Here is a 56,081-nt window from a genome sequence, read left to right on the forward strand (position 1 = left end):
ACGTACGCACAGCCACAGCCACAGCCACAGCCACAGCCACAGCCACAGCCACAGCCACAGCCACAGCCACAGCCACAGCCACAGCCACAGCCACAGCCACAGCCACAGCCACGGGGCGAGCCGCATCCGTCGCCCGAGCGTCAGGGCGAGCCGTGCTCGTCACTGACGCCCGAGCCCGTGCGGCACCCGCCACCCAAGCCCAAGCCCAAGGACGGGAAACACCCGTTCCTCGCGCGTCAAGAAAGGTCATCGTCGTCATGAGGATCACGGCCCCGGGGGCCTCAGAAGTCCCAGCCGTCGTCGTCCGGCGTCTGGGCGGGCGTCGGCTTTGTGGCGGCGAAGGCGTCGCCGGCCATGCCTGCCGCGAGGGTCGTGCCGTCGGCGGGGTCGATGAGGAGGAAGGAGCCGGTGCGGCGGGAGTCGGCGTACGCGTCGAGGGCGAGCGGCTCGGCGGTGCGGACGCGGACGCGGCCGATGTCGTTCGCGACGAGCTCGCCGGGCGACGGGTGCTGGGAGAGGTCGTCCAGGGTGAGCCGCGAGGGGATCTCCTTGACGATGGCCTTGACCGTGCGGGTGGTGTGCTTGAGCAGCACCCGGTGACCCACCTGGAGCGGGGTGTCGGCCACGTGGCAGACCGTCGCCTCGATGTCCTGCCCGGTCGTGGGTGCGTCGCCGGACGGCACCAGGAGGTCGCCGCGGGAGATGTCGATGTCGTCCTCGAGGAGGAGCGTCACGGACTGCGGCGTCCAGGCCACGTCAACCGGCTTGCCGAGCAGGTCGATGCCGGTGATCTTCGAGGTGCGGCCGGAGGGCAGCACGGTGACGGACTCGCCGACGCGGAACGTGCCCGCGGCGATCTGGCCCGCATAGCCCCGGTAGTCGGGGTGTTCGGCGGTCTGCGGCCGGATCACGTACTGCACCGGGAAGCGGGCGTGGCAGTCGGCCAGGTCGTGGCTGACCGGCACCGTCTCCAGGTGTTCGAGGACCGTCGGGCCCGGGTACCAGTCCATGACCGCGGACGGCTCGACCACGTTGTCCCCGGCGAGGGCCGAGATCGGGATGGCGGTGACCTCGGGGACGCCCAACTCGGTGGCGTACGTGGTGAATTCCTCGGCGATCGCCGCGAACACGGACTCCTCGTAGCCGACCAGGTCCATCTTGTTCACGGCGAGGACCACGTGCGGCACGCGCAGCAGCGCCGCGAGGGCGGCGTGGCGGCGGGTCTGCTCGACGACGCCGTTGCGGGCGTCGACCAGGATCACGGTCAGCTCGGCGGTGGAGGCGCCGGTGACCATGTTCCGGGTGTACTGCACGTGGCCCGGGGTGTCGGCCAGGATGAAGCGGCGCCGGGCGGTGGCGAAATACCGGTAGGCGACGTCGATGGTGATGCCCTGCTCGCGCTCGGCGCGAAGGCCGTCGGTGAGCAGCGCCAGGTCGGGGCCTTCGGCGCCGCGGCTGCGCGAGGCGCGCTCGACGGCCTCCAGCTGGTCGGTGAGGACCGACTTGGAGTCGTGAAGCAGGCGGCCCACCAGGGTGGACTTGCCGTCGTCGACGGACCCGGCGGTCGCGAAGCGCAGCAGGGTGGTGGCCGAAAGGTCGCCCAGGTCGGCCAGTTGCGGCGGGTTTCCGGCCGGGCTGCCGGCGGCGTTCGTGCTCATGTCTAGAAGTACCCTTCGCGCTTGCGGTCTTCCATGGCGGCCTCGGAGAGCTTGTCGTCGGCACGGGTCGCGCCGCGCTCGGTGAGCCGCGATGCGGCGATCTCGGCGATCACCTGTTCCAGGCGGACGGCGTCGGAGTCGACGGCGCCGGTGCAGGACATGTCGCCGACGGTCCGGTAGCGCACCATGCGCTTCTCGACCGGCTCGTCGTCGCGCGGGCCGCCCCACTCGCCGGCGGTCAGCCACATGCCGCTGCGCTGGAACACCTCGCGCTCGTGGGCGAAGTAGATCTGGGGCAGCTCGATGTCCTCGCGGGCGATGTACTGCCAGACGTCCAGCTCGGTCCAGTTGGAGAGCGGGAAGACGCGGACGTGCTCGCCGGGGGCGTGCCGCCCGTTGTAGAGGTTCCACAGCTCGGGGCGCTGGCGGCGCGGGTCCCACTGCGAGAACTCGTCCCGGAGCGAGAACACCCGCTCCTTCGCCCGGGCCTTCTCCTCGTCGCGGCGTCCGCCGCCGAAGACGGCGTCGAACTTCTCCGACTGGATCTTCTCGGTCAGCGGCACGGTCTGCAGCGGGTTGCGGGTCCCGTCGGGGCGCTCGCGCAGCTTGCCCGCGTCGATGTACTCCTGCACGGAGGCGACGTGGAGTCGCAGGCCGTGCTGGGCTACCACGCGGTCGCGGTAGTCGATGACCTCGGGGAAGTTGTGCCCGGTGTCGACGTGCAGGAGCGAGAAGGGGATCGCCGCGGGGGCGAAGGCCTTGAGCGCCAGGTGCAGCATGACGATCGAGTCCTTGCCCCCGGAGAACAGGATCACCGGGTTCTCGAACTCGCCCGCCACCTCGCGGAAGATGTGCACCGCCTCGGACTCCAGGGCGTCCAAGTGGCTCAGCGCGTACGGGCTGTCGGTCTCCTCCACGGAGGAGGGTGCGGTGGTCGTCATGCCAGACCCCTTTCCTGAAGCAGCGCGTGCAGCGTCGCCGCTGACTCCTGCACGGTCTGCTCGTGCGACTCGATCCGCAGATCGGGCGATTCCGGTTCCTCGTACGGGTCGTCGACCCCGGTCAGGCCGGAGATCTCGCCCGCGGCCTGCTTGGCGTACAGGCCCTTCACATCGCGTACGGAGCACACCTCGACCGGAGTGGCCACGTGCACCTCGACATAGGCCGTGCCCTCGCGCTGGTGGCGCTTGCGGACCGCCTCGCGGCTGTCCGCGTACGGCGCGATGACCGGTACGAGGACGGTCACGCCGTTGGAGGCGAGGAGTTCGGCGACGAAGCCGATCCGCTGCACATTGGTGTGCCGGTCCTCGCGGCTGAAGCCGAGGCCCGCCGAGAGGAACTCGCGGATCTCGTCGCCGTCGAGCACCTCGACCCGGCGGCCCTGCTCGCGCAGCCGGTCCGCCAACTCGTAAGCGATGGTGGTCTTTCCGGCGCTCGGCAGTCCGGTCAGCCAGACCGTGGCTCCAGTCACCTGTGTCTCCTGGGGTCTGTGCTGAGCGGGAAGGCGCTCAGCACTCGTCGGGGTAGCCGTACTCGTCATCCGTGCAGCCCGCATTCCGTCTTGTTCCGCCCCGCCCAGCGCCCGGCGCGCACGTCCTCGCCCGGGGCGACCCGGCGGGTGCAGGGCGCGCAGCCGATCGACGGATAGCCGTCCTGGAGCAGCGGGTTGGTGAGGACGCCGTGCTCGGCGACGTACGCGTCCACGTCGTCCTGGGTCCAGCGGGCGATCGGGGAGATCTTGACCTTCTGGCGCTTCTCGTCCCAGCCGACGACCGGGGTGTTCGCGCGGGTCGGGGACTCGTCCCGGCGCAGCCCGGTGGCCCAGGCCTGGTACGAGGCGAGGCCCTCCTCGAGGGGCTTGACCTTGCGCAGCGCGCAGCACAGGTCGGGGTCGCGGTCGTGCAGCTTCGGCCCGTACTCGGCGTCCTGCTCGGCCACGCTCTGCTTCGGGGTGAGCGTGATGAGGTTGACGTCCATCACGGCGGAGACGGCGTCGGCGGTGCCGATGGTCTCCGGGAAGTGGTAGCCGGTGTCGAGGAAGATCACGTCAACAGGGGTGTCGCCGGAGAATGCACGCGAGGCGAGGTGGGCGACCACCGCGTCCTCCATCGACGAGGTGACACAGAAGCGCGCGCCGAACGTGTAAGCCGCCCACTTGAGGATCTCCAGGGGCGTCGCGTCCTCCAGCTCGCGCCCCGCGCGCTCGGCGAGCTCCTTGAGCTCCTCGACCGTGCGCTCTGGCTGAGTCACCGTCATATCTCGTCCCCTCCACCGTCGTTGCCCTGAGGGGCAGCATGGGCGTGCTGTGGGTCGGTCTGTGCCGGGCCGTTCTGCTCCAGGCCGCGGGCGAGCAGGCCGAGGAACTTCAGCGAGAAGGCCCGGTTGCACGCGGCGCACTCCCAGGCGCCGTGGCCCGTCTCGTTCGGCCGCAGGTCCTCGTCGCCGCAGTACGGGCAGTAGAACGGCGCCGCGCGCCCGCTCACGACAGCGCCTCCTCGGAGGCCCTGGCCGCCCAGGTGGCGAACCGCTCGCCGTCCTCGCGCTCCTCCTGGAACCGCTTGAGCACCCGCTCCACGTAGTCGGGCAGCTCTTCGGAGGTGACCTTCAGGCCGCGGACCTTGCGGCCGAATCCGGCCTCCAGGCCGAGCGCGCCGCCCAGGTGCACCTGGTAGCCCTCGACCTGCTCGCCCTGGTCGTTGAGGACGAGCTGGCCCTTGAGGCCGATGTCGGCGACCTGGATACGGGCGCAGGCGTTGGGGCAGCCGTTGATGTTGATGGTGATCGGCTCGTCGAACTCGGGGATGCGGCGCTCGAGTTCGTCGATGAGGGAGGCTCCGCGGGCCTTGGTCTCGACGATCGCCAGCTTGCAGAACTCGATGCCGGTGCAGGCCATGGTGCCGCGCCGGAACGGCGACGGGTTGACCGTCAGATCGAGCGCCTCCAGGGCGGCGGTCAGCGACTCGACCTGCGCCTCGTCCACGTCGAGTACGAGCATCTTCTGCTCGGCGGTGGTACGCAGGCGGCCCGAGCCGTGCGCCTCGGCCGCCTCGGCGATCTTGGTGAGCGTGGCGCCGTCGACCCGGCCGACGCGCGGCGCGAAGCCGACGTAGAACTTGCCGTCCTTCTGCCGGTGTACGCCGACGTGGTCGCGCCAGCGCTCCACGGGCTGTGCGGGCGCCGGTCCGTCGACGAGCTGCCGCTTGAGGTACTCGTCCTCGAGGACCTGCCGGAACTTCTCCGTGCCCCAGTCGGCGAGCAGGAACTTCAGCCGGGCGCGGGTGCGCAGACGGCGGTAGCCGTAGTCGCGGAAGACCGAGATGACGCCCTCGTAGACGTCCGGGACCTCGTCGAGCGGGACCCAGGCGCCCAGGCGCTGGCCGATCTTGGGGTTGGTGGAGAGGCCGCCGCCGACCCACAGGTCGAAGCCGGGCCCGTGCTCGGGGTGCTCGACGCCGACGAAGGCGACGTCGTTGATCTCGTGCGCCACGTCGAGCAGCGGCGAGCCGGAGATCGCGGACTTGAACTTGCGCGGCAGGTTGGAGAAGGCGGGGTTGCCGATGACCCGGCGCTGGATCTCGTCGATGGCCGGGGTGCCGTCGATGATCTCGTCCTCGGCGATCCCGGCGACCGGGGAGCCCAGGATGACGCGCGGGGTGTCGCCGCAGGCCTCGGTGGTGGAGAGCTCGACCTCTTCGAGGCGGCGCCAGATCTCCGGCATGTCCTCGATCCGGATCCAGTGGTACTGGATGTTCTGCCGGTCGGTGATGTCGGCGGTCCCGCGGGCGAACTCCTGGGAGATCTCGCCGATGACGCGGAGCTGCTGGGTGGTGAGGCGGCCGCCGTCGATCCGGACCCGGAGCATGAAGTACTTGTCGTCCAGCTCCTCCGGCTCGAGGATGGCGGTCTTGCCGCCGTCGATGCCGGGCTTGCGCTGGGTGTACAGGCCCCACCAGCGCATCCGGCCGCGCAGATCGTTGGGGTCGATCGAGTCGAAGCCGGTCTTCGAGTAGATCGTCTCAATGCGTGTCCGCACATTGAGACCGTCGTCGTCCTTCTTGAACTGCTCGTTGCCGTTCAGCGGGGTGTGGTGGCCAACGGCCCACTGGCCCTCACCGCGGTGCCGGCCCGCCTTGCGGCGCGGCTTGGCAGGGGTGGGGTTGTCAGGCGATGCGGCCATGGCAATACGTCCTTCTGCACAGCGGAATGCGTCATTGACCAGCACACACGTCGACGTACGCGGGGTCCGGTACATGCGCGACGGTGCGCGGTCGATCAGGGGAAGAGGGGGTGCGCGGCGTTGTTGCTGAGACTGTCAGCCCGCCGGACAGATGGCGCTGGACATACGGCCGAGGTCGACGTGGCGTCGACTCACCAAGGCAATTCCAGCTCGAGACATGACGGAAGCGTGGCACGGGACTTTAGACCCAGTCCACTGTTGTCCGCGATTCGGACAGCATCGTCTTGCTGGGCGAGACGGTGTTGCGTGGGTCACGTGGGGGGGGCGTGGGGGCGGGGCGGGGGCGCTCCCCCGGCCCCCTTTTGTCCTCAAGCTTGTCCTCAGATTTGCCCTCAAGTTTGTCCTCAAGCGCCGGACGGGCCGACATCCGCCCCCGGCCACGGGCCCGGCGCCACCACGTCCGGCTCGTCCTCCGTCTTCGTCTCGAAGACCTTGAAGCCACGGCGCAGGTAGTTGTCGAGGGCGTGCTCGCCGTCCTTACTACAGGTGTGCAGCCACACGCGCTTCGTCGGCGCGAGGCCGGGCCAGCGCTCCGCGAGGTCCCAGGCGCGCGCGACACCGTAAGAGAGGAGGTGCCCGCCGATGTGCCGGCCGCGGAAGGCGGGGATCAGGCCGAAGTAGACGATCTCCACGACGCCCTCGTCCTGGGCGGCCAGCTGTACATATCCGGCGGGGGTGCCGTGCTCGTACGCCACCCAGGTCTCGCTCCCCGGAAGCTCCAGCTCCGCCCGCCACTGCGCGTACGTCCACGTCAGCCGGTCGGTCCAGCGGATGTCGCCGCCGACCGCCGTGTACAGGAACCGGCTGAACTCCGGCGACGGCACCTCGGACCGCACGATGCGTACGGCGTCACCGGCCGGGGCGGCCGCCGGGACCAGGTCGGCGGGCGAGGTCTGTTCCAAGGACCAGGTGGTCACAGCGATGCTCATGCGGCTCAGGGAACCACGGGGCACGAACGGCCTCCAAGGCGAGCTCGCACCGCGGAATGGGACGCCGTCTCATACCGCGAGACGCGGCCTCACCATCCGTAGCGTGGCGACGCCTCAATGCGGTTGCACCCGCCCGGCCCGCTCGCTGTACTCACCCCGGCAGCTGACCCCGCTGGTCCTGACGGCCGCATTGGAGGAGGCGGGCACCCGCGTGGAGCAGCCGCTGCACCGCTTCCGTATCGAGGCACCCGCGGACACCCTCGGGGCGGTGATGTCCTCCCTGGCCCCGCTCGACCCGGTCCCGGACGCCCAGAACCTCGGCGGCGGCGCCCCCGCGTGGCCCGGCGGACGTGAGCCGGGCCCGGTGGCCGCGGTCCGCGTCCCGGAGCCCGTCGCCCCCGCCCCGCTCACACGCCGGACGGCTCCGAGGCACGCAGCCGTCGCACCGGAGGAGCCGTCGAGTGCGGCAGCAGGTCCGCCCGGTGCTCGGGGAGCAGCACGTCCACGTCGACGTCGTCGCGGAAGCGGTACGGCCGATGCTCCAAGAGCCCCGCCAGATAGCGGCGTACGCGGGAGAGTTCGGCGCGGACCGTGACCGTGCGGGCCGGGTCGCCGAACATGTCCGCGGCCAGCTCCGCGGCGCTGCGCCCGGCCGGGTGCGCCGCCAGGAGGTAGAGCAACTCGGCGTGCCGGGGCGTCAGGTCGTGGGTCCAGGTGCCGGTCCGGGCGGAGCCCGAAACGGTGACCGTCGCGCGCCCCGGGTGCGTCAGGTCCAGGGTGAGCCGGGTCCCGGGGGCGGGCGTGCCCGGCGGCGGTGTGCCGGTGTCGAGGCGGAACAGCCAGCCGCCGCCCGGGAGTTGCTCCGCGGTGCACGCGCCGAGCGAGGCCAGCCAGGTGGGGCCCGGCGTGAGGCCCTTGGGCAGCGGGATCCGGTCGGCCGGGGCCATGCCGGTGACCGCAGCCGTCCAGCCGCGTTCGTCCACGGCGACCGCCCGGCCGTCGATCCGGGAGAGCAGCGGCAGGGCCAGCGCGCGCAGGCGGTCGAGCCGGGCGAGGTGGCGGTTGCGCAGCTCCGCCTCGGCGAGCCGGGTCACGGAGCGCACCAGGGCGAGCGTCGCCGGGTGCATCGAGTCGATCGGGCCGCTGATGTCGACGACGCCGAGGAGCTTGCCGTCCCTCGGGTCGATCACGGGCGCGCCCGCGCAGGTCCACGAGTGGTGGGTACGGACGAAATGCTCGGCCGAGAAGACCTGCACCGGGGCGCGGGTGACGAGCGGCGTCCCGATCCCGTTGGTGCCGACCGTCGACTCCCGCCAGTCCGCGCCCAGTTCAAAGCCATGGCCGTCGGCCTTGCGCAGCACCGAGGAGTGGCCCTCACGCCACAGGACGCGGCCGTCGGCGTCGGCGACGACCATGATGTGCTGGGCGGCGTCCGCGATCGACACCAGGCCCTCGCGCAGCACCGGCATCACCTCCGCGAGCGGCGAGGCCCGGCGCCGCTCCTCGACCTCCTCGCGGGAGAGCGGGTGCGCCCGCACGTCGCGGTCGGGGTCGACGCCGCTGCGCAGCATGCGCGTCCAGGACTGCTCGATCACCCTGCGCGGTTCGACCGGCGGCGCCTGCCCCGACAGGGCCGCCTCGCGGACGCCCTGAAGGAGCCGGGCGGCCCGGAACGAGTCCGTGGCCGCGAGTCTGGCCAGATCGATGGTGCTCGAGTTCGTCACCGGAGCCTCCCCGTAACGCTCGTGTCCGTACGCCGTTGTCTGCCGCTGTTCTTCCATCGTTGCCCCAACTCCCCTGGAAGGGGCCATGTTTGGAAGGAAGCGTTGCAACGGTCTGCAACCCTCGCGAACATCCGAGCGGTTGGTTGAAACTGGTCCTAACGCCGTTTCTGCGGCGTTCATGTTCCTCGAAACGGGGTCATGAAGGCGGGGGTGGTGCCGTGTCGGCGCAGCACCACCCCCGTTGCCGTTTCCGGATTCAGCCGCTGACCGGCCGCGCCCGCTCCACCACCGACGCCAGGTCAAGGCTGTGCGGCAGGGTGCCGAACGCCGTCCCCCAGTCTCCGCCGAGCCGCGAGGCGCAGAACGCGTCGGCGACCTCCGGCGGCGCGAACCGTACGAGCAACGAACCCTGAAGCACCAGCGCGAGCCGCTCCACCAGGCGCCGCGCCCGCGCCTCCACGCCCTCCAGGTCGGCGAGTTCGGTGAGCAGGTCCTTGATCGCCCCGTCCAGGCGGTGGTCCGCGCCGCGCGCCTGGCCGACCTCCCGCAGAAACGCGTCGAGCGCGGCCGGTTCGCGGGTCAGGGCGCGCAGCACATCGAGGGCCTGTACGTTGCCCGCGCCCTCCCAGATCGAATTGAGCGGCGACTCGCGGAGCAGCCGCGGCATGCCGGACTCCTCGACATAGCCGTTGCCGCCCAGGCACTCCAGGGCCTCCACCGCGACCGCGGGGCACCGCTTCGTCACCCAGTACTTCGCGGCCGGCACGGCGAGCCGCAGAAACGCCCGCTCCTGCTCGCCGCCGTCGTCGTACGCGGCGGCAAGGCGCAGCGCGAGCGTCGTGGCGGCCTCGGACTCCAGGTGCAGATCGGCCAGGACGTTGCGCATCAGCGGCTTGTCGACGAGCAGGCCGCCGAAGGCCGAGCGGTACGAGGCGTGGTGCACGGCCTGCACCACCGCCTGCCGCATCAGCGCCGCCGAGCCGAGCACGCAGTCGAGCCGGGTCGCCGCGACCATCTCGATGATGGTGCGCACCCCGCGCCCCTCCTCACCGACCCGGCGCGCCCACGTCCCGTCGAACTCGACCTCGCTCGACGCGTTCGACCGGTTGCCCAGCTTGTCCTTGAGCCGCTGGATCGCGAATACGTTCCGCGTACCGTCCTCGAGCACGCGGGGCACCAGGAAGCAGGTCAGGCTGTCTTTTCCATAAGGGGGCGCCTGGGCCAGGACGAGGAAACCGTCCGACATGGGCGCGGAGCAGAACCACTTGTGCCCCGTCAGCTCGTACTCGCCCTCGACGGCGAGCGGCTTCGCCGCCGTCGTATTGGCGCGTACGTCGCTGCCGCCCTGCTTCTCCGTCATGCCCATCCCGAACAGGGCGCCGCCCTTCTCGGCGGCCGGCCTGAGCCCCGGCTCGTACACCCGGGAGGTGAGCCGCGGCTCCCACTCGGCGGCGAGCGTGGGTTCGGTGCGCAGCGCGGGCACCGCGGCGTGCGTCATCGACACCGGGCAGCCGTGCCCGGCCTCGGCCTGCGTCCACACCAGGAACCCGGCGGCCCGCCGCACGTGCCCGCCCTCCTGGGACCAGGCGGCGGTCAGGCCCGCCGACACGGCCCGGTCGAGCAGCTGGTGCCAGGCCGGATGGAAGTCGACCTCGTCGATGCGGTGGCCGTAGCGGTCGTGGGTGCGCAGCTTCGGCGGGTTCTCGTTGGCCAGGGCACCCCACTCCTGCACCTCGGCCGAACCGGCGGCCGTGCCGAGCGCCGTCAGCTCCGTACCGGCGGTGGTGTGGAGGTCCGGGGCGAGGTGCCGTTCGACGGCCTCGCGCAGGGCGCGATCGGACGTATAGACGTCGTATCCCACCAGGGGAGGGGCCTGGTTGGTCACTGTGTGGGTGGTGGCTGCCATGCCGTTACGGTAAGGAGGTGCACCAGGCAAATGAAACACCCGAGCAGGGTCCGCGACCGGAACCGGCCTCGGGACGACTCCATCGGGCCCGGGCCATCTACCGCAATGTCTCGAAGCGCAAGACCGCCTGGCTGCTCCTGAAGGACACCGTCGGCTCCTGTGTCGAGTACCGCATTCTCGGCCTCGCCGCCGAAGCGGCCTTCTTCACGCTGCTCTCGGTGCCGCCGCTGCTGCTCAGCCTGGTCGGGCTCCTCGGGTACGTCGACGCCTGGACCGGTGCGGACACGATCGAGTCGGTACGGGACAACATTCTGGAGGCGGCCAGCACCGTCCTCTCCGACAAGGGCGTCACCGAGATCGCGCAGCCGATCCTCGACGACGTGATGCAGGGCGGCCGACCCGACGTCATCTCGATCGGCTTCGTGATCGCGCTCTGGTCGGGCTCGCGCGCGGTGACCGTCTTCATCGACACGATCACCGTGATGTACGGCCTCGACGGCGTGCGCGGCATCGTCAAGACCCGGATAGTCGCCTTCTTCCTGTTCATCGCGGCGCTGTTGATCGGCTCGGTGGCGCTGCCGCTGATGATCGCGGGCCCGGACGCGGTGGTGGGGCTCGTGCCCTGGTCGGCGGTGTTGGTGCAGTGGTTGTACTGGCCGGTGGTGGTGGTGCTCGGCATCGTCTTCCTGACGACCCTCTACCACGTGTCCGTGCCGGTGCGTTCGCCCTGGATCGAGGACGTTCCGGGCGCGCTCGTGGCCCTCGGGATGTGGGTACTCGGCAGCCTGCTCCTCCGCGTCTATCTGACGAACACCATCGAGGGCCCGAGCGGACGCCCCACCATCTACGGCTCGCTGGCCGCCCCGGTCGCGGTACTGCTGTGGATCGGGGTCGCGGCCTTCGCGGTCCTGGTGGGCGCCGCCGTGAACGCGGCCGTCGACCGGGTCTGGCCGTCCGTCACGACCGCCGCGGCGCGCGCCGCCAACGAGCGGGCCCGGGAGGCCCGGTTCGCCGAACTCGTCGAGAAGGCCAAGGCGGCCCGAGAGGCCCTGGACGACCCGGAAAACCCGGACATGCCCTCCGAATTCCCGGAGCGCTGGGCCCAGTTCCTGCCCCCGGACGACGTGACGGGCCGCCTGCGCACGCATCCGCGACGGAACGGGGAGGCGCCGCGGCCGCCGGAGGACGAGTGAGCGGTGGCCGTGACGTGGCCGTGAGGGTTGAGCGGGTGGCCGTGACGGTCCGGGAGCGTCGGCCGCTTCGGTGGCTGCGCGGGCCTCGCGGGGTGGCGCGGGCGGCGTAGCCTCGCCGGTATGTACGCCGAGAGGGCTTCCCGGTACGAGGGTGCCGTGGTGTGGACGGCGCGCGGCGAGGCCGGGCACGCCCCCTACCCCGTGCTGCCCGACGGCTGCATGGACCTGCTCTGGAGCGAGGGCCGACTCCTTGTCGCCGGGCCGGACACCCGGGCGTACCGCCCGCACGGCACGGCCGGACACCGGATCGCCGGGATCCGCTTCGCCCCCGGCACGGCGCCCGCGCTCCTCGGCGTACCGGCGCACGAACTACGCGACCGGCGCGTGCCCTTGGCCGAGTTGTGGCCCGCCGCTCGGGTGCGCAGGCTCACCGCGCGGGTGGCCGCCGTGCCCGGACCTGCGACCGGCCTTGAGGCCGTGGCCCTGGAGTGCGCCGCGGACGTCGCGGGGCCACCCGACCCGGTGCTCCGCGCGGCCGCGGCCGCGCTGCGGCGGGGGCGCGGGGTGGGCGAGACCGCCGACGCCCTTGGTGTGACGGCCCGTTGGCTGCACCGGCACTCCCTGGCCGCGTTCGGCTACGGGCCGAAGACCCTGGCCAGGGTGCTCCGGCTGCAGCGCGCGTTGGCCCTGGCCCGGGCGGGGGTGCCGTTCGCCGGGACGGCGGCCCGCGCGGGTTTTGCGGATCAGGCCCATCTGGCGCGGGATGTGCGGGAGTTGACGGGGTTGCGGCTGACGGAGCTGGTCAGTCTGCGGCCATAGGGCTTGCCGTATCGCCGGGCAGCGGGGCGAACAGGTCGACGTGCTGGCCGTCGGGGTCCTTGACGGTGGCGTACCGCTGGCCCCAGAAGGCGTCGAACGGCTTCAGCTCGCTCGCGTACCCGGCGGTCGCCAGCTCCTCGTACGTCCGGTCCACCGCGGCCGGGTCGGCGCACTTGAAGGCGAGCCCGGCCCGGCCGCCGCCGGTCGGAGGCTGCCAGTCGGGGTGGAAGGACCGGACGGTGTCCTCGGTGTCGAGGACGAAGAGCAGTCCGCCGGGCAACTCGGCCTCGACGTGCGGCTCATGCTCGGCGCCCTCGGGGAACTCCAGGCCGAGTCGCCGGTAGAACGCGAGGGATGCGGCCATGTCGGAGACGACGAGGCCGATGAACTGGAAGTGGGGTGCTGGTGCCTGTGCGGTCATACGGGGACCGTAGGGCGGGTTTCCGACAGCCGTCTTGAAGAAATCGGACGGCCAGGCCCCACTTGCTGATCGAACTTAGGTTAACCTAACCTAATTCTCGCCAGAGGCTTCTGGCGGGTCGATGCCCCCGCATGCCCGCACGACGGTGCCCCTCGGGCGTACCGCCCGTTGACACACGTACAAGTGAAGTGCCGCACCCGGCACGGGACTCAGAACCTTCGGAGACACACGCCATGGCTGCCCCAGCTCCCGCGACGGACGGACCCGCGACGGACGGACCAGCGACGGACGGTGAACTCGCCGGGCGCACCGCCCTGGTGACCGGCGCCGGGCAGGGCATCGGCGCGGCCGTGACCCGGACGCTCGTCGAGCGCGGCGCGCGGGTCGTGGCCGTCGACCGCGCCGCCGACGGCATCAAGAACCTCGAAGCGGCGTACGGCCAGGGGCGGGTCGTCGCGCGCCCGCTCGACGTCACTGACGGGCATGCGGTGGAAAGCCTGGTCGACGAGGCCGAACGGTCCGTCGGGCCGCTGGGCATCCTCGTCAACGTCGCCGGGGTGCTGCGCCCCGCGCCGGTCGTCGAACTCACCGACACCGACTGGGCCGAGACCTTCGCCGTCAACACCACCGGCGTCTTCCACACCTCGCGCGCCGTCGCCCGCCGGATGAGTGAGCGCCGCGCGGGCAGCATCGTGACCGTCGGGTCCAACGCCGCGGGGGTGCCGCGCACGTCGATGGCCGCGTACGCCGCGTCCAAGGCCGCCGCCACCATGTTCACCAAGTGCCTCGGCCTTGAGCTGGCTCGCAACCAGGTGCGCTGCAACGTCGTGTCGCCCGGCTCGACCGACACGGCGATGCAGCGGCAGTTGTGGAGCGACCCTGACGGAGACGGCGCGAAGGCGTCCGCGCAGCGGGTCGTCGACGGCGACCCGGAGACGTATCGCGTAGGCATCCCCCTGGGCCGGATCGCCGACCCCTCCGACATCGCCGAGGCCGTCGCCTTCCTCGTCTCCGACCGGGCCCGGCACATCACGATGCATGACCTCTACGTCGACGGCGGCGCGACGCTGCGCGCCTGATCCGGCGTCCCCTGCGTCGGCGCCGTGCCGTTCGGGACTGGCAGCATCGGACGACCACCGCCATCGCCCGCACATGAAAGGTCTCGAAGACCATGGCGCTGCCCGCGATCGACCCCTATCCCATGCCCACCGCGGCCGAGCTGCCCGCGAACCGTGTCGACTGGACCGTTGACCCGTCCCGCGCCGTGCTGCTCGTGCATGATCTGCAGCACTACTTCCTGCGGGCGTTCGTGCGGGATGCTTCCCCCGTCACCGAACTCCTCGCACATGTGGGGAAGTTGGCCGACGCGGCTCGCGGCCTCGGCGTTCCCGTCGTCTACTCCGCGCAGCCCGGCGGGCAGTCCCCGGCCGAGCGCGGCCTTCAGCAGGACTTCTGGGGGCCCGGTCTGCCGGACGACGAGGTCGCGAAGGCGATCGCCGCGCCGGTCGCGCCCCGGGACGGCGACACCGTCCTCACCAAGTGGAAGTACAGCGCGTTCGCACGCACCGACCTGGCCGAGCGGATGGCGGCGCAGCGCCGTGACCAGCTCGTCGTCGTTGGCGTGTACGCCCATATCGGCGTCCTGATGACCGCCTGCGACGCGTGGATGCGGGACATCCAGGCGTTCCTCGTCGCCGACGCGGTCGCCGACTTCTCCCGCGCCGACCACGAGATGGCGCTGCGCTGGGCGGCCGGCCAATGCGCCGTCGTCACGACCACCGACACGACCTTCCTGCCCTACGCCACCACCCGGACCACCCGGACCACCCCGACCACCTCGGCCACCTCGGCCACCCAGGGGGCCTGAACGCTGGGCGCCCGCACGTCCATGGCACCCTGTTGAACCACGACAAGGCGCCTCAAGGAGATCGACGGATGACCGTCCCGTTTGTTTCAGCCCGTCCGGCGTGGGGCGTGGGTCAGCAAGATTCCGTGATCCGTAGGGAACCGCGCGCGTGACGCCGCTCGACGGGGCGGCCGGGTGGCCGCAGTGGCGTCTGGTGCGGGGCGAGCCGTCGGCGGAGCACGACCTCGACCTGCTCGGCCCGGCGGAACGGCGCCGCGCCATGGCCCTGCGCCGCCCCGCCGAACGCCACACCTACGTCGCCGCGCACGCGGCCCTGCGCCGCCTCCTCGGGGCCCAACTGGACCGTGACCCGGCGGAGTTGACCTTCGTACGGGAACCCTGCCCGCACTGCGGCGCACCCAACGGCCGCCCCGCGCGCCGCTGCATTTCTCGCTCTCCCGCGCCGACGGCCTCGCGGTGCTCGCGTTCGCCGACCGGCCGGTGGGCGTGGACGTCGAACCGCCCCCGGCCCAGGAGGTCGTCGCGGACGTGACCGAGACCCTGCACCCGGCGGAACGCGCGGAACTCTCCGCCCTGCCCGCGGCGGAACGCCCGGCGGCCTTCGCCCGCTGCTGGACCCGGAAGGAGGCCCTGCTCAAGGCCACCGGGTCGGGCCTGGGCCACGGCACCCTGCCCACCGTCCTGGTCGGCACCTCCGCCACGCCACACCCGGTCCCCGGCTGGACCCTCACCGACCTCGCCCTGTCCGGGGGGTACGCGGCGGCGTGCGCGGTACGGGCATACATCGAGGACGCCGAGGACGCCGAGGGCTCCGAGGACTCGGCGGACTCCGCCGACTGAGCCGCCTAGGGCCTGTCGTTTGGATCAGGCCGGATCCGGTCAGCGGCCAGCCCCGCGCCCCCGGCATGATCCAAACGACAGGCTAGGGAGCCCACTTGTACTTGCCACCGCCGACCCATCTCACGACCTTCGGGTCGTCGAGATCCACATGCTTCAATCCCGCATGGTGCGCCAGCCGGATAACGTCGAGCAGGTCGTGTGCGAGACCTGCAATCGCGCCGCGGATCTGGACGACGCGGTACGGCGGATCGCCGGGGGTGACGGGTGAGACCACGACGGGCGGACCTGCATACTCGCTCATGTCTCCAGCCTGCGGCACCGGCTTTACGGGCGCATGCCTGCGCGGTCACTTCACGAGCCTGATCCAAACGACAGGCCCTAGCCGTAAGGGCAGCCCTACTTGCCCGTGCGCGGCGGCCATCCACCCGTACAGCCGCATGGTCGCGCCACCGCGCCACCGCGCCACCGCGCCACTGCGCCATCCCACCGCTCACACAGCCGAAGCCATCCTCCGTACCGCCTCCTCGATCACCCCCGGAGACGTCCCCAGGTTCATCCGCACGTGCCCGCGGCCGCCCGTCCCGAAGGGGAGGCCGCTGTTCAGCGCGACCCGGCCGCGCTCCAGGAAGGCCGCCGCCGGATCGTCGCCGAGGCCGAGGTCGCGGCAGTCCAGCCATGCCAAGTACGTGCCCTGCGCCGGGCGGTGACGGACCTGGGGCAGCTCGCGCGCGAGGAGCTCGGCGAGCAGCCGGTGGTTCGCGGCGATCCCGGTGAGCAGCGCGTCCAGCCAGGCGCCGCCCTCGCGCAGGGCCGCGCAGTGCGCGATCACGCCGAGGTGGCGAGGCCCTGTCGTCGAACTACCGTCTGCCGGGCGACGCCATGCACGCACTCTCGCCGCACCGGGCACAAGCCCACGTACGTCCAGTACGAGGACGTGCACCCGGCACGCCGAGAGCACGCACCTGACGCCGCCCGGCCGCCCTCCGGGCGACGACGGGAGTCCGACGACAGGACCTCGGGCCGTGGCTGACCTCCTCCGGCATCCGCGCCAGGTCCTCGACCGCCCCGGGCCCGGCGACCGCGAGGGCCGCCTTGAGCCCGGCGAGGTTCCACGCCTTGGACGCGGAGTGCAGCGCCAGGCCGCGCTCCGCGCCCGGCACCGACAGATACGGCACGAACTCGGCGCCGGGCAGTACAAGGGGACCGTGGATCTCGTCGGAGACGACCCGCACCCCGTGCGCCTCGGCCAGGCGTGCCACCTCGGCGAGCTCGGCCCGGGTGTGCACCGTGCCGGTCGGGTTGTGCGGGTTGCACAGCAGATACGCGGCGCGCCGCCCGCCCGCCACGGCCTGCCGGAACGCCGTGTCGAGCGCGTCCGGATCGAGCCGCCCGCGCGCGTCAAGGGGGGCCTCGGCCACGTGCCGGTCCATGTGCCCCACGAAGGCGTAGAACGGCGGGTACACCGGCGGGTTGACCACCACCGTGTCGCCGGGCCCGGTGACCAGCCTGAGCACCTCGACGATGCCGAGCATCACGTCCGGCACGATCGCGGTACGCCCGGGCTCGGTGCCGTCCCCGACGTCGGCCAAGGCCCACCGCTCGCGCGCGAACGCGTCCAGGGCCCGCGCGTAGCCCGGCCCGGCCGGATACCCGGTGTCGCCGAGCGCCACGGCGTCGGTGAGCGCCCGCGCCACCGGCCCGGCCAGCGGCACGTCCATCTCGGCCACCCACAGCGGCAGGACGTCCTCGGGGTAGGTGCGCCATTTCATGCTCGTACGGCTGCGCAGCTGGTCGAGGGTGAGCAGGGTGAGGGGGTTGGGTTCGGGTTCGGGGTCGCTGAGCTCCGGGGTGCTTGCGGCGGGAAGCGTCATGGGGGCGAGTATTCCCGGGGTGTGTGCCGTGCGCTTGTACGTTTTTGCGCACCGGGCCGCGGTCCTCCCTAGGGCGGGCGAGGGCTGCCCGGTCTGCCCTGTTCGTGTGTTCGTTGTAGGCTTCACCGGCAGGTATGCAGCGAGAGTCGGCCCTCGCGGGCGGACACAGGTGGGAACGGAGGTGGTGCCGTGATGCGCGGCGAACCTCCCAGTCGAACACCGTGCGGCAGCGCACCTTTGCCGGACCGGCCCCGGGCGGCCTGACCCCCGGTCGACCGGCGACGCGTGGTGTGCGAGGCCGCACGGGTGCGCCCCGACCGACCCCGGCCCCGACCCTGAACTCCCGTAGTTCTCCCAGGACTTGTCATGCCGCAGAGCTCGCACCACCCCCTGACCGACGTGACCGAAGAGCCGCGCCCCGACCCCGAGGGCACCCGCCCGCTGCGGGACCTCGTCGCGGGGCAGGAGCTGCACGCCGCCCTGGAGTGGCTGGAGACCCACCCGCCGCACGTCATCGCCGACGAGCTGGCGCGGATGGACGCGGTGGACGCGGGCGTGGCGTTCCGGCTGCTCGACAAGGACCGGGCGCTGACCGTCTTCGAGGAGCTCGAGCCGGTCGACCAGCAGCAGATCCTCCAGGGCCTGCGCGATCACTCCTTCCTGGAGCTGGTCGAGGCCATGGACCCGGACGACCGGGCCCGGATGCTGCGCGAGGCCCCCGCCAAGGTCGCCAAGAAGGTCCTCGCCGGGCTCAGCACCCACGAGCGCCGGATGACCGCGGCCCTGCTCGGCTACCCGGAGGGCTCCGTCGGCCGCTATATGACCCCCGAGGTGGTCGCGCTCGGCCGGGACCTCACCGTCGGGCAGGCCCTGGGCGTCGTACTCGCGGAGGGCGGCGAGGCCGAGACGGTCTACACGCTGCCCGTCGTCGACCACGGCCGCCGCCTCACCGGCATCGTCGAACTGCGCGAACTCGTCCTCAACGAGCCCGAGACGCAGGTGTCCGACCTCGTCGTCACCGAGCCCGCGTACGCGTACGCCACCGACTCCGCCGAGCAGGCCGCCCGCCTGATGCGCGAGACCAACGACCTCAACCTGCCCGTCGTGGACAGCGAGCGGCGCCTCGTCGGCCTGCTCACCATCGACGACGCGGTCGAGGTCATCGAGGCCGCCGACACCGAGGACGTGGCCCGGCAGGCGGGCGCCGCGCCCTGGGCCGGGCACTACATGGCCGCGTCGGTCTGGCAGCTCGCCCGCTACCGCGCCCTGTGGCTGAGCCTGCTCCTGGTCGCCGCCACGTTCACGGTCTCGGTCACGCAGTTGTTCGAGGGCACCCTGGAGGAGGTCGCCCAGCTCGCCGTGTTCATCCCGATGCTGATCGGTGCGGGCGGCAACGCGGGCGCCCAGGCCGCCACCGCCTGCGTCCGCGCCCTCGCGGTCGGCGAGGTGCGCGGCTCCGACCTGTTCAAGGTGATCTGGCGGGAGTGCCGCGTGGGTCTGGTGCTCGGCGGGCTGCTCGCGGTGCTCGGCATGGCCGTCGGCGCGTTCTTCGTCGGCGGGCTCATCGCCGTCGTCGTCGGCATCACGCTCGTCCTGATCTGTGGCTGGGCGGCGACCATCGGCGGCACGATGCCGCTGCTCGCCAAGCGTCTGAAGATCGACCCGGCGGTGGTCTCGGCCCCGATGGTCACGACCCTGGTCGACGCCACGGGCCTGATCATCTACTTCCTCGCGGCGAAGGCCGTACTCGGCGTCTGAGACACGGGAAGCCGGGTTCTAACGACGGGTGATCGCCCGGCGGCGTTGCAGCGCGCCGCCGAGGCGCGGGCCCAGCCAGCGCTTGAGGCGGCGGGCGCCGTGCAGGCGGTCGGCCAGGTGATCGATCCCGTAGTACAGGGTCGGCGGCAGATACGGCAGGAGCGGGGAGTGCCGCTGGCCGAGCAGGGCGAACATGCGCTCCGGGGGAAGCCGCAGGTAGCGCGGCAGTTCTTCGTACCACCGCGCACTGAGCCGGGCGGCGCTCTGCACCGGCAACAGGGCCTGCCTGCGCCGTTGTTCATAGCGCGCCAGTGCCGGGGTGAGTGCTCCGGCCGGGGCCGTGCGTAGTTCCTCGGCCAGGGTCACGGCGTCGCGCAGGGCCAGTGCGGTGCCCGCGCCGATCGAATAGTGGGTGGTGTGGGCGGCATCGCCGAGCAGCACGAGGTTGCCGTGCGACCAGGCGGAGTTCGTGACCGTACGGAAGGTCTGCCACTGGTGTCCGCTGCCGGTCCGGTCCTCGCGTGCGATGAGGCAATGACCGTCGAGGAGGCGCGCGAAGTACTTCTCCAGGAGGCGCAGGCAGTCATCCCGCGGCATCGTGTCCAGTTCCAGACCGCGCCAGGTCGTCTCCGCGCACTCGACGACACAGGTGCTCCGGTCCTCGCTGAACCCGTAGGCGTAGCACCAGATCCAGCCGTGCGGGGTGTCGGCGAAGGCGAAGCTGAACGTGGTGAAGACCTTCGTCGTGCCGAGCCACAGAAAGCGGTTGGTTCCATTCTGGACCCGGGTTCCGAAGTACGTGGCGTGCTGGGAGCGGAGCGTGCTGTGTACGCCGTCGGCCGCTACGACGAGGTCGGCGTCCGCGACCCGGCTCCGGTCGCTCCGGTCGGTGATCTCCGTCCCGAACTCCGTGCGTACGCCGAGGGATTGGGCCCGCTCCGCCAGGATGTCCAGCATGCGGTGCCGACCGATGGCGTACCCGGCGTCGCCGTCACGCTGGACCACCTCGTCGCGGACGAAGGCCCGGCCGCCCTGCCAACGCACCGCGTGCGTACGGATGTCGCGTGCCGATACGGCGTCGTACGCGTCGAGCAGCGCGAGCGTGTCCGGCCAGAACGTCACGCCCCAGCCATAGGTCGACCCCGCCCGGCTCCGTTCGAAGACGGAGACCTCATGGGCGGGGTCGTGGAGTTTGAGCAGGATGGAGAGGTAGAGCGAGGCAGGCCCTCCGCCGACACAAGCGATCTTCACGTGGCTCGGTCCCCTCTCGACTCCGTCAACGGTCCGTTGACTGAGCAGGTTAGGTGTCCCGGGCCAGGGCGGAGGGCTGCCGCGCCGTGTCAGGCGGACGGTGCAGGGGCCGCGGTGGCGGGCTCCTCAGGCTCCTCAGGCTCCTCGGGCTCCCTCCGGGCCTGAGGCACGACCGTGTCCGCCGACGCATCGGCCGACGTGCCCGGCTCGTGCTTGAGGAACAGGGTCAGGACGGCCGCCAGGACGTACAGACCGGCGAAGACGATGACCACGGCGCCGGGCCCGAGCGGGCCCAGGAGCAGGCTGCAGATCGCGGGGCCGACGAAGGTGGCGCCGCCCGCGCCGAGGTTGAGGAGCGCCATCGCGCCGCCCTTGTTGTCCGGGGCGAGGGACGGGATGAGCGCGGAGATCGAGACGAACCCGGCCAGCGTGATGCCGTAGAGCATGCCGACCACGATGGCCACCCAGTAGACACCGCCGACGGCGAGCGGCACGAAGTACAGGAGCAGCGTGGTGATCGCACAGCCGACGCCGCCGAACAGGGCGATCGTCCGACGCCAGCCGATGTGGTCCCCGACCACCCCGAAGACCAGGTTGAACAGCACGTTGGTGCCGTAGATGACCGCGAGGAGCAGCAGCCAGCCGCCCTCGCCGAAGCCGAGCCGCACGCCGAAGAACGTGGGCAGGAAGACCAGGAAGCCGAACTGTGGCGCGGTGTTGATGATCCGTACGACACAGCCGATGCCGATCTTGGGGTTGCGCCAGGCGATGGTGAGGCTGGACAGCAGGGACTGCACGGGCTTCTCGCCCTGCGGTGCCATCCGGGAGAAGCCGGTGCGCTCACGGACGCCGAGCAGGCACAGGGCCGCGCCCATGGAGATGATGCCGAGCGCGACCCACAGCGTGGCGAAGGCGCCGAAGGCCGGGATGGAGGCGCTCGCGACGAGCGAGCCGAGGGTCGGAAGGCCGCCGGTGAAGGCGACGTAGAACCAGCCGACGGCCGTGCCCATGCGGGCCGGCTTGGCCGTCGCGGTGATCCACACCAGGAAGCCGTACGCGAAGAGCGGGTAGCCGAAGCCGCGCAGCCCGTAGAAGACCAGCATCAGCGGGTAGTTGCCGGGGGCCAGGGCGAACACGAGGTACAGGACGTGGAAGACGAACCAGATGCCGAAGCCGAGTTGCATCACCCGGCGCGGACCCCATAGCTGCGAGAGGGCACCCGACAGCCAGGAGGCGAGCATGACGGCGACGCCGTAGACGGTGATCACGTAGGAGGCGCGGATCTCGGTTCCGGCGCCGTGGTGGGCCATGTACGGCGCGATGAAGCCGGATTCGACGCCGTCGCCGATCATGAAGAGAAGCAGTCCTGCGTAGCCGAAGGCCAGGGCCTTCGGGATGCCTATGCGGTCCAAGAGGGACTGCTGTGGCGATTCGGTCGCCAGGGTGGTGCGGGTCATCGCTGCCTCCGAGGGGAGCGGGTGAACGATGCGTGACGGGGATTCGTGGGATGGGTGCCACGGGGGTATTTCCGAAGCATCATGCGTGATGTTAAGTTCACACTCAAGACATGAGATAAAACAGATTCGAATCACAGCGCGACCGCCGCGCGACCCCTAGGCAGGCCCGACTGGATCAGTCAGGGTGTTACTTCCAACATGTGAGATGTTCCAGGAGTGTGATCATGACCGATGTGCGCGACCGCGGCCGCGGCTTCGACGAAGGGGCCGACTCGATCACGTGGCGTGAGGCCTGGCTCGACGGCCTCGTCCTCGCCTGCGGCGGTACGGTCCGCCGGGTGCCGGACGCCTACGGCATCGTCGCCCGGCAGGCCCCGCGGCCCGGCAAGGTGGCCGTCGTCATAGGCGGCGGCTCGGGCCACTACCCGGCCTTCGCCGGTCTGGTGGGCCCGGGGCTCGCCGACGGCGCCGCGATCGGTGACGTCTTCGCCAGCCCCAGCGCCGAGCAGGTCTACCGCACCGCCAAGGCCGCGGACGGCGGCGCCGGAGTGCTGCTCAGCTACGGCAACTACGCGGGCGACGTGATGCACTTCGGCCTGGCCGCCAAGCGCCTCGCCGCCGAGGGCATCGCCACACGCACCGTCCTGGTCACCGACGACGTGTCCAGCGGGCCGCCACCGGTTGACGACGGCACCGACGACGGCACCGACGGCGTCCGCATCGACCCGTCCCGGGACCGCCGGGGCGTGGCCGGGGACTTCTTCGTCTTCAAGGTCGCGGGCGCCGCCGCCGAACGCGGCGACGACCTCGACACCGTGACCCGGCTCGCCCGCCGCGCCAACGCGATGACCCGCACCTTCGGCGCGGCCTTCGCCGGCTGCACGCTGCCCGGCGCCGAGGCCCCGCTGTTCACCGTGAACGAGGGCACCATGGAGCTCGGCATGGGCATCCACGGCGAGCCCGGGCTGCGCACCACCAAGCGTCTGTCGCCCGAGGAACTCGCCGCCGCGCTGGTCGAGAACCTGCTGCCCGAGGTGCCGACCTCCGGTGACGGACGGGTCGCCGTACTGCTCAACGGCCTGGGCCGCACCAAGGGCGAGGAACTGTTCACCGTGTACGGGCATGTACACCGGCTCCTCGTCGAGGCCGGGCTCACGCCGTACCGGCCCGAGGTCGGCGAGTTCGTCACCTCCTTCGACATGGCGGGGATGTCCCTGTCCCTGATGGCCCTCGACGACGAACTCGCCGAGCTGTACGACGCGTCCTGCGACACCCCCGCGTACCGCCCGTCGGCCGGGTCCCTGGACCGCCCGACCACGGACGTACCGCCGCGCCGGACCGCCTCCGCGTACGCACCGGACCACGCCGCGCAGGAGCCCGACCTGGCAGCGTCGCCGACGACTGCCGCGCTGCAGGCGGCCCTCGACCTGGTCGCCGCGAACGAGGCCGAACTCGGTCGCCTCGACGCCGTCGCCGGAGACGGTGACCACGGCATCGGCATCGTGCGGGGGCTGCGCTCCGCGGTCCGCGCGGCCCGAGCACACGAGCCCGGGGTGGCGGCGCCCGGCAGCCCGCAGGCGGTCGGCAGCACGCTGATGCGCGCGGGGCTCGCCCTGGCCGACGCGTCCGGCGGCGCCTCGGGCGCCCTGTACGGGGCGGTGCTCACCGAGGCCGGGGCGAGCCTCACCGACGCGGCCCGCGACGGCCACACCGAGGTGTCGGCCACGCTCTACGCCGACGCCGCCGACCGTGCCCTGGCAGCCGTCTCGGAACTCGGCGGCGCCCAGGTCGGCGAGAAGACCATGCTGGACGCGCTCGACCCCTTCCGTAAGGAGCTACGCACCCGAGCCTTGGCGGGCGCGGGCCTCGCCGAGGCATGGACGGCCGCCGCGTCCGTGGCCGCGCAGGCCGCCGCCGCGACCGCCGGACTGAAGCCGACCCGGGGCCGCGCGGCCCGCATGGGCGACCTCGGCCACGGCCACGCGGACGCCGGAGCCACCTCCATGGCCCTCATCCTCGGCGCGATCGGCGAAACCCTCGCCGCCCGCACGGTCCGCACCGGCCGCACGGCCTCCGCCGCCCACGCCTGACCCGTCACCCCGCCCCGCCCGAACGCCCGACGCCCCGCCCTAGACTCAACTGCACACACGGGAAGGAATCTCCATTGACCGGCACCGAGCAGGTACCGACCGCGGGCCCGGACAGGCAGGAGCCGGACAGGCAGGAGGCCGCCGGGCGGGAGGCCGACGAGCGGGGCGCCGCGCAGCAGGGCGGCGCGGAGCGGGGCGGCGCGGAGCGGTCCGAATCGGCCAAGCTCAGCCCCAAGGCGCGGCGGCAGACCATCGCGGATCGCGTCCTCGCGGACGGCTCGGTCACCATCGACGACCTCGTCCAGGACCTCGGCGTCAGCCATATGACGATCCACCGGGACCTCGACCTGCTCGAGCGCGAGGGCTGGCTGCGTAAGATCCGCGGCGGTGCCACCGCGGCGCCGAGCGCGCTCTTCGAGTCCAACGCGCGCTGGCGCCGCACCGCGACGCTCACGGAGAAGAACGCGATCTGCCGCCTCGCGCTCGACGAGGCCGAGCCGGGCCAGGCCATCGTCGTGGACGACTCGAGCACCGTACTGCCCTTCGCCACCGGCCTGGTGGAGCGCGGCGCGTTCACCGTGATCACCAACTCGCTGCACGTGGTGAACGAACTGGCCGAGGAGACCGACATCCAGGTCATCTCGCTCGGCGGCGTCTACAACCGCAAGTACAACGCGTTCGTGGGCATGTTCACGGCCGATACGGCCCGCACCCTGCGCGCCGACGTCGCCTATATATCGGTGTCGTCGGTCGAGGGCGGCCACTGCTACCACCAGTCGCAGGAAGAGGTCATCGTCAAGCGCGCGCTGCTGGCCGCCGCGCGCCGTCGCGTTCTCCTCGTGGACCACACGAAGTTCGGCCGCCAGGCGCTCTACCAGCTCTGCCCGCTCAGCGACTTCGACCTGGTCATCTCGGACGCGGGCCTGCCCCAAGAGGTACGGGAGGAGCTGCGCGCCCTCGGCATCCCGCTGCGGATCGCCGACGGCGACGGCAATGGCGACGGTAATGGGGACGAACGGACTTAGACGGCGGCGGCCAGCTCGTAACGCACGCCCAGGGACTTCAGCATCTCCTGCTGTTCCGCGGGCAGTTCGGCATCCGAGACGACCAGGTCGAAGTCGCCGAGCGGGGCGAGGCGGTACAGGGCCTGGCGGCCGAACTTGGTGTGGTCGGCGAGCAGCACCTTGTAGCGCGCGGTCTCCAGCATGGCCCGCTTGACCACGATGTTCTCCTGGTGCTGGAGATAGCAGCTGCCCTCGTCCACGGACGCGGTCGACACGAAGGCGACATCGGCGCGCAGCGAGCGCATGCTGTCCGCGGTGGTCGTACCCCAGAAGGCGTTGAACGACGGGTGGTAGACGCCGCCGAGACCGATCACCGTGATCCCGCTGTCGTCCGACAGGTCGTTGATGACCTGGAGCGAGTTGGTGATCACGGTGTAGGTGCCGCGGGACGGCAGGCTCCGGGCGAGCGGCAGCGCCGTACTCGAGTCGTCGATGATGACCGCCTGACCCGGCTCGGTGAACTCGACGGCGGTGGCGCAGATGGCCTCCTTGGCCGCGACCATCTCACCGGCCCGCCACCGTGCGTTGGACTCGTACAGCGCGTTGGGCATCGCCGTGGCGCCGCCGCGCACCTTGCGCAGCCAGCCCTGCCGCTCCAGCTCGTCCAGATCGCGGTGCACCGTCATCTGGCTGACGCCGAGGCCGCGTACGAGATCGTCGATGGTCACGGAGCCGTCGGCGAGCACCTGGTCGGCGATCTTCTTGCGCCGGTCCTTCGGAACGAGCTTCTCGGGCCTCTCGGGCTTCTCGGGCGCCTCGGGCTTCTCGGGCACTTGTGCTGCTCCTGTCGTCGTGCGCGACGAGTCTAGGTGCGGGCGGCCCCTCGGTCGGGGCGGGAGAGGGGCCGCCCGCACGGCCTCGGCCCTCTGTCAGGTCAGCGCGGGCACGATCTGGATCTTGCGGCCGGTGCCCTTGGTGAAGGTGTCGAGGGCCTCGCCGTACTGGTCGATGCCGAAGCGGTGTGTGATCATCGTGTCGGCGTCGATGGCGCCCTTGCCCATGAGCTCCACGGCGCGGCCGTAGCTGTGCAGGATCGCCATCGAACCGACGATGGTGATCTCGTCGTGGTAGATCCGGAACGGCGAGATCCGGGCGTTCTCCTGGTCGGGCGCGCAGCCGAACTGCTGGAACGTGCCGCCTCTGATGACGCGCGTGATCGCGTCCTCGATGGCGGGGATCGCGCCGGTGCAGTCGGTGACGATCTCCCAGCCCAGGCGCCGGTGGGTGAAGGCGTCCGCGCTCGTCGCCGTGTAGTCCGCGCCCAGCTTCCGGGCCACGGCGAGACGGTCCTCGTTGAGGTCCACGACCGACACCGAGGCGGCGCCCGCCCGCTGCGCCATCTGCAGGTAGAGCAGGCCCATGGTGCCCGCGCCGTAGATCAGGAAGTGATCGCCCACGCGCGGCGCGACGATGTCGAAGCCGTGCACGATCGTCGAGAGCGGCTCGATCAGCGGGGCGTGCATGAGGTCGACCGTCTCGGGCAGCCGGTAGACGTTCTTGGCCGGGACCTTGACGAACTCGGCGGCGGCACCGTCGACCGTGATGCCGATGGTGCCCCAGTTCTCGCAGAGGTTGCCATGGCCGATGGAGCAGAAGTGGCAGGCCTCGCAGTAGATCGCCGGGTCCGCCGCGACCTTGTCGCCCTCGGCGAAGCCGCCGACGCCCGCGCCGAGGGCGACGATCTCGCCGGAGAACTCGTGCCCGGGCACGACCGGGAACCTGGTCGGGCCGAACTCGCCCGCCAGCATGTGCACATCGGTACCGCAGACACCGGCCGCGGCGACCTTGATGACCACCTCTCCGGGACCGGGGGTGGGGTCCGGCAGGGTGGTGACGGAGTAGTTGTGGGGGGCTTCGAGAACGAGTGCGCGCATGGCAGATCAGCGCCCTTCTTCTGTAGCGGTGAATTCTGGGGCAGTGGGGGCAGTGGGTCCTTCAGTAGCGGCGGATGTGTGGGGAGCGGATGAGCGTGCGGCGGTGGTGAGTTCCTTGTCCACCGCGTCGAGCAGCGCCGTCCAGGCGTCCTGGAACTTCGCCACCCCCTCCTTCTCGAGGCGCTCCACCACATCGGTGTACGAGACGCCGAACTCGGCGATGTCCACGAGGAGTTGGGCCGCGTCCTCGTAGCCGCCGCGCACGGTGACGCCGGTGATCTCGCCGTGGTCGGCGGTGGCGTCGAGAGTGGCCTCGGGCATGGTGTTGACCGTGTCGGGTGCGACGAGCCCGGTGACGTACAGGGTGTCCGGGTACGCCGCGTTCTTCACGCCGGTCGACGCCCACAGCGGACGCTGTACGTGTGCGCCCGCGTCCCGGAGCGCCCGCCACCGCTCCGTGGCGAGGGACTCCTCGTACATCCGGTAGGCGAGGCGGGCGTTGGCGAGCCCGGCCTTGCCGCGGTGGGCGAGCGCGGCCGGGGTGCCGTCCTGGTCGAGCGCCGCGTCGATCTCGCCGTCCACGCGCGAGACGAAGAACGAGGCCACCGAGCGGATGGTGGTCAGGTCGAGGCCCGCGGCGCGGGCCCGCTCGAGTCCGTTCTGGTAGGCGTCGAGGACCTGCCGGTAGCGGGTGAGCGAGAAGATCAGCGTGACGTTGACGCTGATGCCCCGCGCGACGATCTCGGTGATCGCCGCGAGGCCCGCCTCGGTCGCCGGAACCTTGATCATCGCGTTGGGCCGGTCCACCAGCCACCACAGCTGCTCCGCCTCGGCGACCGTGGCCTCCGTACGGTCCGCGAAGCCCGGGTCCACCTCCAGGGAGACCCGTCCGTCGCGCCCTCCGGTGGCGTCGTACACGGGGCGCAGGATGTCACAGGCGGCCCGCACATCCGCCGCGGTGATCATGCGGACGGCCTCGGCGGCGCTCACCCCGCGGGCCGCGAGCCGGGCCAACTCCGGGGCGTACTCGGCGCCTTCCGTGATCGCCTTGTGGAAGATCGACGGGTTGGTGGTGACGCCGCTGACGTACCTCGTCCGCACCGTCTCGGCGAGATTCCCGGAGGTGATCCGGGAGCGGGACAGGTCGTCGAGCCAGATCGAGACGCCGGCGTCGGTGAGCTCTGCCAGGGGTCGCATCACTTGCCTCCCTCAAGGCCCTCAAGGTCCTCGATGCACGCGCGGGCGGCGTCGGCGACGGCCTCGGCGGTGATGCCGTACTTCTCGTAGAGGTACGGGTAGTCGGCGGACTCGCCGTAGTGCTCCAGGCTCACGACCCGGCCCGCACGCCCGGTGATCCGGTGCCAGCCCTGTGCGATGCCCGCCTCCACGACGACCCGGGCGGGCACGGACCCGGGGAGTACCGACTCGCGATAAGCGGCGCTCTGCTCGTCGAACCACTCCAGGCACGGCAGCGACACGACCCGCGCGGCAATGCCCTCCGCTTGCAGCAACTCCTGGGCGCCCAGGGCGAGTTGGACCTCCGAACCGGTGCCGATGAGCAGCACGCGCGGCGCGCCGCCCGCCGCCTCGGACAGGACGTAACCGCCGCGCGCGGCACCGGCCGTGGCCCCGGCGTCGTACACCGGAAGGTTCTGCCGGGACAGCGACAGGCCGTGCGGGGCGTCGTGGCGGCGCAGGATCTCGCGCCAGGCGGCGACGGTCTCGTTCGCATCGGCCGGGCGTACGACCTTCAGGCCCGGTATCGCGCGCAGCGAGGCCAGGTGCTCGACGGGCTGGTGGGTGGCGCCGTCCGCACCGAGCCCGATGGAGTCGTGCGTCCACACATAGGTGACCGGCAGCCTCATCAGCGCGGCCATCCGCACGGCCGGGCGCATGTAGTCCGCGAACACCAGGAACGTCCCGCCGTGCACCCGGGTGTTGCCGTGCAGCGCGATGCCGTTCATGACGGCGCCCATGGCGTGCTCGCGGATGCCGTAGTGGATGGTGCGGCCGTACGGGCTGGCCGCGGGCAGCGGATTCCCGGCCGGAAGGAACGACGAACTCGCGTCGATCGTGGTGTTGTTGGAACCCGCCAGGTCGGCGGAACCGCCCCACATCTCCGGCACGACCGGGCCGAGCGCCTGAAGCACGGCGCCGGACGCCTTGCGGGTGGCGATGTCCTGGCCCGCCTCGAACACCGGAAGCCGCTGCTCCAAGCCCTCGGGCAGCTTCCCGGCCGCGATCCGGTCGTACGCCGCCGCGCGCTCCGGATGGGCCGCACGCCAGGCGTCGAAGGACTCCTGCCACCGCGCCCGCGCGGCCCTGCCGCGGTCCGCGATCCGCCGTGCGTGGGCGAGGACTTCGGGCTCGACCTGGAAGGTGCGGTCCGGGTCGAAGCCGAGCAGTTCCTTGGTGGCGGCGACCTCGGCCGCGCCGAGCGGGGCGCCGTGGGTGGCCGCGGTGCCCTTGGCGTGCGGCGCGGGCCAGGCGATCTCGGTGCGTACGGCGACGAGGGAGGGCCGGTCGGTCTCGGCGCGGGCCTCGACGAGCGCGGCGTACAGGGCCTCGACGTCGACGTTTCCGTCCGGCTGCTTGTCGACCCGGACGACATGCCAGCCGTACGCCTCATGGCGCGCGAGCACGTCCTCGCTGAAGGCGAGCGTCCCGGGGTCGCCCTCGATGGTGATGCTGTTGTCGTCCCAGATCAGGACGAGGTTGCCCAGCTTCTGGTGCCCGGCGAGCGAGGCGGCCTCGGCGGCGACACCCTCCTCCAGGCAGCCGTCGCCGGTCAGGCACCAGATGGTGTGGTCGAACGGCGAGGTGCCCTCGGGCGCCTCGGGGTCGAACAGGCCGCGCTCGTAGCGGGCCGCCATCGCCATGCCCACCGCGTTGGCGATGCCCTGCCCGAGCGGCCCGGTGGTGGTCTCGACGCCCGGTGTGTGCCCGTACTCGGGGTGCGCGGGCGTCCGACTGCCCGCCTTGCGGAAGGACTTGAGGTCGTCGAGTTCCAGGCCGTACCCGGAGAGGAACAGCTGCGTGTAGAGGGTCAGGCTGGAGTGCCCGACGGAGAGCACGAAGCGGTCCCGGCCCGCCCAGTCGGGGTCGCTCGGGTCGTGCCGCAGCAGCCTCTGGTGCAGCAGATACGCGACCGGGGCCAGGCTCATCGCGGCGCCCGGGTGACCGTGCCCGGCGTGCTGCACGGCGTCCATGGCGAGGACGCGCGCGGTGTCGACGGCGCGGCGGTCGAGCTCGCTCCACTCGAGAACGGCGGTCGGCGCGACGGTGCTTGTCGGCTCGGTGGTGCTGGTGGTGGTGCTCACCCTGGATCAGGGCTCCTTCCGAGGTGACACGGGGGAGTGCGGTGGCGTCAGGCGACGTGCAGATACCGGGACTCGACCCGCATGATCTTCTCCACCTTGGGCGCGCTGCCGCCGCCCGCGAAGTCGGAGTCGAGCCAGTGGTCGAGGCAGATGAGCGCGGACTCGACGCCCATGGTGCGGTTGCCGAAGCAGGCGATCTGCGCGTTGTTGGACTTGCGGGCGCGCTCCGCGGAGTACGTGTCCGGGATCTGTGCGGCCCTGATGCCGGGCACCTTGTTGGCGGCGATGGCCATGCCGATGCCGGTACCGCAGACGAGGATGCCGCGGCCGTAGCGGCCCTCGGCGACCTGCACGGCGACGCGTTCCGCGACCTCGGGATAGTCCTCGCTCGCGGCGGCGCTGAGATCCGCGACCTCGTAACCGAGGCTCCGCAGGTGCTCGACCATGGCGTCCTTCATGACGATCCCGGCGTCGTCGCAGCCGATGGCGATGGCGGGCTTGGCGGTCATACCGACTCCTTCTCGTGGGCCTGCTGGGCCTGCTGGGCCTGCTGGGGGTGCGTGCGGGTGTGCTGCCGCGGGGGTGTGCCGGCGATCTCTTCGAGGACCTTGCGCAGGCCCTCCACGTCGTGCGCGAGACGGCCGAGGAACAAGCCGTCCACCGCGCCGACGAGTTCGGACCAGGTGCCGGGCCCGGCCGTACCCCCGTAGAGCAGTCGGCCCCGCACGTGATGGCGGCGCAGGCAGGCGCGGATGGCGGTGGCCACCTTCCGTACGTGCTCGGCGCTGGCGGGTTCCTGGGCGCCGATGGCCCAGACCGGCTCGTACGCGATGACGATCTCGCTGTCCGGCTCCGCGCCGGAGAGGGCGGCCCGCACCTGGGTGAGGGTCTCCTCGATGGCGGCGGCCGGGTCGTCGCCGCGCTGTTCCCCGGCGCAGATCACGGGGACGAGCCCGTTGCGGGTGGCGGCGCGGACCTTCGCGGCCACCGTCTCGTCGCTCTCGCCGAAGTGGTGGCGGCGTTCGGCGTGCCCGATCTCCGCGTACCGCGCGCCCGACTCGCGGAGCATCGGCGCCGAGACCTCGCCGGTCCAGGGCCCGCTGTCCGCCCAGTGCACGTCCTGCGCGCCGAAGGCGACGCCGGTTCCCGCGAGCAGTTCGCGGGCGTCGGACAGGGCCGGGAAGGCGGGCGCCACGAAGAGATCGACCGGGCGTGGCAGCTCCAGGCGGGCGGCGAGCTCCGCCACATCGGCCAGCCACCGCCGGGTCTCGACGAGCCCGAAGTAGAGCTTCAGGGACACCCCGACGAGGGGCCGTACGGGGAGCCCTGGCGCCATCGACTTCTCAGAAATCACATCGGTCATGGTGAATCCAACGTAACCACACGAGAAGTTCTCAGGGCAAGATGCGATTTCCTCAGTGAGGATGTTAAATTCGAGGGGAAGCGGGCGGAGGCACAACCTGGAGTTACGGGCAGCTACCGGAGCTACCGGAGCTACCGGAGCGGCCGGAGCGGCCGGAGTGGCCGGAGCCGGACGGGCGGAACGAGATCGCCATGAAGAAGCTGATCAACACCCCGGAGACGGTCGTCCCGGACGCCCTGCGTGGCATGGCCGTCGCCCACCCCGGCCTCGCCGTGGACCCCGAGTCCCAGATCGTCACCCGGGCCGGTGGCCTCGTCCCCGGCAAGGTCGGCCTGGTCTCCGGCGGCGGCGCGGGGCACGAGCCCATGCAGATCGGCTTCGTCGGCCGCGGCATGCTGGACGCGGCGGTCTGCGGCCCGGTCTTCACCTCGCCCGTACCGGACCGGATCCTGCGGGCAACAAAGGCGGCGGACTCCGGGGCGGGTGTCGTGCAGATCGTCACCAACTACACCGGTGACGTGCTGAATTTCGCCATGGCCGCGGAGGACGCGGAGGACGCGGAGGACGAGGGCATCGAGGTCGCTCGGGTGCTCGTCGCCGATGACGTGGCGGTCGTACGCGACGGATCCAATGCGGGACGGCGCGGCACCGGCGCCACGCTCCTGGTGGAGCGGATCGCGGGGGCGCTCGCCGAGACCGGCGCACCCCTCGCGGACGTCGCCGCCCTCGGCACCCGCACGAACGATTTGTCCCGCTCCTACGGCGTCGCCCTCTCGTCCTGCACCACGCCCGCCAAGGGCACCCCGAACTTCCAACTCGGCGAGAAAGAGATCGAGTTGGGCATCGGCATCCACGGTGAGCCGGGGCGCGAGCGGCGCACCGTCACCTCGGCCCGCGAGATCGTCGCAGCCATGGCGGCGGCCGTCCTGGCGGAGCTGCCGGAGGAATCGGGCGCGCCCGTCATCGCCCTGGTCAACGGGCTCGGCGCGACACCGCTCCAGGAGCTCTACATCGTGCTCGCCGAGCTCGCGGCGCTGCTGGACTCCCGTGGCATCGCGGTGGCGCGCTCCCTGGTCGGCACGTATGTCTCCAGCCTCGACATGGCGGGCTGCACGATCACCCTCTGCCGCGCCGACGAGCAGATGCTGCGGCTCTGGGACTCCCCGGTCCACACCCCGGCGCTGCGCTGGGGCTGCTGAGCCCCCCATCGGGGCCGAGGGGGAGGCACCCCCTAGGCGATCAAGGCCCAGATGGGGGAGATTCGGTCAGTCGGCCTGCTGGAGGCCGGTGGGGATCCGGGGGCGGCCATCCAGTCGTGCCCGCCGACCTCCAGGACTTCGAGGTCGCCCCGCCAGACCTTCAGGGCCGCGTCGATGGCCTGCGGGTCGTTGACGTCGATCCGGGTGGAGTCGGCGCCGAAGGCGACAAGGACGGCGTCGTCCTCGCCGGTGAACTCGGTGCGTACGACGGACAGCGGGTGGTGCTGTGAGGAGTACGCGAAGAGCGGCTTGATGGGGCCGCGGACCCGGATCCACGCCTTGGCACCGCGGCTTCGTGGAGAAGGACACGGAGGAAGGCGACTGGACCTCTTCCCAGCTCCTGTCCACCACGGTCGACGCCGTGTCGGCGGACCCGGAGTCCCTCCTGGTCGAATGCTTCGGCCCGACCTCCGTCGTCATCGAGTACCGCGACATCTCCGAGGTCCTTGAGCTCCTGCCCGCAGAGAAAGGCCGGGAGAAAATAGTTGGCGGGTCCTTCGTGGGCCCGCCTATCGTTGGTCCTGTTCCCAAGGGGCATCGCGTCGATGCCCCAACTCAGCTGTGTGGACCGGGAGGTGTGACTGATGGCTGTCGTTGCGAAGGGCGCTGCCCGCACTCAGGAGATCGTCACGTCCACCTCCGTGGCCCCCGGCTGACCCTCAACCACCATCGCGCCAAGGGCGCATAGCCGGGGCCACCCTTGTGAAGGGTTCCCCCTTGACTCGCTCCACCTCTTCCTCACTTCGTTCTTCCTCGACTCGCTCGTCATCGTTCCCGAGTACCTCGACCTTCCCGAGTGCCTCGAACCTCCTGCGGCAGTACGGCTGGGACGAGGGCTGGGAGACCGTCTTCGCTCCGTACGCCGAGCAGGGGCTCGTCCCCGGTCGGGTTGTACGCGTCGATCGCGGGCTGTGTGACGTCGTCACCGCCGACGGCACCGTCCGCGCCGATACCGAGTTCGTGGTGCCGCGCGACCCGATGAAGGTCGTGTGCACCGGAGACTGGGCCGCCGTCGACTCCGACGGCGATCCCAGGTACGTACGGACGCTGCTGCCCCGGCGCACCGCGTTCGTGCGCAACACCTCGTCCAAGCGGTCGGAGGGGCAGATCCTCGCGGCCAACGTCGACCACGCGGTGATCGTCGTCCCGCTCTCCGCGGAGCTCGACCTCGGCCGCGTCGAACGGTTCCTCGCGCTCGCCTGGGAGTCCGGGGCCCGGCCCCTCGTCGTGCTGACCAAGGCCGACCTGGTGCCGGACCCGGCGACCCGTGCTCAACTCGTCGGGGACATCGAGCAGACCGCGCCCGGTACGCCGGTCCTGGCGGTCAGCGCCCGGGAGTCGGACGGCGTCGAGGTGGTCGCGGCGGTCGTCGCGGACGGCACCAGCGTGCTGCTCGGCCATTCCGGCGTGGGCAAGTCGACGCTGGCCAACGCCCTCGTGGGCACGGACGTGATGGACGTACAGGAAATCCGTGACGTGGACGGCAAGGGGCGGCACACCACCACGACCCGCAACCTGCTGCCGCTGCCCACCGGAGGCGCGCTCATCGATACGCCGGGCCTGCGCGGCGTCGGCCTGTGGGACGCGGAGACGGGCGTCGGGCAGGTTTTCGCGGAGATCGCGGAACTGGCCGAGGAGTGCCGGTTCCATGACTGCGCGCACGAGGCGGAACCCGGCTGCGCGGTGCTCGCCGCCCTGGACGACGGCGCGCTGCCGCGGCGTCGCCTGGACAGCTACCGCAAGCTGCTCCGCGAGAACCAGCGGATCGTCGCCAAGACGGACGTCCGGGTCCGGCAGGAGCTGCGCCGCGAGTGGCGGCGACGGCAGGCGCAGGGCCGGGCGGCGATGGAGGCGAAGCGGGGGCGGGGCCGGGGGTCGGTGCGCTGACCGCGCTCCCGGCGTCTGTCGCGTGTACCGCGTGTACCGCGTGTACCGCGTGTACCGCGTGTACCGCGTGCACCGAGTGCACCGCGTGCATCGCGGGGGGAGCTTTCGGGTGCGGGGCGCGAAACCCGCGCCCGGAAGGGCCGGTGCCTGGCCGGGCACCGGGGGAGGGCCCGTCGGCCGGCTGTGGCGGCCTGGCCGGCGGGCCCGTACGACGGAACTTCGCCTGAAAAAGCTCAGCTCAGGAACTTGAAAAGCTCAGGACTGACGAACCTGAGAAGTTCAGCTCACGAACTTGAAGCTGTGCCAGGACTCGGCCTGGGGCGCGAGGTCACCGGCGAGCTTGCTGCCGATGTGCTTGGACTCGCCGGTGCAGTCCGTGCCGACGTAGGCGACCAGGTCGTTGAGGGTCCTGTTCTCGATGGTGTGGGCGCCGCCCTTCAGGACGTGGCAGCCCTTCTGCTTCGGGTTGGTCAGCGTGGTGCCCTCGGCCTCCGCGCCGTGCCCGCCCTCCTCGGCCGCGGCCTCACCGTGACCCGCCTCGGCCTCGCCGGACTCCGCGTGACCGGACTCCCCGTGGCCCTCCTGCCCGTCGGCGGCCTCGCCGTGACCGGCGTGCTCGCCCTCCGGATTCTCGTCGGCGGGCTTCGCGTCGTGGCCCTCCTCGGCCGCGGCCTCCTCGGCCTTCGGCGCGTACGTCACCGTGCCCACCGCGGCACGGTCGTCGAAGCCGCAGGCGGCGGTGGAGAGCGCGAGCACTGCGGCCCCCGCGCAGGCGGCGAGCAGTCGGCGCCGGGGACGAGCGGAGCGAGCAGCAACAGACATGGCAGGTCCTTCTCATGCAGCAACGATCAGTCACGTAACTTTGCCCGCCATTTACATCAAAAGCAAAGTCGAGTGCCACGTCCGAATCCCGCCGGTCCGGCGCCCTCCAAGGGCGCACACTGGGGTACGTGATCGATGAAGAGACCAGGTACGAGGCGGTGCGCAGCCGCGACGCGCGCTTCGACGGAGAGTTCTTCTTCGCCGTGGAGACGACCGGTATTTACTGTCGGCCCAGCTGCCCCGCCGTGACCCCGAAGCGACAAAACGTCCGTTTCTACCCGACCGCGGCCGCCGCCCAGGGCCAGGGCTTCCGCGCCTGCCGCCGCTGCCGTCCGGACGCCGTCCCCGGCTCCGCGGAGTGGAACGCGCGGGCCGACGTGGTGGGCCGTGCCATGCGCATGATCGGCGACGGGGTCGTCGACCGCGAGGGCGTGCCGGGCCTGGCCGAGCGGCTCGGCTACAGCGCCCGGCAGGTGCAGCGCCAGCTGACCGCCGAGGTCGGCGCCGGGCCCGTGGCACTCGCCCGGGCCCAGCGGGCGCACACCGCCCGCATCCTGCTCCAGACCACGCGCCTTCCGGTCACCGACATCGCGTTCGCCTCGGGCTTCGCGAGCGTGCGGCAGTTCAACGACACCATCCGGCAGATCTACGCCCGCACCCCGACCGCCCTGCGCGCGGAGGCGGGCCGGAGGACATCCCGGACGGGCCGTAACCGGAAGGGCCGTAACGCGGGTGCCGGGGTGGCCGCTGCCAAGGCCAAGGCCAAAGCCACTGGTTCCGACGCCGCCGGAGCCGCCGGAGCGGCCGGAGCCGCCGGTTCCGTCGGTTCCGCCGATGGTCCGGGCCGCGACGCCGGGATCCCGCTGCGGCTCGCGCACCGCGGCCCCTACCACCGCGAATCCGTCTTCGACCTGCTCGCGCGCGAGGCCCTCGACGGCGTCGAGGAGGTGCTCGGCGACCGCCCGGGCGCCCGCACGTACCGCCGCACGCTGCGGCTGCCGCACGGCACCGGGCTTGCCGCCGTCGATGAGCGGGCCGCCGGGCCCTGGCTCGAGGCCCGTATCCACGTGACCGACCTGCGCGATCTGACCACCGCCGTGCAGCGCCTGCGCCGCGTCTTCGATCTGGACGCCGACCCCGTGGCGGTCGACGAGCGGCTCGGCGCCGAACCCGCACTCGCCGCGCTCGTCGCCGCCCGCCCGGGCCTGCGCTCGCCGGGCGCCGCCGATCCGGAGGAACTGGCGGTACGTGCGCTCGTCGGACCGCGCGAGTCCGCCCGCCTGGTCGCCGCGTACGGCACCCCGCTCGACGTGCCCTGCGGCGGGCTCACCCACGTCTTCCCCGAGCCGAAGGCGCTCGCCGAGCACCTGCCGCTCGCGGCGGCGCTCGCCGACGGCTCCGTACGCCTCGACGCCGGGGCCGACCGGGACGACGCCGAGCAGGCGCTGCGCGCCGTCCCCGGGGTGGACGCGCGCACGGCCGCGTACATCCGGATGCGAGCCCTCTGCGACCCCGACGTGGCCGTGCCCGGCGAGCCGGTGCGCGACAGCTGGCGGCCCTGGCGGTCGTACGCACAACAGCACCTGTGGACCGACCGCGGACACCCGCCGTACGACCGGAACGACTTGGAGACCAGGCCATGACCAGCGACCGAGACCGAGACCGCGACCGCGACCGCACGACCGTCACGCACGGCACCACGTACTGGACCACCGTCGAAAGCCCCCTCGGCGAGCTGCTCCTGACCGGAGACGGCACCGGCGCGCTGGCCTCGCTGTCCGTGCCGGGCCAGCGAGGCGGCCGCACCCCGCGGCCGGACTGGCGGCGCGACCCCGCGGCCTTCCGGGAGGCGGCCGAGCAGCTGCGGGCCTACTTCGCGGGCGAGCTCAAGGAGTTCACGCTCACCCTGCGCACCGATGGCACCGCCTTCCGCGAACGCGTGTGGGCGGCGCTCGACGCGGTGCCGTACGGGGCGACCACCAGCTACGGCGAGCTTGCCGCCCGGATCGGTGCCTCGCGCGCCGCGGTACGGGCCGTCGGCGGCGCGGTCGGCGCCAACCCGCTGCTCGTCGTGCGCCCCTGCCACCGGGTGATCGGCGCGGACGGCTCGCTCACCGGGTACGCGGGCGGCCTGGACAGCAAGCGACTCCTGCTCGGCCTGGAGGGCAGCCTCGACGAGGCCTGAGGCGAGGCTCAAGGGGCGAGGTCTGAGGCGAGGCTCAAGGGGCGAGGTCGAAGCTGACGATGTCGTCCACGACGAGGGCGACCTTCGGGCTGCGCTGGGTCTCTCGGGGCACTCGGGGCACTCGGCACACCCGGGGCACCCGGGGCACCCGGCTCATGGCGCGGGCCTGGCACGGATCACCAGGCCCGTCGTCAGTCCCCGTCGTCAGTCCCCGTCGTCAGTCCCTGTCGTCAGTCCCCGTCGTCAGGCCCAGACCAGAACTCCCAGCCAGGCGCCCAGAATCAGCAGACAGGCGAACAGCTCCACCAGGACGCTCGTCCCCGCCGCCCGCATCACCGTCCGCGTCGACGCCGCGGCCGCCCGGTGCCCGCCGAGCCGCAGCCGCTCCGCACCGTAGATCCCGCCGATGAACCCCGGCACCGCCCCGATGACCGGCAGCACGAAGAAGCCGACGAACGCCCCGACCCCCGCCCACACCACGGTCCGCCGGGTGAGCCCGATCCCTCGGTACCGGCGCGGCGGCAGTAGGGAGCGCACCGCCTGCTGGAGCAGCAGGACCGCGGTGGCGCCCACCAGGACCCACCAGGCCGGGCCCGAGCGGTCCTGGAAGGACCACCACAGCACGGCGGCCCACACTAGCCAGGCGCCGGGCACGCCGGGGATCAGGAGCCCGCTGAGGCCGAGCAGCATCACTGCCCCGACCAGCAGGAGCTCCCATATGCCCATCTGTCAAGCGTGCCGGAACCGTGGTGCCCGCGCAGGCCGAGCCGGGGCCCACGGATCACGCTCCGTGAGCCAGTGGTGTGCAGGGGTCCGCACGTCCCGGAATGACCGCGAGTTCGTACGATGAAGGCAGAAGGGCAGAAGGACAGGCAGACCTCGAAGGCACAAGGGCAGACCTCCAGGCCGGTCCGCCGGGCGTCCTTCCCGTGGGGGGTGGGGCCGCCCGGCGGGCCCCTTCGTACGCCTGTCCGGAACGGCTCGCGCGTGGCCGTATCTGCTGTATTTCCCGCCTGATCCGTTTTCGTACGGCCCGTGCTGTGGACAATAAGGGGCATGAGCCAGCAGGGGGACAGGCACATCGGCCGCTCCGACCGCGCCGGAAGCGCCGCCGCTCCCGGCAACTCCCGCCGGGAGGACGACTGGTGGGGGCAGCTCTACGACGACGCCACCCCGGACACCGGACCCGCCGCCGCGACCGACTCCCTGGACGACCGGTACGCCTCGGCCACGGGGGCTCTCGCCGCCGCGGAACCGGCCGTGCCCGGGGAACCCGCTGAGCCCGCCGCACCCGCCACCCGCCGCGACGCCGCCCCACCCTCCGCCGTCCCGTACGCCCCGCCCCGCGCGCCGTGGGAGCCGCGCCCGCCCGACTCCCCACCGGCGACCTTCGGCCCACCGGCGACCTTCGGCCCACCGGCAACCTTCGGCCCAGCGGCGACCTTCGGCTCACCTGCGACCTTCGGCCCGCCCGCGCCCCAAGCCCCGGCCCCGGACGCCCCCCGAACCCCGGCTGACCTCCCCGTTTCCCCGGAACCACGCCCCTCTTCCCCGGAACCACGCCCCCCGGCCGCGCCCGTCCCGGAACCCCGGCACGCCCAGCCGGACCCGGCCCCCGAGACCGTGGCCACCTCACCCCCCACCCCCACCCCCGCCGTAAGCCACGTAGGCACCGGTCCACCCACCTACGAACCCGAGCCCACCGTCTTACCGCTCGCGGACCCGGACGACCCGGGCGGCCTTGTCCCCGACACCGTGCTCGACGGGGCGCGGTACGGCGTCTGCACGCTGCGGGCCGCTTCCGTGCGCGGGGACTCCGCGCGGTTCCGGGGCGAGCCGCGGCGGGACGCGCTGCTCACCGCGCGGTTCGGCACCGGGGACGGTGCCCTCGTGGTGGTTGCCATGGCTACCGGTTCGCGGACCGCGGCCGGTGCCCACGTGGCCGCCGCCGAGGTCTGCCACTGGATCGTGCGGGCCGTCGGCCGCAGCCATGCCCGGCTCGCCGAGGATCTGCGGGCCGGGCGGCGCGCTGACCTCAAGTCCGGGTTGCAGCGGCTCGCCGACCGCAGCCTCGGCAAGCTGCGCGCGTCCGCCGCCGAGCAGGGCGTCGAGCCCGAGGAGTACGGCGTCACCAGCCTGCGCTGCCTGCTAGTACCGGCCGATCCGGCGTGCCGTACCCGGGTGTTCTTCGGGGTCGGCGGCGGCGGTCTGTTCCGGCTCAGGGGCGGCCGGTGGCAGGACATCGAGCCGGTCGTCACCGATCCGGGGACCGGCGTGCCCGTCGTCGGCTTCGGCTCCCCGCCCCCGGCCGCGCAGCTCCCGTCCGAGACCCCGGAGGGCGACCGGCTCACCATGGATCTCGGCATCGCGACGCCCGGCAGCCCGTACGAGCCCGCCCCGGAGCAGCCCCGCGAGCCGTTCCGGTTCCGTGCCTCGGTCGCCCGGCCGGGCGATGTCCTGCTGCTGAGCACCGCGGGCCTCGCGGAGCCGCTGTGCGGCGAGCCTCAGTTCGCGGCGCATCTGCGGCAGCGCTGGTGGGGCGTCGAGCCGCCGGGTCTGGCCGCCTTCCTCGCCGACACCCAGCTCCGCGCCAAGGGGTACGCCGACGACCGCACGGCCTGCGCCCTCTGGGAGACGTGATCTGGCCACTCGCCCTCCGTGCAACGGCCGTACAACGGCGGCAACGCGCGTACCACTTCCGGCACTCCAGGAGGCGGGTCCGCGCCCCGCGTGAGTGGATGGCCCTGAAGACCACGTCAGGGGCCTGGCGGGCCAGGCCGTCCCAGGCCAGTACACCGCCAGAGAGGGTGCGTTTCCATGGCCAAGCAGAACGTCGCCGAGCAGTTCGTCGACATCCTCGTCCGCGCGGGTGTGCGGCGCCTGTACGGGGTGGTGGGCGACAGCCTCAACCCGGTGGTCGACGCCGTCCGCCGCACCGGTGACATCGAGTGGGTGCAGGTGCGGCACGAGGAGACCGCGGCGTTCGCGGCCGGTGCCGAGGCCCAGGTCACCGGGAATCTGGCGGCCTGCGCGGGCTCCTGCGGCCCTGGCAATCTGCACCTGATCAACGGCCTGTACGACGCGCACCGCTCCATGGCCCCCGTGCTCGCCCTCGCCTCGCACATCCCCTCCAGCGAGATCGGCCTCAACTACTTCCAGGAGACCCACCCCGACCAGCTGTTCCGCGAGTGCTCCCACTACAGCGAGCTGATCTCCAACCCGAAGCAGATGCCGCGCCTGCTCCAGACCGCCATCCAGCACGCGGTCGGCCAGGGCGGCGTGAGCGTCGTCTCGCTGCCCGGCGACATCGCGGCACAGGCCGCCCCCGAACGGGCCGCCGAGCACGCCCTGGTGACCTCGCGGCCGACCGTCCGCCCCGGCGACGCGGAGCTCGACAAGCTGGTCACGATGATCGACGAGGCCGAGAAGGTCACCCTCTTCTGCGGCAGCGGCACCGCGGGGGCCCACCAGGAGGTCATGGAGTTCGCCGAGGCGGTCAAGTCGCCGGTCGGGCACGCGCTGCGCGGCAAGGAGTGGATCCAGTACGACAACCCGTACGACGTCGGGATGAGCGGGCTGCTCGGTTACGGGGCCGCGTACGAGGCGACGCACGAGTGCGATCTGTTGATCCTGCTCGGCACCGACTTCCCGTACAACGCCTTCCTGCCCGATGACGTCAAGATCGTCCAGGTCGACGTACGCCCCGAACACCTCGGGCGCCGCTCGAAGCTGGACCTCGCCGTGTGGGGCGATGTCCGCGAGACGCTGCGCTGCCTGACGCCGCGGGTGCGGCCCAAGAGCGACCGGCGTTTTCTCGACAAGATGCTGAAGCGCCACGCCGACGCTCTGGAGGGGGTCGTCAAGGCGTACACCCGCAAGGTCGAGAAGCATGTGCCGATCCACCCCGAGTACGTGGCCTTCGTCCTGGACGAACTGGCCGCGGACGACGCCGTGTTCACCGTCGACACCGGCATGTGCAATGTGTGGGCGGCCCGTTATCTCTCGCCCAACGGGAAGCGGCGCGTCATCGGCTCCTTCTCGCACGGTTCCATGGCGAACGCGCTGCCGCAGGCCATCGGCGCCCAGTTCATCGACCGGAACCGGCAGGTCGTCTCGATGTCCGGCGACGGCGGGTTCGCCATGCTGATGGGGGACTTTCTCACGCTCGTCCAGTACGACCTGCCGGTGAAGGTCGTCCTGTTCAACAACTCCTCGCTCGGCATGGTCGAGTTGGAGATGCTGGTCTCCGGGCTTCCCTCCTTCGGCACCACCAACAGCAACCCGGACTTCGCGGCGATCGCCCGGGCGGCCGGTGCGTACGGGGTGCGCGTGGAGAAGCCCAAGCAGCTCGCGGGGGCCCTCAAGGACGCGTTCAAGCACAAGGGTCCGGCCCTGGTCGACGTGGTCACCGACCCCAACGCGCTCTCCATCCCGCCGAAGATCAGCGCCGAGATGGTGACCGGCTTCGCGCTCTCCGCCAGCAAGATCGTCCTGGATGGCGGTGTGGGCCGAATGGTGCAGATGGCCCGCTCCAACCTCCGTAATGTGCCTCGGCTCTGACCGGGTGTTCCGGGCGAACGGTGGGGTGGTGCGGCGGCGGGCGTGGTGGTCGGCCGTCCGAGTGGATTAGGTGGTCCGGCCGAGGTGCGGGCCGCACGGCGCGGAAGTCTCTTAAGGGGAAATCATACTATTTCCGCAGGAAGGTCCGTGACATTCATGACCGCCTACCGTCGCACCGCCGCTGTCGCCGCCGCCGCGCTCCTCGTCTCCGGCCTGACCGTCCCGGCCGCCGTCGCCGCCACCCCTGATCGCGCCCCGGCCGGGGCCACGGTGGCCCCGCAGAACGAGACCGACATCACGGGCGGCGAGCTCCGCCTCGACCCGCACGCGAGCGCCGACCTGAAGGCCGAAGGCATCGTCACCGCCGGCGTCGGCGGTGCCGTCGACAGCACCGCGGGCATCGCACTCAAGGTCGGCCCGGACAGCAGGATCCGCTACTCCGACGGGAGGATCACCGGCGGCACGATCAAGTTCAAGGGCGGCGTGCAGCTGAAGAAGGGCGACGAGCGCGTCAGCATCGGCGGCTTCTGGGTCAACCTGAAGACCGGTGACATCATCGCCGAGCTCGGCTTCAGGGCCCCCATCAAGGTCGGCTCCGTCGACGTCGACAAGATCACGGTCACGTCGCTCACACAGAGCTCCGAGGGCGTCTCCATCGCGCAGAGCTCCGAGCACGTCTCCATCGGCCAGAGCTCCCAGCACGTCTCCATCGTCCAGAGCTGCCAGGACGTCTCCATCGTCCTCGGCGGCGGCGCGAGCAGCCTCGAAACCGAACTGGCCGACGCCCTCGAAACCGAACTGGCCGAGGCGTTCGACGCCGCCCTGGTCGAGGCCGTCGACGCCGCATTGGCCGAGGCCTCCGACACCGAACTGGCCGAGGCGTTCGATGCCGCCCTGGTCGAGGCCGTCGATGACGCCCTGGACGACGCCCCCGACCGCGACCCCGGCCTGGCCGAGGCCCTCGGCACCGGAATCGCCGGGACCGTCGACGCCGTCTTGGGCGACGTCCTCGGCATCACCCTGTTGTAACAGGCGCCTTCGTACGTACGCCTGATCGCGTCCCCCTCCGCTGTGCCCGGCCCCGAACTTCCCCGCGGGACCGGGCACAGGCATGTCCGGGGCCGCGAGTACTACGCGGGCCGCAGCCGCACCGTCAGGATCTGGAACGGGCGCAGGGTCAGCGTGAGTCCGTGTTCGTCCGTCTCGGCCGGGTGCAGGGGGCGTTCCAAAAGGTCCGTCAGCTCGGCGCGGGCCACCGGGAAGGACGCGGTGAGCCGGGTGCGGGAGCGGCCGCCCCGGGACTCGTAGAGGCGTACCACCACGTCGCCGCTCCGGTCCTCGGCGAGCTTCACCGACTCGACCGTGACGGCCGGGTCGTCCACCGTGATCAGCGGGCCGCGCGCGGGCGCGGGCGCGAGGCGCAGCGGCAGATTGAGCGCCAGGCCCTCGGCGACCGCGTCGCCGGTCGAGGCGCCCGGAAGCAGGGCGTACGTGAAGCGGTGCGTGCCCAGGTCGGTCTCCGGGTCGGGGGAGTGCGGGGCGCGCAGGAGGGTCAGGCGGACCGTGGTGCCGAGGACCTGGCCGTCGTGCCCGGGGTGCGCGGTGCGGGTCACGTCGTGGCCGTACGTCGAGTCGTTGAGCAGCGCGACGCCGTAGTCCTCCTCGGCGACCCGCAGCCAGCGGTGGGCGCAGATCTCGAAACGGGCCGCGTCCCAGCCGGTGTTGACGTGTGTGGGCCGGTGCACATGCCCGAACTGGATCTCGGCGGCGGACCGTTCGGCCTGCACGTCAAGGGGGAAGGCGGCCTTGAGTACCTTCTCGGACTCCTGCCAGTCCACATCCGTGACGATCTCGATACGGCGGCTGCCCGCGGCCAGCCGCAGCTCCTGCGTGATCCGGGAATCGCCGAAGGCCCGGGTCACGCGGACCACCGCGCGCAGCGGGCCCGACTCGACGAGCTCGACCGACTCGGCGTCCGTCAGATCCGTGTGCGTATGGCGGTAGAAGCGGTCGAGGTCCCAGGCGTCGTACTTGTTGGGGTGGTCCGGGTGCAGCTGGAGCAGGTTGGCGCGGGCGCCGGGGGCGAGGACCTCGCGGCCCGCGGCGCCCGCGTCGCGTACCGAGGTGAGCAGTCCGTCGCGGTCGATGGTGACGCGCAGCCGGTCGTTGTGCAGCACGAAGCCGCCGTCGTCCGCGAGCGCGGTCACGTGCCCGAGGCGCGCCGCATGCGTGAGCGGCCGGACGGCGAGCGGGCCCACCGCGACCGGCACGAGCGCGCCGTCGTCGGCCTCCACGACCTCCGTGCGCGGGTACGGGGACGCGTTGAGCGCCGCGGCCTCGCCGCCGCCCAGGTGCCGTACCGCGTCGGCCGTCACCTCATCGAGCTCCGCGAGGACTTCGGCGTAGGTCGTACGGGCCTCGCGGTGCACCCAGGCGATCGAGGAGCCCGGCAGGATGTCGTGGAACTGGTGCAGGAGCACCGTCTTCCAGATCCGGTCGAGCGCGTCGTACGGATAGGTGTACGCCGGGTCGTGCAGGGCGGCCGCCGTGCACCACAACTCGGCTTCGCGCAGGGCGTGTTCGCTGCGCCGGTTGCCCTGCTTCGTCTTTGCCTGGCTGGTGTACGTGCCCCGGTGGTACTCCAGATACAGCTCGCCGGACCAGACCGGGGCGCGCTGCCCGTACTCCTCCTCGGCGGCCGCGAAGAACGCCGACGGCTTCTCGACGGCGACCCGCGGCGAGCCCTCCAGGGAGCGCAGCCGCCGTGCCCGCTCCAGCATCTCGCGGGTGGGGCCGCCGCCACCGTCGCCCCAGCCGAACGGCACCAGGGAGCGCGTCGCACGGCCCTTCTCGGCGAAGTTCCGTTCCGCGTGGGCGAGTTCGTGCGCGGAGAGCCGCGAGTTGTACGTGTCCACCGGCGGGAAGTGGGTGAAGACCCGGGTGCCGTCGATGCCCTCCCACCAGAAGGTGTGGTGCGGCATCTTGTTGGTCTGGTTCCAGGACAGCTTCTGGGTGAGGAACCAGCGGGCCCCGGCCAGCTTCGCCAGCTGCGGAAAAGCCGCCGTATAGCCGAACGAGTCGGGCAGCCACACCTCCTCGGTGTCGACGCCCAGCTCGTCCAGGAAGAACCGCTTGCCGTGCACCAGCTGCCGTGCGAGCGCCTCGCCGCCCGGCATATTGGCGTCCGACTCCACCCACATCGACCCGACCGGCGCCCACGTGCCGTCCGCCACGGCCTTCTTGATGCGCTCCCAGATGTGCGGCTGATGCTCCTTCACCCACGCGTACTGCTGCGCCTGCGAGCAGGCGAAGACCAGCTCCGGATAGTCCCGGGCCAGGGCCGTCACATTGGCGAAGGTGCGGGACGCCTTGCGTACGGTTTCGCGCAGCGGCCACAGCCAGGCCGAGTCGATGTGCGCGTGCCCGGTCGCCGAGACCCGGTGCGCGCTCGCCTCGGCCGGGCGGGCGAGCGCGCCCGCGAGCGCGGCGCGCGCGGCGGCCGCGGTGCCCGGCACGTCGTGCAGATCGAGGGCGTCGAGGGCGTCCTCCAGGGCGCGCAGGATCTCGTGCGCCCGTGACCGGTCGGCGGGCAGCTCGCGCCGCAGCCCGTCGAGGACCTCCAGGTCGAGGACCAGGTGCCACACCTCTTCGTCGAGTACGGCGAGGTCCGCGGCGGCGAACCGGTAGAGCGGGCGGTCCCCGGCGGTGCGTACGTCGCCCAGGAGCGTCGGCGTGAAGTCCCGCAGCACGGCCGGGTTGGCCGCCGCTTCGAGCAGCAGCTCCACCGGTTCGCCGCCGTGCGCGCGGGCCGCGACCGTGAGGTGCCGGTTGCGCGGATGGATGCCCTTCAGAGGCACGCCCGAGGCGTCGTGCAGCAGTCCCTCCGCCTGGAATCCGGGCCCGTCCCCGCTGAACCCGGGGTCGACGACGACCTCGACCCGGCGGCCCTGCCACTCCTCGGGCACCTGCCCGGAGAGCCGGAACCAGCTCGTCGACCAGGGCCTGCCCCACGCTGTCCCGACCGCGAACGGCTCGTACGCGGCGGCCAAGGCCTCGGCGACCGGTACAGGCTCGCCCGGCGCGTGCCACACGGAGAGCGCGAGCGGGGTGCGGTGCGGGTACTGGGCAGGACGGATGAACTGGCGGAGCGCCCGCTCCAGGCGCCCCTCCACGAGCGATCGGTCGTCGTGCACGGCGGCTCCTCGGGGTCGGGTCGGCGTTCGTTCACTTCCCCGCCGCGCCCCCGCGCACCCCGAGAAGTAGTGGAGGCAAGGCGTAGTTCAGCAAGGAGGAGGAGTGCCGCCACCGCAGCGGGGCATGCATCCCGTGTACGCGTTCGAGGACAGGCGCACGAGAACGGGCGCATGGGGAAGCCACGGCGCACAGGCGGGGGTCATGACACGGCAAGCACAGGAAAGTACGGCCGACGGTGCCACGAGTGAGGGGGATCGAATACAACTGCGTCGCAGACTCGCCCGCTCCGACCTGCGGTCCGTGTCCGAAGTGCGGCGGGCCTTGAGGGAGTTGCTGCGCAGACGGGGGAAGCCGGAGCACTCGGAGGTGGCGGAGCTGCTCACCAGCGAGATCGTCACCAACGCCCTGGTGCACACGGACCACGACGCGGTGGTGACCGCGACCGTGGGGGCGCACCGGCTCCGGGTGGAGGTCAGGGACCAGCTGGCACGCAGGCCGAGGCTGCGGGTACCGAACGCCGACGACGGTACCAGCGGCCGGGGCCTCGTCCTGGTGCAGTCCCTGGCGGACGCCTGGGGCGTGCACACCCAGGGGGTCGGCAAGGTGGTGTGGTTCGAGATGGGGGTCTGACGGCCTTTCGAAAAACAGCCGCGTCAACCCCACTGCTGCTCAAGGTCCTTGAGCTTCTGCTCCAGGGAGTCGAGCCGCGGCAGCGTCTCCGTGTCGTCCTCGGCGGTGAGGTCGACGGTCATCGCCTCGCCGCCCGACACGGCCTTCAGGGAGCGCCGGGAACGTACCGGAAGTTGTTCCGGCGCGGCTATCCCAGGGTCCGCGCCGCTGGGCACCGCGCCCTGCTCGACCTCGACCTGGGCTTGCCCGGCGCCCGGCGCCACGGCGGGCACCTCCTGCTTGCCGAGCTGTCCGGCCGCCTGCCCGCGCTGGCCGAGTTGCGGGGGCCGCGGTCCTGGCAGCCGCCCGGAGCGTCCGGCGAGGACGTGATGCCCGCGCCTGACCGCCCTGAGCCGGGCCCGCTCCAGCTTTTCCTGCTCACGCCTGCGCTGACGGTGCTGCTCCTTCTGCTTCCGGTCCTCGCGGACCTCTTCGACCGCCTCGTCCAGGCTGCGTACGCCCTCCAGGAGCATCAGTGACCAGGCGCCGAAGGTCTCCCGGGGCGCCCGCAGCCACCGTACGACCCGGATCTGCGGCAACGGCCGCGGCACCAGGCCCTGTTCGCGCAGCGCGGCCCGGCGGGTCTGCTTCAGGGCGCGGTCGAAGAGGACCGCGGCACTCAGCGACATGCCCGCGAAGAACTGCGGCGCGCCGTCATGCCCCAACCCCCGCGGCGCGTGCACCCAGTTGAACCAGGCGGCCGCGCCCGCGAACGTCCACACCAGGAGCCGCGAGCCGAGCGCGGCGTCCCCGTGGCTGGCCTCCCGCACGGCGAGCACGGAACAGAACATCGCCGCCCCGTCGAGGCCGAACGGCACCAGGTACTCCCAGCCGCCCGAGAGGTTGAGGTTCTGCCGGCCGAAGCCGACCAGGCCGTGGAAGGAGAGCGCCGCGGCGACCGCGGCACAGCAGAAGAGCAGGACGTACGAGGCCGTGCCGTAGACCGCTTCCTTGCGTCGGCGCCGCTCCTCACTCCGCTCCCAGGAGTCCTCGGCCTTGTCCCCGGCGCGCTTCCCGCGCGCGACCACCGTCACCGCCACAAGCACGCCCAGGAGCAGTACGCCGCCGGGAAGCAGCCAGTCCAGCGATATGTCGGTCATTCTCATCTGGGGTTCCTTGCATCGCATGAGGGCGTTTCGCGCGCCATCTTGGCCCAAGGCGCGGCGCCCTCTAGGCATTTCGTCATAAGAGAACGCCCAGGGGGTGCAAGGTGCCGCAGATAGGGGTTTCGTGCCCGAACCGTCGTACGGGCGTGGGCAGTTGGGTTCGAGTCGGATGACCCGAACGAGTGGTTAGCGCGAAAGCCCTGCGCTCAGCTTCTCGATGCGCTGCGCGTCGCAAGTGCGGGGGCAGGTGACACAGGTGTCCTCGGGGCGCAGCGTGTAGAAGAGGCAGCAGCTCGCCCGGTCCCGGGTGGGCAGCGACTCACCGCGCGGGCCGGTCAGTTCGCGGAACGCGGCGCTGCCGACGTACGGCTTGGTGGCCCCCGGAAGCAGCGCCTCCAGGTCGGCCATCGCGCGCCGCTCCTCGCCGAGCAGATGGGCGACGTACCAGAGCCCCTCGACGATCTCGTCCGTGGCCATGCCCCACATGGCCCGCGGTCCGCGCCGCATCCGTGGCCGGAAACCGTCGAGCACCGGACCCAGGTGTTCGGCCACCGCCGCCCGCACCTCGCCGCGCAGCGCCTCCTCGTCCGGTACGACCCGGGCGCCCGGCAGCCCGGCGGCCGGGTCGTCGGGCAGACAGGCGAATTCGTCCACGCGGACGGCCATCCGGCCGAGGGTGCGTTGGAATGTGACGTTCGACACCGGGAAGCGGGGCACGCGGCGGTGCAGGAACCACGGCATGGTGATGAGCAGGCAGGCCGGCCAGGCGTAGCGGTGCAGGCCGAAGCTGGCGATCACGTCCGGGCGTGCCTGCTGTCTGTAGTCCCGCAGGATCTGGGCGTTGTCCCAGGCGAGAAAGGCGTCGAGGGCGGCCCCGCCTTCCGCGAGCAGGGCGGCTTCGACCCAGCCGCCGCCCGACGGGGCCTGCTCCGCGGTGCCCAGTTCCTGGATCCGCAGCCCGGGAAATACCTCGGTCAGGCGTGCATACGCAGCGGTGACGGCCGAGGGGGCCGGGCGTACGGCGCCGGGCGCCTGGGCGTTGACCGAGGCTTGCGCCTGGGCGTGCGCCGGGGCGTAAACGGACATGCGAGGACCACCGATTTCGAGCGATCGTTAGCAGGTAAGCCTTACCTTACCCGAAGTGATCGAGGTTTGAACTCTCGCCCCGTCCGCCTATCGTCCGTAGGAACAGAGCGCACGAGATCAACTGACCGCACGAGCCGCCGAGGAGGACCCGAGTGGAGCAGGCCAGGCCGCGCCCCGCACCGGACTCCTCCGGATCCCCCGAGCCGGTGACGCCCACGCGCGTCCCCGAACAGCAGGCCCGCGGCGAGCACACGCACAACGAGCACACGCACAACGAGCACGCGCACACCGAACCCAGGCCCGCCGCGGTGCCGCCGCTGCCACCGGATGGTGGAACGGACCGTTCCGGCATGCCGGTGCAGCGCCACTCGGTACGCGGCCAGATCCTCGCCGCGCTACGGTCCGCCCTGGTCGGCGGCGAACTGGAGCCCGGCCAGGTGTACTCCGCGCCCGCGCTCGCGGAGCGGTTCGGGGTCTCGGCGACTCCGGTACGCGAGGCCATGCAGCGGCTCGCGCACGAGGGCGCCGTCGAGGTGGTGCCCAACCGGGGCTTCCGGGTCACCGAGCGCAGCGACCGCGAACTGGCCGAACTCGCCGAGGTCCGGGCCCTGTTGGAGGTGCCGGTGCTGCTGCGCCTGGCGCGCACCGTACCGGCCGAGCGATGGGCCGAGCTGTGGCCGCTCGCCGAGGAGACCACGGCGGCCGCGGCGCGCGGCGACCTGTGCGCCTACGTCGAGGCGGACCGTGCCTTCCACCGCGCGATCCTGTCCCTCGCCGGAAACCAGCAACTCCTCCTCGTCGCGGACGACTTGCACCGCCGCTCGCAGTGGCCACGGACCGACGGCCCGCCCCAGCGCCGCCGTGCCGACCTGCTCGCGGACGCGGCCGAGCACACGGCGCTGCTCGAGGCGCTGGCGGCGCAGGACCTGCCGGTGGTCACGTCGCTGGTACGGGGGCACTTCAACGGGTCGGGCACGGGGCCGGGTTGAGCCGGGGCCCGGCCGCCGCCCTTGCCGCCGTGGCTCAGGTGACCGAGAAGCCACCGTCCACAAAGATCGTCTGCCCCGTGACATAGCGGGCGCCGTCCCCGGCCAGGAACACGGCCACCGAGGCGAAGTCGCCCTCCTCGCCGTTCCGTCCGGCCATGGTGCGGGCGGCGAGTGCGGCCGGGCGGTCCGGGTCCTTGAAGGTCTCCGCGGTCAGCGGGGTGCGGACGAAGCCCGGCGCGACCGCGTTCACGCACACCCCGCGCTCCGACCACGCCTCGGCCTGCGAGCGGGCGAGCGCGGTGACCGCGGCCTTCGAGACGCCGTACGCACCGCTGTTGCCGAAGGCGCGGATGCTCTGCTGCGAGGCGAGATGAATGATCCGCCCCCACCCGCGCTCGGCCATGCCGGGCCCGAACCGCTGCCCGAGCAGGAAGGGGGCGTCGAGGTTCACCGCCATCGTCGTGTCCCACTGCTGTTCGGTGAGGTCGTCGAGCGGGGGCCGGAGGTTGATCCCGGCGGACGTGACGAGAATGTCCGGTTCGCCGTACGGTTCGGCCGCTTCGTCCGCCGCCGCGCGCAGGGCCGCACGGTCGCCCATGTCGGCGGTCACGTACGCGGCCTCGTGGCCCTTGGCCCGCAGCTCCGCCACGGTCTCCTTCAGCGGCCCCGGCCTGCGCGCCATCAGTACGGTGCGCGCCCCGGCATCGGCCAGGGCATGGGCCATGGCCCGGCCGATGCCGGAACTGCCGCCGGTGACGAGGGCGGTGCGGCCGTGGAGGCCGAAGTGGCGGGTGAGGAAGTCGTTCATGGTTCGATCTTGCCTGGGACCAGGGGCGCGCTGCCCCGGGGGGCGCCCCTGGTGCGCAGTCCTACGCCGCCGCCGGAGGCGTCAGCTGGGACGTGAGCCAGACCGGTACGCCGCCCAGGAGGCGGTGCAGCCGTGCTGCCTCGGCGCGCAGGCGGGCCGCCTCCGGTTCCGGTTCGGTCTCCGCGAGTGAGGCGAGCGCCGGGGCGGTGCCCACCAGGTAACCCAGCTCCTCGCGGATCCGCAGCGACTCCGCGAAGCTGTGCCGCGCCTCAGCCAACTCGCCCTCGCGCAGCGCGAGCCCGCCCAGGTGGCGCCAGGTCGAGGAGATCAGGAGCCGGTCGCCGACGGCCGTGGCCCCGGCATGGGCGCGCCGGTACGCGGCCCGGGCGGCCTGCGGTGAGTCGCCCAGGTGCTCGGCGATCAGGCCGCGCCGGTAGTCGAGCAGGGGGCGGCAGGGCGCGTTCGGGGTGAGCAGGGCGGCCGCCCGGCCGAGCGCGGCACGGGCCTCGTCGGCCCGGTCCCGTACGCCCAACACCGTAGCGGCATAGGCGAGTTGGCCCCGCTCACAGGCCGCGGCGCCGCGCTCGTCGTCGGTCGCGGCGACCGCCTCCGCGGTCCGCAGGGCGTCCTCCGCCTCGGTCCAGCCCCGCTCGGAGTAGAGGCACCGCTCGACGAGGAGCGCCGCGCGCTGCCGCGCCGCCTCTGGTCTGGTGTCCCGCTCGAGGAGGGCGGCGGCGTCGGTCCAGCAGCCGCGGGAGCGCAGCCGCCACACCGCCGTCCGGAGTGCGGAGGCCCGTGCCTCGGGCGAACCGCCGTGCGCGGGATCGGACTTGGGACCAGAACCGGACATGGCGGTGTCCGCCACATTCCCCTCCCCAGGAGCGCGTCATTGAGCTGTGGCGGCATCTCAACACGGATCCCTGCGGGGCGCCAAGGGGGTTGCGTGAACTGGTTCACAAACTTGGTGTTTTCTGGGGGCTTCGCCCCCAGGCCCCCTTAGCTCATCCGCAGTGCCAGGAAAAAGTCCAGCTTGTCCTCCAAGCGGGAGAGGTCGCGGCCCGTCAGCTGTTCGATGCGGCCCACGCGGTAGCGCAGCGTGTTCACGTGCAGGTGGAGGCGGGAGGCGCAGCGGGTCCAGGAGCCGTCGCAGTCCAGGAACGCCTCCAGGGTCGGGATGAGTTCGGCCCGGTGGCGGCGGTCGTACTCGCGCAGCGGGTCCAGGAGGCGGGCCGTGAAGGCGCGGCGTACGTCGTCCGGGACGAAGGGAAGCAGCAGGACGTGGGAGGCCAGTTCCTGGTGGCCGGCCGCGCAGACCCGGCCCGGGCGGGCGGCCGCGACCCGGCGGGCGTGCCGGGCTTCTTCCAGGGCGCCGCGCAGGCCCTCCGCCGAGTGCACGGAGGCGCTGACGCCGAGGGTGAGGCGGCCGTCGTCGGCCAGTCCCGCGGCCAGCGGGTCGCGTACCGCCTCCAGGAGCGAGTCGGCCAGCAGGCCGGTCTCCGCGCTGTCCTGCTCCGAGGTGACGGCGGGCAGCGGGACCAGGGCGATGGCCTCGTCCCCGGTGTGCGCGACGGCGATACGGTCGGCGGGTTCCGGGCCCTTGGCCAGCGGGTCGACCAGGATCTCCTCCAGGAGCGACTGCGCGACCGGGCCGCCCTCGATGTCCCCGCCGGACCACTCGACCCGGGCCACCACGACCTGCCAGTGCGGGGCCGCGCCCAGGCCGGGCAGCAGCACCGGGGCCGCGACGCGCAAGCGGGCGGCGATCTCGGGCGGGGCCGCGCCGGTCTGGACGAGTTCCAGGACCTCCTGGGCGAGGCGGCGGCGCACCGTGCGGGCCGCGTCCCGGCGGTCGCGCTCGACGGCGATCAGCTGGGTGACGCCTTGCAGCAGGTCAAGGCGCTCTTCGGGCCAGTCGCCCGCGTCCGCCTCGACCGCGAGGAGCCAGTCGGAGAGCACGGTCTCGCGGACGTCCCGGGCGGCGCCCGCCGCGCCCCGGCCGCTGCTGCGGATGGGGAAGAGCGAGTACGTCGTGCCCTGAGTGGTCACCCGGTGCGGGCCGCGCCGCCCGGTGCGGGTGGCCGCCAGGTGCTCGGCGGCGAGGGTGGCGCAGATGTCGGAGGGCAGCGGTGCAGTGGCCGCGTTGGAGCCCGCGATGGGGCGTCCCGCGGGGGAGAGCACCCAGGCGCGCAGGTCCAGGTCGCTGCCGAGCAGGTCGAGCACCACGTCCGGGCCGCCGCCCGCCGGGCCGGAGGTCATCAGGCGGCGGTGCCGGTCCACCACGGCGGCCAGATCCCCGGCGCGCTCGCCGGACACCTGGCGTACCACGTGCTCGGTGATGGTGGCGAAGGCGACCTGCTCGTTCACCGCGAACAGCGGCAGGCGGTGCTTCGCGCAGGCCGTCACCAGGTCCTCCGGGACGGGTCCCAGCTCCGCCTCGCCCGCCGCGAGCGCGGCCACGCCCGCGGACGCCAGGATCCGGACGAACGGCTCTGAATCGGACGCGTCCCGGCGCCAGGCCAGGCCGGTCAGGACCAGCTCGCCCCCGGAGAGATAGCGGCTGGGGTCGCGGAGGTCCGTGGTCATGACGCCGCGGACCGTCCGGTCCAGTTCGCCCTCGCCGCCGAGCAGCCGCAGCCCCAGCGCGTCGGTTTCGAGGAGTGCGCGCAACCGCATGGTTGTGTTCGCCGCCGATCCTGTCTCGATCTTGCCGTTGATCTGTGGTCTTGGGTTTCGGCAGGAAAACGATCAGGTTGCTGACCCCTGCCTTTCATACGAATCTACAAGATGGACCCGACGACCAGCCAACTCCTTCATGTTTTCAGTGACTGACCGGCGGGGGTGCTCGAGCGGTGTACTGACGCCATTCCGCGTTAACAAAACATGAACGAGCCGGACCGAGGGACGACAGAGGCATACGGCCCGACGTCCAGATGGCTCGAAACGATCGACCCGATACGAAGAAGAGAGCCGCTCATGGACTTCCTTCGCCCCGCCAGCTGGGAGGAGGCGCTCGCCGCCAAGGCCGAGCACCCCACTGCTGTGCCGATTGCGGGTGGCACCGATGTGATGGTCGAGATCAACTTCGACCACCGTCGCCCCGAGTACCTCCTGGACCTCAACCGCATCACCGAGCTCCAGGAGTGGCACGTTGGCGAGGAGACCGTCCAGCTGGGCGCGTCCGTGCCGTACACCAAGATCATGGAGAATCTGCGGACCGAGTTGCCCGGCCTCGCGCTCGCCTCGCACACCGTGGCCTCGCCGCAGATCCGCAACCGCGGCGGCGTCGGCGGCAACCTCGGCACCGCCTCGCCGGCCGGTGACGCGCACCCCGCGCTGCTCGCCGCCGACTGCGAGGTCGAGGTCGCCTCGCAGGCCCGCGGCAGCCGCATGATCCCGATCGACGCGTTCTTCACCGGCGTGAAGCGCAACGCGCTCGAGGCCGACGAGCTCATCAAGTCCGTGCACATCAAGAAGGCGGACGGGCCGCAGCAGTACTCCAAGGTGGGTACGCGGAACGCCATGGTCATCGCCGTGTGCGCCTTCGGTATCGCCCTGCACCCCGAGACCCGCACCGTGCGCACCGGCATCGGCTCCGCGGCCCCGACCCCGATCCGGGCCAAGGCCGCCGAGGAGTTCCTGAACGCGGCGCTCGAAGAGGGCGGTTTCTGGGACAACGGCAAGATCATCACCCCGTCGATCGCCAAGCAGTTCGCGGAGCTCTGCTCCGGCGCCGCCAACCCGATCGACGACGTCCGCGGCACCGCGAGCTACCGCAAGCACGCCGTAGGCATCATGGCCCGCCGCACGCTCGGCTGGACCTGGGAGTCGTACCGCAGCGGCAAGGGCCGTGGCGCGGAAGGAGTTGCGTAACAATGCGCGTCAATTTCACGGTCAACGGCCGTCAGCAGGAAGCCGACGACGTATGGGAGGGCGAGTCCCTGCTGTACGTGCTGCGCGAGCGCATGGGGCTTCCGGGTTCGAAGAACGCCTGTGAGCAGGGCGAGTGCGGATCCTGCACGGTCCGCCTCGACGGCGTGCCGGTGTGTTCGTGTCTCGTCGCCGCCGGTCAGGCCGAGGGACGCGAGATCGTCACGGTCGAGGGCCTCGCCGACTTCGCCAAGCAGCGTGCCGAGCACGGCGGTTGTGCCTCCGGTGCCTGCGGCTCCGACAGCAAGTCCGCCAACAGCACCGGCACCTCGCTCCAGGACGCCCAGCAGTGGTCCGCCAAGGGCACCGACTCGCAGACCGGTGAGGGGGGCGAGCTCTCCCCGATCCAGCAGGCGTTCATCGACGCCGGTGCCGTCCAGTGCGGCTTCTGCACCCCGGGCCTCCTGGTCGCCGCCGACGAGCTTCTGGAGCGGAACGACACGCCGTCCGACGCGGACATCCGCGAGGCGCTCTCCGGCAACCTCTGCCGCTGCACCGGTTACGAGAAGATCCTGGACGCGGTCCGTCTGGCGGCCGCCCGTCAGGGAGAGGCGGTCTGATCATGGCTGGTACGACGACACATTCCCCTGCGGGGGCCCCCACCAACGTCACGCAGGGCTCCCAGACCAAGGGCGGCATCGGCGAGTCGACGCTGCGCCCCGACGGCACCCTGAAGGTCACCGGCGAGTTCGCGTACTCCTCGGACATGTGGCACGAGGACATGCTGTGGGGCCAGACGCTCCGTAGCACCGTCGCGCACGCCGAGATCGTGTCCATCGACACCTCCGAGGCCCTGGCCATGTCGGGCGTGTACGCGGTCCTCACGTACGACGACCTGCCGGCCGAGATGAAGAACTACGGCCTGGAGATCCAGGACACCCCGGTCCTCGCGCACGGCAAGGTCCGTCACCACGGTGAGCCGGTCGCCCTCGTGGCCGCCGACCACC

At 71.9% G+C, this 56,081-nt stretch carries 52 protein-coding genes and 1 pseudogene (1 of these 53 cut by a window edge); 22 read left to right on the forward strand and 31 right to left on the reverse strand.

The features are described 5' to 3' along the window. Positions 1-281: 281 nt before the first annotated feature. From ACWD10_RS26705 to ACWD10_RS26750, 10 genes are all read right to left on the reverse strand, one after another. Entirely contained in the window at positions 282-1,658 is a 1,377-nt protein-coding gene (locus tag ACWD10_RS26705; protein WP_451095275.1) for a sulfate adenylyltransferase subunit 1, read from the reverse strand. A gap of 2 nt (positions 1,659-1,660) precedes the next feature. After that, the gene (gene cysD, locus ACWD10_RS26710; protein WP_451095277.1) at positions 1,661-2,599 is read right to left on the reverse strand and encodes a sulfate adenylyltransferase subunit CysD; all 939 of its coding nucleotides are present in this window, start codon (positions 2,597-2,599) and stop codon (positions 1,661-1,663) included. After that, complete coding sequence (gene cysC / locus ACWD10_RS26715; RefSeq protein WP_451095279.1) at positions 2,596-3,198, reverse strand: adenylyl-sulfate kinase; 603 nt, start codon at positions 3,196-3,198, stop codon at positions 2,596-2,598. Before cysC ends, cysD begins: the two co-directional genes overlap by 4 nt. Further along, positions 3,195-3,914, reverse strand: coding sequence for a phosphoadenylyl-sulfate reductase (locus tag ACWD10_RS26720; protein ID WP_451095281.1), 720 nt, complete (start codon positions 3,912-3,914; stop codon positions 3,195-3,197). Before ACWD10_RS26720 ends, cysC begins: the two co-directional genes overlap by 4 nt. Beyond that, positions 3,911-4,141 carry a hypothetical protein gene (locus tag ACWD10_RS26725; protein WP_451095283.1) on the reverse strand — a complete coding sequence of 77 codons (231 nt, stop codon included), beginning with the start codon at positions 4,139-4,141 and terminating at the stop codon, positions 3,911-3,913. Before ACWD10_RS26725 ends, ACWD10_RS26720 begins: the two co-directional genes overlap by 4 nt. Beyond that, positions 4,138-5,835: a nitrite/sulfite reductase gene (locus tag ACWD10_RS26730; protein ID WP_451095285.1), complete on the reverse strand. Its 1,698-nt coding sequence runs from the start codon at positions 5,833-5,835 to the stop codon at positions 4,138-4,140. The genes ACWD10_RS26725 and ACWD10_RS26730 overlap by 4 nt, the downstream gene beginning before the upstream one ends. Positions 5,836-5,970: 135 nt before the next feature. Then, positions 5,971-6,054 (reverse strand): putative leader peptide, encoded by an 84-nt coding sequence (locus ACWD10_RS26735; protein WP_309471194.1) that lies wholly within the window; start codon positions 6,052-6,054, stop codon positions 5,971-5,973. Positions 6,055-6,239: 185 nt separating this feature from the next. Then, on the reverse strand, positions 6,240-6,824 hold the full coding sequence (locus ACWD10_RS26740; RefSeq protein WP_451095287.1) for a GNAT family N-acetyltransferase: 585 nt from the start codon (positions 6,822-6,824) through the stop codon (positions 6,240-6,242). Positions 6,825-7,231: 407 nt separating this feature from the next. Continuing rightward, entirely contained in the window at positions 7,232-8,548 is a 1,317-nt protein-coding gene (locus tag ACWD10_RS26745) for a GAF domain-containing protein (RefSeq protein ID WP_451095289.1), read from the reverse strand. A 256-nt stretch (positions 8,549-8,804) separates the two neighbouring features. Beyond that, positions 8,805-10,454 carry an acyl-CoA dehydrogenase family protein gene (locus ACWD10_RS26750; RefSeq protein WP_451095291.1) on the reverse strand — a complete coding sequence of 550 codons (1,650 nt, stop codon included), beginning with the start codon at positions 10,452-10,454 and terminating at the stop codon, positions 8,805-8,807. A 17-nt stretch (positions 10,455-10,471) separates the two neighbouring features. Here ACWD10_RS26750 and ACWD10_RS26755 point away from each other — a divergent pair, with 17 nt between their 5' ends. Both ACWD10_RS26755 and ACWD10_RS26760 read left to right on the forward strand, forming a co-directional pair. Next, positions 10,472-11,647 carry a YihY/virulence factor BrkB family protein gene (locus tag ACWD10_RS26755; RefSeq protein ID WP_451095293.1) on the forward strand — a complete coding sequence of 392 codons (1,176 nt, stop codon included), beginning with the start codon at positions 10,472-10,474 and terminating at the stop codon, positions 11,645-11,647. A 120-nt stretch (positions 11,648-11,767) separates the two neighbouring features. After that, positions 11,768-12,466: a DUF6597 domain-containing transcriptional factor gene (locus ACWD10_RS26760; protein ID WP_451095295.1), complete on the forward strand. Its 699-nt coding sequence runs from the start codon at positions 11,768-11,770 to the stop codon at positions 12,464-12,466. Here the strand turns inward: ACWD10_RS26760 and ACWD10_RS26765 are convergent. Then, positions 12,450-12,887 (reverse strand): VOC family protein, encoded by a 438-nt coding sequence (locus tag ACWD10_RS26765; protein ID WP_451095297.1) that lies wholly within the window; start codon positions 12,885-12,887, stop codon positions 12,450-12,452. The genes ACWD10_RS26760 and ACWD10_RS26765 overlap by 17 nt on opposite strands. A gap of 233 nt (positions 12,888-13,120) precedes the next feature. On the opposite strand from ACWD10_RS26765, the gene ACWD10_RS26770 reads away from it, so the two are divergent. The 4 genes from ACWD10_RS26770 (at position 13,121) to ACWD10_RS26785 (ending at position 15,594) form a co-directional block, all read left to right on the forward strand. Then, positions 13,121-13,966, forward strand: coding sequence for a 2,3-dihydro-2,3-dihydroxybenzoate dehydrogenase (locus tag ACWD10_RS26770; protein ID WP_451095299.1), 846 nt, complete (start codon positions 13,121-13,123; stop codon positions 13,964-13,966). Between the two features lie 92 nt (positions 13,967-14,058). Then, positions 14,059-14,754 (forward strand): isochorismatase family protein, encoded by a 696-nt coding sequence (locus tag ACWD10_RS26775; RefSeq protein WP_451095301.1) that lies wholly within the window; start codon positions 14,059-14,061, stop codon positions 14,752-14,754. 148 nt (positions 14,755-14,902) lie between these two features. Continuing rightward, positions 14,903-15,286 (forward strand): hypothetical protein, encoded by a 384-nt coding sequence (locus tag ACWD10_RS26780; RefSeq protein ID WP_451095303.1) that lies wholly within the window; start codon positions 14,903-14,905, stop codon positions 15,284-15,286. Further along, positions 15,283-15,594 carry a 4'-phosphopantetheinyl transferase family protein gene (locus ACWD10_RS26785; RefSeq protein WP_451095305.1) on the forward strand — a complete coding sequence of 104 codons (312 nt, stop codon included), beginning with the start codon at positions 15,283-15,285 and terminating at the stop codon, positions 15,592-15,594. Before ACWD10_RS26780 ends, ACWD10_RS26785 begins: the two co-directional genes overlap by 4 nt. A gap of 82 nt (positions 15,595-15,676) precedes the next feature. Here the strand turns inward: ACWD10_RS26785 and ACWD10_RS26790 are convergent, their stop codons facing one another. The 3 genes and pseudogenes from ACWD10_RS26790 to ACWD10_RS26800 all read right to left on the reverse strand — a co-directional run bounded on the left by ACWD10_RS26790 (position 15,677) and on the right by ACWD10_RS26800 (position 17,465). Further along, the gene (locus ACWD10_RS26790) at positions 15,677-15,895 is read right to left on the reverse strand and encodes a hypothetical protein (protein WP_451095307.1); all 219 of its coding nucleotides are present in this window, start codon (positions 15,893-15,895) and stop codon (positions 15,677-15,679) included. 189 nt (positions 15,896-16,084) lie between these two features. Beyond that, positions 16,085-16,432: pseudogene (locus tag ACWD10_RS26795) on the reverse strand (pyridoxal phosphate-dependent aminotransferase); the annotation flags it as partial. A gap of 19 nt (positions 16,433-16,451) precedes the next feature. Then, entirely contained in the window at positions 16,452-17,465 is a 1,014-nt protein-coding gene (locus tag ACWD10_RS26800; protein WP_451095309.1) for an aminotransferase class I/II-fold pyridoxal phosphate-dependent enzyme, read from the reverse strand. 366 nt (positions 17,466-17,831) lie between these two features. On the opposite strand from ACWD10_RS26800, the gene mgtE reads away from it, so the two are divergent. After that, the gene (gene mgtE, locus ACWD10_RS26805; protein ID WP_451095311.1) at positions 17,832-19,223 is read left to right on the forward strand and encodes a magnesium transporter; all 1,392 of its coding nucleotides are present in this window, start codon (positions 17,832-17,834) and stop codon (positions 19,221-19,223) included. Positions 19,224-19,241: 18 nt separating this feature from the next. Here mgtE and ACWD10_RS26810 read toward each other — a convergent pair whose 3' ends face one another. Together ACWD10_RS26810 and ACWD10_RS26815 are read right to left on the reverse strand one after the other, a co-directional pair. After that, complete coding sequence (locus ACWD10_RS26810) at positions 19,242-20,474, reverse strand: FAD-dependent monooxygenase (RefSeq protein WP_451095313.1); 1,233 nt, start codon at positions 20,472-20,474, stop codon at positions 19,242-19,244. A gap of 89 nt (positions 20,475-20,563) precedes the next feature. Further along, positions 20,564-21,931 (reverse strand): MFS transporter, encoded by a 1,368-nt coding sequence (locus ACWD10_RS26815; protein WP_451095315.1) that lies wholly within the window; start codon positions 21,929-21,931, stop codon positions 20,564-20,566. A gap of 224 nt (positions 21,932-22,155) precedes the next feature. Here ACWD10_RS26815 and ACWD10_RS26820 point away from each other — a divergent pair, with 224 nt between their 5' ends. Then, positions 22,156-24,021 carry a dihydroxyacetone kinase family protein gene (locus ACWD10_RS26820; RefSeq protein WP_451095317.1) on the forward strand — a complete coding sequence of 622 codons (1,866 nt, stop codon included), beginning with the start codon at positions 22,156-22,158 and terminating at the stop codon, positions 24,019-24,021. 74 nt (positions 24,022-24,095) lie between these two features. Continuing rightward, positions 24,096-25,046, forward strand: a complete 951-nt coding sequence (locus tag ACWD10_RS26825; protein ID WP_451095319.1) for a DeoR/GlpR family DNA-binding transcription regulator — start codon at positions 24,096-24,098, stop codon at positions 25,044-25,046. On the opposite strand, the gene ACWD10_RS26830 is transcribed toward ACWD10_RS26825, so the two are convergent. The 6 genes from ACWD10_RS26830 to ACWD10_RS26855 form a co-directional block, all read right to left on the reverse strand. After that, the gene (locus ACWD10_RS26830) at positions 25,043-25,858 is read right to left on the reverse strand and encodes a DeoR/GlpR family DNA-binding transcription regulator (RefSeq protein WP_451095321.1); all 816 of its coding nucleotides are present in this window, start codon (positions 25,856-25,858) and stop codon (positions 25,043-25,045) included. The genes ACWD10_RS26825 and ACWD10_RS26830 overlap by 4 nt on opposite strands. 96 nt (positions 25,859-25,954) lie before the next feature. After that, positions 25,955-26,959 (reverse strand): zinc-dependent alcohol dehydrogenase family protein, encoded by a 1,005-nt coding sequence (locus ACWD10_RS26835; protein WP_451095323.1) that lies wholly within the window; start codon positions 26,957-26,959, stop codon positions 25,955-25,957. A 6-nt stretch (positions 26,960-26,965) separates the two neighbouring features. Then, the gene (tal, locus tag ACWD10_RS26840; RefSeq protein WP_451095325.1) at positions 26,966-28,159 is read right to left on the reverse strand and encodes a transaldolase; all 1,194 of its coding nucleotides are present in this window, start codon (positions 28,157-28,159) and stop codon (positions 26,966-26,968) included. After that, entirely contained in the window at positions 28,156-30,279 is a 2,124-nt protein-coding gene (gene tkt / locus ACWD10_RS26845) for a transketolase (protein ID WP_451095327.1), read from the reverse strand. Before tkt ends, tal begins: the two co-directional genes overlap by 4 nt. 47 nt (positions 30,280-30,326) lie before the next feature. Beyond that, the gene (locus ACWD10_RS26850; RefSeq protein ID WP_451095329.1) at positions 30,327-30,788 is read right to left on the reverse strand and encodes an RpiB/LacA/LacB family sugar-phosphate isomerase; all 462 of its coding nucleotides are present in this window, start codon (positions 30,786-30,788) and stop codon (positions 30,327-30,329) included. After that, positions 30,785-31,633 carry a triose-phosphate isomerase family protein gene (locus ACWD10_RS26855; RefSeq protein ID WP_451095331.1) on the reverse strand — a complete coding sequence of 283 codons (849 nt, stop codon included), beginning with the start codon at positions 31,631-31,633 and terminating at the stop codon, positions 30,785-30,787. Before ACWD10_RS26855 ends, ACWD10_RS26850 begins: the two co-directional genes overlap by 4 nt. A gap of 200 nt (positions 31,634-31,833) precedes the next feature. Here ACWD10_RS26855 and dhaK point away from each other — a divergent pair, with 200 nt between their 5' ends. The 3 genes from dhaK (at position 31,834) to rsgA (ending at position 34,788) form a co-directional block, all read left to right on the forward strand. Continuing rightward, on the forward strand, positions 31,834-32,841 hold the full coding sequence (dhaK, locus tag ACWD10_RS26860; protein WP_451095333.1) for a dihydroxyacetone kinase subunit DhaK: 1,008 nt from the start codon (positions 31,834-31,836) through the stop codon (positions 32,839-32,841). A 116-nt stretch (positions 32,842-32,957) separates the two neighbouring features. Then, positions 32,958-33,131: a hypothetical protein gene (locus ACWD10_RS26865; protein ID WP_451095335.1), complete on the forward strand. Its 174-nt coding sequence runs from the start codon at positions 32,958-32,960 to the stop codon at positions 33,129-33,131. 580 nt (positions 33,132-33,711) lie between these two features. Beyond that, positions 33,712-34,788, forward strand: a complete 1,077-nt coding sequence (gene rsgA, locus ACWD10_RS26870; RefSeq protein WP_451095400.1) for a ribosome small subunit-dependent GTPase A — start codon at positions 33,712-33,714, stop codon at positions 34,786-34,788. Between the two features lie 279 nt (positions 34,789-35,067). Here rsgA and ACWD10_RS26875 read toward each other — a convergent pair whose 3' ends face one another. Beyond that, positions 35,068-35,610 (reverse strand): hypothetical protein, encoded by a 543-nt coding sequence (locus tag ACWD10_RS26875; RefSeq protein WP_451095337.1) that lies wholly within the window; start codon positions 35,608-35,610, stop codon positions 35,068-35,070. Between the two features lie 131 nt (positions 35,611-35,741). Between ACWD10_RS26875 and ACWD10_RS26880 the strand changes: the two genes are divergently transcribed. Together ACWD10_RS26880 and ACWD10_RS26885 are read left to right on the forward strand one after the other, a co-directional pair. Beyond that, positions 35,742-37,253, forward strand: coding sequence for a bifunctional transcriptional activator/DNA repair enzyme AdaA (locus tag ACWD10_RS26880; RefSeq protein WP_451095402.1), 1,512 nt, complete (start codon positions 35,742-35,744; stop codon positions 37,251-37,253). After that, a complete protein-coding gene (locus ACWD10_RS26885; protein ID WP_451095339.1) occupies positions 37,250-37,795 on the forward strand; it encodes a methylated-DNA--[protein]-cysteine S-methyltransferase in 546 nt (181 codons plus the stop codon). Before ACWD10_RS26880 ends, ACWD10_RS26885 begins: the two co-directional genes overlap by 4 nt. Positions 37,796-37,829: 34 nt before the next feature. Here the strand turns inward: ACWD10_RS26885 and ACWD10_RS26890 are convergent, their stop codons facing one another. Next, positions 37,830-37,952, reverse strand: coding sequence for a hypothetical protein (locus ACWD10_RS26890; RefSeq protein WP_451095341.1), 123 nt, complete (start codon positions 37,950-37,952; stop codon positions 37,830-37,832). Between the two features lie 86 nt (positions 37,953-38,038). Next, on the reverse strand, positions 38,039-38,521 hold the full coding sequence (locus ACWD10_RS26895; protein ID WP_451095343.1) for a DUF456 domain-containing protein: 483 nt from the start codon (positions 38,519-38,521) through the stop codon (positions 38,039-38,041). Between the two features lie 330 nt (positions 38,522-38,851). Here ACWD10_RS26895 and ACWD10_RS26900 point away from each other — a divergent pair, with 330 nt between their 5' ends. From ACWD10_RS26900 to ACWD10_RS26910, 3 genes are all read left to right on the forward strand, one after another. Continuing rightward, the gene (locus ACWD10_RS26900; protein ID WP_451095345.1) at positions 38,852-40,435 is read left to right on the forward strand and encodes a protein phosphatase 2C domain-containing protein; all 1,584 of its coding nucleotides are present in this window, start codon (positions 38,852-38,854) and stop codon (positions 40,433-40,435) included. A 177-nt stretch (positions 40,436-40,612) separates the two neighbouring features. After that, positions 40,613-42,355 (forward strand): pyruvate dehydrogenase, encoded by a 1,743-nt coding sequence (locus ACWD10_RS26905; protein ID WP_451095346.1) that lies wholly within the window; start codon positions 40,613-40,615, stop codon positions 42,353-42,355. Between the two features lie 156 nt (positions 42,356-42,511). Then, entirely contained in the window at positions 42,512-43,384 is an 873-nt protein-coding gene (locus tag ACWD10_RS26910) for a hypothetical protein (protein WP_451095348.1), read from the forward strand. A gap of 101 nt (positions 43,385-43,485) precedes the next feature. On the opposite strand, the gene ACWD10_RS26915 is transcribed toward ACWD10_RS26910, so the two are convergent. After that, positions 43,486-46,548 (reverse strand): alpha-mannosidase, encoded by a 3,063-nt coding sequence (locus ACWD10_RS26915; protein WP_451095350.1) that lies wholly within the window; start codon positions 46,546-46,548, stop codon positions 43,486-43,488. Between the two features lie 202 nt (positions 46,549-46,750). On the opposite strand from ACWD10_RS26915, the gene ACWD10_RS26920 reads away from it, so the two are divergent. Continuing rightward, on the forward strand, positions 46,751-47,179 hold the full coding sequence (locus tag ACWD10_RS26920; protein ID WP_451095352.1) for an ATP-binding protein: 429 nt from the start codon (positions 46,751-46,753) through the stop codon (positions 47,177-47,179). 23 nt (positions 47,180-47,202) lie between these two features. Here the strand turns inward: ACWD10_RS26920 and ACWD10_RS26925 are convergent, their stop codons facing one another. Together ACWD10_RS26925 and ACWD10_RS26930 are read right to left on the reverse strand one after the other, a co-directional pair. Then, a complete protein-coding gene (locus tag ACWD10_RS26925; RefSeq protein ID WP_451095354.1) occupies positions 47,203-48,324 on the reverse strand; it encodes a DUF2637 domain-containing protein in 1,122 nt (373 codons plus the stop codon). A 186-nt stretch (positions 48,325-48,510) separates the two neighbouring features. Then, a complete protein-coding gene (locus ACWD10_RS26930; RefSeq protein WP_451095356.1) occupies positions 48,511-49,410 on the reverse strand; it encodes a (2Fe-2S)-binding protein in 900 nt (299 codons plus the stop codon). A 152-nt stretch (positions 49,411-49,562) separates the two neighbouring features. On the opposite strand from ACWD10_RS26930, the gene ACWD10_RS26935 reads away from it, so the two are divergent. Beyond that, positions 49,563-50,399: a GntR family transcriptional regulator gene (locus ACWD10_RS26935; RefSeq protein WP_451095358.1), complete on the forward strand. Its 837-nt coding sequence runs from the start codon at positions 49,563-49,565 to the stop codon at positions 50,397-50,399. Between the two features lie 34 nt (positions 50,400-50,433). Here ACWD10_RS26935 and ACWD10_RS26940 read toward each other — a convergent pair whose 3' ends face one another. The 3 genes from ACWD10_RS26940 to ACWD10_RS26950 all read right to left on the reverse strand — a co-directional run bounded on the left by ACWD10_RS26940 (position 50,434) and on the right by ACWD10_RS26950 (position 53,880). Next, on the reverse strand, positions 50,434-51,207 hold the full coding sequence (locus tag ACWD10_RS26940; RefSeq protein WP_451095360.1) for an SDR family NAD(P)-dependent oxidoreductase: 774 nt from the start codon (positions 51,205-51,207) through the stop codon (positions 50,434-50,436). A 61-nt stretch (positions 51,208-51,268) separates the two neighbouring features. Continuing rightward, a complete protein-coding gene (locus ACWD10_RS26945) occupies positions 51,269-52,072 on the reverse strand; it encodes a hypothetical protein (protein ID WP_451095362.1) in 804 nt (267 codons plus the stop codon). A gap of 131 nt (positions 52,073-52,203) precedes the next feature. Continuing rightward, positions 52,204-53,880 carry a PucR family transcriptional regulator ligand-binding domain-containing protein gene (locus tag ACWD10_RS26950; RefSeq protein WP_451095364.1) on the reverse strand — a complete coding sequence of 559 codons (1,677 nt, stop codon included), beginning with the start codon at positions 53,878-53,880 and terminating at the stop codon, positions 52,204-52,206. A 300-nt stretch (positions 53,881-54,180) separates the two neighbouring features. Between ACWD10_RS26950 and ACWD10_RS26955 the strand changes: the two genes are divergently transcribed. The 3 genes in view from ACWD10_RS26955 to pucD are tightly spaced (at most 2 nt apart) and all read left to right on the forward strand, a layout consistent with a single transcriptional unit that may run on beyond the window. Next, positions 54,181-55,077, forward strand: a complete 897-nt coding sequence (locus tag ACWD10_RS26955; RefSeq protein WP_451095366.1) for an FAD binding domain-containing protein — start codon at positions 54,181-54,183, stop codon at positions 55,075-55,077. Positions 55,078-55,079: 2 nt separating this feature from the next. Next, positions 55,080-55,694: a (2Fe-2S)-binding protein gene (locus tag ACWD10_RS26960; protein WP_451095368.1), complete on the forward strand. Its 615-nt coding sequence runs from the start codon at positions 55,080-55,082 to the stop codon at positions 55,692-55,694. Positions 55,695-55,696: 2 nt separating this feature from the next. Then, positions 55,697-56,081, forward strand: partial view of a xanthine dehydrogenase subunit D gene (pucD, locus tag ACWD10_RS26965; protein ID WP_451095370.1) — the 5' end (the start) only. Its footprint extends 2,018 nt past the window's final position; the window shows 385 of its 2,403 coding nt (coding positions 1-385); its start codon is at positions 55,697-55,699; its stop codon lies beyond the right edge, outside the window.

The organism is Streptomyces sp. NPDC002851, assembly GCF_053591935.1.

Bases quoted from the DNA above. Each gene is read 5' to 3' on its own strand.
- ACWD10_RS26815 (WP_451095315.1), bottom strand. From the start codon at position 21,931: ATGACCCGCACCACCCTGGCGACCGAATCGCCACAGCAGTCCCTCTTG.
- ACWD10_RS26820 (WP_451095317.1), top strand. From the start codon at position 22,156: ATGACCGATGTGCGCGACCGCGGCCGCGGCTTCGACGAAGGGGCCGAC.
- ACWD10_RS26800 (WP_451095309.1), bottom strand. From the start codon at position 17,465: ATGACGCTTCCCGCCGCAAGCACCCCGGAGCTCAGCGACCCCGAACCC.
- ACWD10_RS26930 (WP_451095356.1), bottom strand. From the start codon at position 49,410: ATGTCCGTTTACGCCCCGGCGCACGCCCAGGCGCAAGCCTCGGTCAAC.
- ACWD10_RS26750 (WP_451095291.1), bottom strand. From the start codon at position 10,454: ATGGCAGCCACCACCCACACAGTGACCAACCAGGCCCCTCCCCTGGTG.
- ACWD10_RS26850 (WP_451095329.1), bottom strand. From the start codon at position 30,788: ATGACCGCCAAGCCCGCCATCGCCATCGGCTGCGACGACGCCGGGATC.
- ACWD10_RS26775 (WP_451095301.1), top strand. From the start codon at position 14,059: ATGGCGCTGCCCGCGATCGACCCCTATCCCATGCCCACCGCGGCCGAG.
- ACWD10_RS26720 (WP_451095281.1), bottom strand. From the start codon at position 3,914: ATGACGGTGACTCAGCCAGAGCGCACGGTCGAGGAGCTCAAGGAGCTC.
- ACWD10_RS26875 (WP_451095337.1), bottom strand. From the start codon at position 35,610: ATGTCTGTTGCTGCTCGCTCCGCTCGTCCCCGGCGCCGACTGCTCGCC.
- ACWD10_RS26705 (WP_451095275.1), bottom strand. From the start codon at position 1,658: ATGAGCACGAACGCCGCCGGCAGCCCGGCCGGAAACCCGCCGCAACTG.
- ACWD10_RS26730 (WP_451095285.1), bottom strand. From the start codon at position 5,835: ATGGCCGCATCGCCTGACAACCCCACCCCTGCCAAGCCGCGCCGCAAG.
- ACWD10_RS26905 (WP_451095346.1), top strand. From the start codon at position 40,613: ATGGCCAAGCAGAACGTCGCCGAGCAGTTCGTCGACATCCTCGTCCGC.
- ACWD10_RS26940 (WP_451095360.1), bottom strand. From the start codon at position 51,207: ATGAACGACTTCCTCACCCGCCACTTCGGCCTCCACGGCCGCACCGCC.
- cysC (WP_451095279.1), bottom strand. From the start codon at position 3,198: ATGACGAGTACGGCTACCCCGACGAGTGCTGAGCGCCTTCCCGCTCAG.
- ACWD10_RS26885 (WP_451095339.1), top strand. From the start codon at position 37,250: ATGACCAGCGACCGAGACCGAGACCGCGACCGCGACCGCACGACCGTC.
- cysD (WP_451095277.1), bottom strand. From the start codon at position 2,599: ATGACGACCACCGCACCCTCCTCCGTGGAGGAGACCGACAGCCCGTAC.
- ACWD10_RS26740 (WP_451095287.1), bottom strand. From the start codon at position 6,824: ATGAGCATCGCTGTGACCACCTGGTCCTTGGAACAGACCTCGCCCGCC.
- ACWD10_RS26890 (WP_451095341.1), bottom strand. From the start codon at position 37,952: ATGAGCCGGGTGCCCCGGGTGCCCCGGGTGTGCCGAGTGCCCCGAGTG.
- dhaK (WP_451095333.1), top strand. From the start codon at position 31,834: ATGAAGAAGCTGATCAACACCCCGGAGACGGTCGTCCCGGACGCCCTG.
- ACWD10_RS26925 (WP_451095354.1), bottom strand. From the start codon at position 48,324: ATGAGAATGACCGACATATCGCTGGACTGGCTGCTTCCCGGCGGCGTA.
- ACWD10_RS26895 (WP_451095343.1), bottom strand. From the start codon at position 38,521: ATGGGCATATGGGAGCTCCTGCTGGTCGGGGCAGTGATGCTGCTCGGC.
- ACWD10_RS26950 (WP_451095364.1), bottom strand. From the start codon at position 53,880: ATGCGGTTGCGCGCACTCCTCGAAACCGACGCGCTGGGGCTGCGGCTG.
- ACWD10_RS26760 (WP_451095295.1), top strand. From the start codon at position 11,768: ATGTACGCCGAGAGGGCTTCCCGGTACGAGGGTGCCGTGGTGTGGACG.
- ACWD10_RS26835 (WP_451095323.1), bottom strand. From the start codon at position 26,959: ATGCGCGCACTCGTTCTCGAAGCCCCCCACAACTACTCCGTCACCACC.
- ACWD10_RS26770 (WP_451095299.1), top strand. From the start codon at position 13,121: ATGGCTGCCCCAGCTCCCGCGACGGACGGACCCGCGACGGACGGACCA.
- ACWD10_RS26960 (WP_451095368.1), top strand. From the start codon at position 55,080: ATGCGCGTCAATTTCACGGTCAACGGCCGTCAGCAGGAAGCCGACGAC.
- ACWD10_RS26765 (WP_451095297.1), bottom strand. From the start codon at position 12,887: ATGACCGCACAGGCACCAGCACCCCACTTCCAGTTCATCGGCCTCGTC.
- ACWD10_RS26900 (WP_451095345.1), top strand. From the start codon at position 38,852: ATGAGCCAGCAGGGGGACAGGCACATCGGCCGCTCCGACCGCGCCGGA.
- mgtE (WP_451095311.1), top strand. From the start codon at position 17,832: ATGCCGCAGAGCTCGCACCACCCCCTGACCGACGTGACCGAAGAGCCG.
- ACWD10_RS26735 (WP_309471194.1), bottom strand. From the start codon at position 6,054: ATGTCTCGAGCTGGAATTGCCTTGGTGAGTCGACGCCACGTCGACCTC.
- ACWD10_RS26790 (WP_451095307.1), bottom strand. From the start codon at position 15,895: ATGAGCGAGTATGCAGGTCCGCCCGTCGTGGTCTCACCCGTCACCCCC.
- ACWD10_RS26955 (WP_451095366.1), top strand. From the start codon at position 54,181: ATGGACTTCCTTCGCCCCGCCAGCTGGGAGGAGGCGCTCGCCGCCAAG.
- ACWD10_RS26920 (WP_451095352.1), top strand. From the start codon at position 46,751: ATGACACGGCAAGCACAGGAAAGTACGGCCGACGGTGCCACGAGTGAG.
- ACWD10_RS26910 (WP_451095348.1), top strand. From the start codon at position 42,512: ATGACCGCCTACCGTCGCACCGCCGCTGTCGCCGCCGCCGCGCTCCTC.